Origin of the sequence: Hydrogenophaga sp. (genome assembly GCF_965657535.1) — a bacterium.
GTDB lineage: Bacteria > Pseudomonadota > Gammaproteobacteria > Burkholderiales > Burkholderiaceae_C > Hydrogenophaga.
In genome coordinates this window covers 1-47,405 of record NZ_CBFHOP010000014.1, presented here as the reverse complement: position 1 = coordinate 47,405, position 47,405 = coordinate 1, and the positions used below count along the sequence as shown (strand labels likewise).

The 47,405-nt window shown below is 61.9% G+C and carries 46 protein-coding genes, 1 tRNA gene and 1 pseudogene; 19 read left to right on the top strand and 29 right to left on the bottom strand.

Annotation, left to right across the window (positions count from 1 at the left end; all coding sequences use genetic code 11):
* Window positions 1-96 precede the first annotated feature (96 nt).
* The gene (locus ACTG4K_RS18365; protein ID WP_439115669.1) at window positions 97-774 is read right to left on the bottom strand and encodes a hypothetical protein; all 678 of its coding nucleotides are present in this window, start codon (window positions 772-774) and stop codon (window positions 97-99) included.
* Between ACTG4K_RS18365 and ACTG4K_RS18360 the strand changes: the two genes are divergently transcribed.
* The 3 genes and pseudogenes from ACTG4K_RS18360 to tnpC form a co-directional block, all read left to right on the top strand.
* Window positions 767-1,069: a transposase gene (locus ACTG4K_RS18360; RefSeq protein WP_439115668.1), complete on the top strand. Its 303-nt coding sequence runs from the start codon at window positions 767-769 to the stop codon at window positions 1,067-1,069. The two genes, ACTG4K_RS18365 and ACTG4K_RS18360, sit on opposite strands and share 8 nt — an antisense overlap.
* A 105-nt stretch (window positions 1,070-1,174) precedes the next feature.
* Window positions 1,175-1,330: a hypothetical protein gene (locus ACTG4K_RS18355; RefSeq protein WP_439115667.1), complete on the top strand. Its 156-nt coding sequence runs from the start codon at window positions 1,175-1,177 to the stop codon at window positions 1,328-1,330.
* A pseudogene (gene tnpC / locus ACTG4K_RS18350) lies at window positions 1,273-1,941 on the top strand (IS66 family transposase); the annotation flags it as partial. The gene ACTG4K_RS18355 and the pseudogene tnpC, both read left to right, overlap by 58 nt.
* A 327-nt stretch (window positions 1,942-2,268) precedes the next feature.
* Here tnpC and ACTG4K_RS18345 read toward each other — a convergent pair.
* From ACTG4K_RS18345 to ACTG4K_RS18265, 17 genes are all read right to left on the bottom strand, one after another.
* Window positions 2,269-3,303: an IS110 family transposase gene (locus ACTG4K_RS18345; protein ID WP_439115666.1), complete on the bottom strand. Its 1,035-nt coding sequence runs from the start codon at window positions 3,301-3,303 to the stop codon at window positions 2,269-2,271.
* A gap of 499 nt (window positions 3,304-3,802) precedes the next feature.
* Window positions 3,803-3,879: transfer RNA gene (locus ACTG4K_RS18340), tRNA-Pro, on the bottom strand.
* A gap of 35 nt (window positions 3,880-3,914) precedes the next feature.
* Window positions 3,915-4,385, bottom strand: coding sequence for a MerR family transcriptional regulator (locus ACTG4K_RS18335; RefSeq protein ID WP_439115665.1), 471 nt, complete (start codon window positions 4,383-4,385; stop codon window positions 3,915-3,917).
* 205 nt (window positions 4,386-4,590) lie between these two features.
* Complete coding sequence (locus tag ACTG4K_RS18330; protein ID WP_322306576.1) at window positions 4,591-4,917, bottom strand: integration host factor subunit alpha; 327 nt, start codon at window positions 4,915-4,917, stop codon at window positions 4,591-4,593.
* 25 nt (window positions 4,918-4,942) lie between these two features.
* Entirely contained in the window at window positions 4,943-7,375 is a 2,433-nt protein-coding gene (gene pheT, locus ACTG4K_RS18325; protein ID WP_439115664.1) for a phenylalanine--tRNA ligase subunit beta, read from the bottom strand.
* A gap of 109 nt (window positions 7,376-7,484) precedes the next feature.
* A complete protein-coding gene (pheS, locus tag ACTG4K_RS18320) occupies window positions 7,485-8,537 on the bottom strand; it encodes a phenylalanine--tRNA ligase subunit alpha (protein ID WP_439115663.1) in 1,053 nt (350 codons plus the stop codon).
* Between the two features lie 130 nt (window positions 8,538-8,667).
* Entirely contained in the window at window positions 8,668-9,027 is a 360-nt protein-coding gene (gene rplT / locus ACTG4K_RS18315; protein WP_304822893.1) for a 50S ribosomal protein L20, read from the bottom strand.
* Window positions 9,028-9,051: 24 nt separating this feature from the next.
* Window positions 9,052-9,255 (bottom strand): 50S ribosomal protein L35, encoded by a 204-nt coding sequence (gene rpmI, locus ACTG4K_RS18310; RefSeq protein ID WP_069048846.1) that lies wholly within the window; start codon window positions 9,253-9,255, stop codon window positions 9,052-9,054.
* Window positions 9,256-9,461: 206 nt separating this feature from the next.
* A complete protein-coding gene (gene infC, locus ACTG4K_RS18305; RefSeq protein ID WP_439115662.1) occupies window positions 9,462-10,115 on the bottom strand; it encodes a translation initiation factor IF-3 in 654 nt (217 codons plus the stop codon).
* A 45-nt stretch (window positions 10,116-10,160) separates the two neighbouring features.
* Window positions 10,161-12,068, bottom strand: coding sequence for a threonine--tRNA ligase (thrS, locus tag ACTG4K_RS18300; RefSeq protein ID WP_439115661.1), 1,908 nt, complete (start codon window positions 12,066-12,068; stop codon window positions 10,161-10,163).
* 614 nt (window positions 12,069-12,682) lie between these two features.
* Window positions 12,683-12,988 (bottom strand): hypothetical protein, encoded by a 306-nt coding sequence (locus ACTG4K_RS18295; RefSeq protein ID WP_439115660.1) that lies wholly within the window; start codon window positions 12,986-12,988, stop codon window positions 12,683-12,685.
* Window positions 12,989-13,272: 284 nt separating this feature from the next.
* Complete coding sequence (locus tag ACTG4K_RS18290) at window positions 13,273-13,695, bottom strand: type IV pilin protein (protein ID WP_439115659.1); 423 nt, start codon at window positions 13,693-13,695, stop codon at window positions 13,273-13,275.
* A gap of 57 nt (window positions 13,696-13,752) precedes the next feature.
* Window positions 13,753-17,436: a pilus assembly protein gene (locus tag ACTG4K_RS18285; RefSeq protein WP_439115658.1), complete on the bottom strand. Its 3,684-nt coding sequence runs from the start codon at window positions 17,434-17,436 to the stop codon at window positions 13,753-13,755.
* 99 nt (window positions 17,437-17,535) lie between these two features.
* Window positions 17,536-18,060, bottom strand: a complete 525-nt coding sequence (locus tag ACTG4K_RS18280; RefSeq protein ID WP_439115657.1) for a pilus assembly PilX family protein — start codon at window positions 18,058-18,060, stop codon at window positions 17,536-17,538.
* The gene (locus ACTG4K_RS18275) at window positions 18,057-18,896 is read right to left on the bottom strand and encodes a prepilin-type N-terminal cleavage/methylation domain-containing protein (RefSeq protein WP_439115656.1); all 840 of its coding nucleotides are present in this window, start codon (window positions 18,894-18,896) and stop codon (window positions 18,057-18,059) included. The genes ACTG4K_RS18280 and ACTG4K_RS18275 overlap by 4 nt, the downstream gene beginning before the upstream one ends.
* Entirely contained in the window at window positions 18,893-19,483 is a 591-nt protein-coding gene (gene pilV, locus ACTG4K_RS18270; RefSeq protein WP_439115655.1) for a type IV pilus modification protein PilV, read from the bottom strand. The genes ACTG4K_RS18275 and pilV overlap by 4 nt, the downstream gene beginning before the upstream one ends.
* A 20-nt stretch (window positions 19,484-19,503) precedes the next feature.
* A complete protein-coding gene (locus ACTG4K_RS18265) occupies window positions 19,504-19,998 on the bottom strand; it encodes a GspH/FimT family pseudopilin (protein ID WP_439115654.1) in 495 nt (164 codons plus the stop codon).
* 240 nt (window positions 19,999-20,238) lie between these two features.
* Between ACTG4K_RS18265 and ribD the strand changes: the two genes are divergently transcribed.
* From ribD to tolA, 10 genes are all read left to right on the top strand, one after another.
* Window positions 20,239-21,378, top strand: coding sequence for a bifunctional diaminohydroxyphosphoribosylaminopyrimidine deaminase/5-amino-6-(5-phosphoribosylamino)uracil reductase RibD (gene ribD, locus ACTG4K_RS18260; protein ID WP_439115653.1), 1,140 nt, complete (start codon window positions 20,239-20,241; stop codon window positions 21,376-21,378).
* A 112-nt stretch (window positions 21,379-21,490) separates the two neighbouring features.
* Window positions 21,491-22,138, top strand: a complete 648-nt coding sequence (locus tag ACTG4K_RS18255) for a riboflavin synthase (RefSeq protein ID WP_439115652.1) — start codon at window positions 21,491-21,493, stop codon at window positions 22,136-22,138.
* Entirely contained in the window at window positions 22,135-23,265 is a 1,131-nt protein-coding gene (gene ribBA, locus ACTG4K_RS18250) for a bifunctional 3,4-dihydroxy-2-butanone-4-phosphate synthase/GTP cyclohydrolase II (RefSeq protein ID WP_439115651.1), read from the top strand. Before ACTG4K_RS18255 ends, ribBA begins: the two co-directional genes overlap by 4 nt.
* Before the next feature lie 32 nt (window positions 23,266-23,297).
* Entirely contained in the window at window positions 23,298-23,762 is a 465-nt protein-coding gene (gene ribH / locus ACTG4K_RS18245) for a 6,7-dimethyl-8-ribityllumazine synthase (protein WP_439115650.1), read from the top strand.
* A 100-nt stretch (window positions 23,763-23,862) separates the two neighbouring features.
* Window positions 23,863-24,408 (top strand): transcription antitermination factor NusB, encoded by a 546-nt coding sequence (gene nusB, locus ACTG4K_RS18240; protein WP_439115649.1) that lies wholly within the window; start codon window positions 23,863-23,865, stop codon window positions 24,406-24,408.
* A gap of 16 nt (window positions 24,409-24,424) precedes the next feature.
* Window positions 24,425-25,642, top strand: coding sequence for a pyridoxal phosphate-dependent aminotransferase (locus ACTG4K_RS18235; RefSeq protein WP_439115648.1), 1,218 nt, complete (start codon window positions 24,425-24,427; stop codon window positions 25,640-25,642).
* Complete coding sequence (gene ybgC / locus ACTG4K_RS18230; protein ID WP_439115647.1) at window positions 25,639-26,082, top strand: tol-pal system-associated acyl-CoA thioesterase; 444 nt, start codon at window positions 25,639-25,641, stop codon at window positions 26,080-26,082. Before ACTG4K_RS18235 ends, ybgC begins: the two co-directional genes overlap by 4 nt.
* A gap of 54 nt (window positions 26,083-26,136) precedes the next feature.
* Complete coding sequence (gene tolQ / locus ACTG4K_RS18225) at window positions 26,137-26,829, top strand: protein TolQ (protein WP_439115646.1); 693 nt, start codon at window positions 26,137-26,139, stop codon at window positions 26,827-26,829.
* A gap of 2 nt (window positions 26,830-26,831) precedes the next feature.
* Window positions 26,832-27,248 carry a biopolymer transporter ExbD gene (locus ACTG4K_RS18220; protein ID WP_439115645.1) on the top strand — a complete coding sequence of 139 codons (417 nt, stop codon included), beginning with the start codon at window positions 26,832-26,834 and terminating at the stop codon, window positions 27,246-27,248.
* Between the two features lie 19 nt (window positions 27,249-27,267).
* Window positions 27,268-28,167, top strand: a complete 900-nt coding sequence (tolA, locus tag ACTG4K_RS18215; protein ID WP_439115644.1) for a cell envelope integrity protein TolA — start codon at window positions 27,268-27,270, stop codon at window positions 28,165-28,167.
* Window positions 28,168-28,193: 26 nt separating this feature from the next.
* Here tolA and ACTG4K_RS18210 read toward each other — a convergent pair whose 3' ends face one another.
* The 9 genes from ACTG4K_RS18210 to ACTG4K_RS18170 form a co-directional block, all read right to left on the bottom strand.
* Window positions 28,194-29,057 carry a universal stress protein gene (locus ACTG4K_RS18210; protein ID WP_439115643.1) on the bottom strand — a complete coding sequence of 288 codons (864 nt, stop codon included), beginning with the start codon at window positions 29,055-29,057 and terminating at the stop codon, window positions 28,194-28,196.
* 14 nt (window positions 29,058-29,071) lie between these two features.
* Window positions 29,072-30,562, bottom strand: coding sequence for a SulP family inorganic anion transporter (locus tag ACTG4K_RS18205; RefSeq protein WP_439115642.1), 1,491 nt, complete (start codon window positions 30,560-30,562; stop codon window positions 29,072-29,074).
* Window positions 30,563-30,902: 340 nt separating this feature from the next.
* Window positions 30,903-31,652 carry a phosphopantothenoylcysteine decarboxylase domain-containing protein gene (locus ACTG4K_RS18200; RefSeq protein WP_439115641.1) on the bottom strand — a complete coding sequence of 250 codons (750 nt, stop codon included), beginning with the start codon at window positions 31,650-31,652 and terminating at the stop codon, window positions 30,903-30,905.
* An 11-nt stretch (window positions 31,653-31,663) separates the two neighbouring features.
* Window positions 31,664-32,083 (bottom strand): hypothetical protein, encoded by a 420-nt coding sequence (locus ACTG4K_RS18195; RefSeq protein WP_439115640.1) that lies wholly within the window; start codon window positions 32,081-32,083, stop codon window positions 31,664-31,666.
* 176 nt (window positions 32,084-32,259) lie between these two features.
* Complete coding sequence (locus ACTG4K_RS18190) at window positions 32,260-32,469, bottom strand: hypothetical protein (protein WP_439115639.1); 210 nt, start codon at window positions 32,467-32,469, stop codon at window positions 32,260-32,262.
* A gap of 75 nt (window positions 32,470-32,544) precedes the next feature.
* Window positions 32,545-36,111: a DNA polymerase III subunit alpha gene (gene dnaE, locus ACTG4K_RS18185; RefSeq protein ID WP_439115638.1), complete on the bottom strand. Its 3,567-nt coding sequence runs from the start codon at window positions 36,109-36,111 to the stop codon at window positions 32,545-32,547.
* 78 nt (window positions 36,112-36,189) lie between these two features.
* Window positions 36,190-36,891, bottom strand: coding sequence for a DUF599 domain-containing protein (locus ACTG4K_RS18180; protein WP_439115637.1), 702 nt, complete (start codon window positions 36,889-36,891; stop codon window positions 36,190-36,192).
* A 64-nt stretch (window positions 36,892-36,955) separates the two neighbouring features.
* Window positions 36,956-37,510 carry a flavodoxin family protein gene (locus ACTG4K_RS18175; protein ID WP_439115636.1) on the bottom strand — a complete coding sequence of 185 codons (555 nt, stop codon included), beginning with the start codon at window positions 37,508-37,510 and terminating at the stop codon, window positions 36,956-36,958.
* A 52-nt stretch (window positions 37,511-37,562) separates the two neighbouring features.
* The gene (locus ACTG4K_RS18170; protein WP_439115635.1) at window positions 37,563-38,264 is read right to left on the bottom strand and encodes a pirin family protein; all 702 of its coding nucleotides are present in this window, start codon (window positions 38,262-38,264) and stop codon (window positions 37,563-37,565) included.
* Window positions 38,265-38,410: 146 nt separating this feature from the next.
* Between ACTG4K_RS18170 and ACTG4K_RS18165 the strand changes: the two genes are divergently transcribed.
* The 4 genes from ACTG4K_RS18165 (at window position 38,411) to trmB (ending at window position 42,486) form a co-directional block, all read left to right on the top strand.
* Complete coding sequence (locus tag ACTG4K_RS18165) at window positions 38,411-39,358, top strand: LysR family transcriptional regulator (protein ID WP_439115634.1); 948 nt, start codon at window positions 38,411-38,413, stop codon at window positions 39,356-39,358.
* Window positions 39,359-39,437: 79 nt separating this feature from the next.
* Complete coding sequence (locus tag ACTG4K_RS18160) at window positions 39,438-40,589, top strand: NAD(P)/FAD-dependent oxidoreductase (RefSeq protein WP_439115633.1); 1,152 nt, start codon at window positions 39,438-39,440, stop codon at window positions 40,587-40,589.
* Window positions 40,590-40,684: 95 nt separating this feature from the next.
* Window positions 40,685-41,605 (top strand): tRNA glutamyl-Q(34) synthetase GluQRS, encoded by a 921-nt coding sequence (gluQRS, locus tag ACTG4K_RS18155; RefSeq protein WP_439115632.1) that lies wholly within the window; start codon window positions 40,685-40,687, stop codon window positions 41,603-41,605.
* A 101-nt stretch (window positions 41,606-41,706) separates the two neighbouring features.
* Window positions 41,707-42,486, top strand: coding sequence for a tRNA (guanosine(46)-N7)-methyltransferase TrmB (gene trmB, locus ACTG4K_RS18150; RefSeq protein ID WP_439115631.1), 780 nt, complete (start codon window positions 41,707-41,709; stop codon window positions 42,484-42,486).
* A gap of 9 nt (window positions 42,487-42,495) precedes the next feature.
* Here trmB and ACTG4K_RS18145 read toward each other — a convergent pair whose 3' ends face one another.
* Window positions 42,496-42,723, bottom strand: coding sequence for a hypothetical protein (locus ACTG4K_RS18145; RefSeq protein WP_439115630.1), 228 nt, complete (start codon window positions 42,721-42,723; stop codon window positions 42,496-42,498).
* A gap of 173 nt (window positions 42,724-42,896) precedes the next feature.
* Between ACTG4K_RS18145 and ACTG4K_RS18140 the strand changes: the two genes are divergently transcribed.
* On the top strand, window positions 42,897-43,841 hold the full coding sequence (locus tag ACTG4K_RS18140) for a pseudouridine synthase (RefSeq protein ID WP_439115629.1): 945 nt from the start codon (window positions 42,897-42,899) through the stop codon (window positions 43,839-43,841).
* A 7-nt stretch (window positions 43,842-43,848) separates the two neighbouring features.
* Here the strand turns inward: ACTG4K_RS18140 and alaS are convergent, their stop codons facing one another.
* Window positions 43,849-46,497 (bottom strand): alanine--tRNA ligase, encoded by a 2,649-nt coding sequence (gene alaS / locus ACTG4K_RS18135; RefSeq protein WP_439115628.1) that lies wholly within the window; start codon window positions 46,495-46,497, stop codon window positions 43,849-43,851.
* A 237-nt stretch (window positions 46,498-46,734) separates the two neighbouring features.
* Between alaS and ACTG4K_RS18130 the strand changes: the two genes are divergently transcribed.
* The coding region (locus tag ACTG4K_RS18130) for an aldehyde dehydrogenase family protein (protein WP_439115627.1) at window positions 46,735-47,405 on the top strand (671 nt) is incomplete at its 3' end.

The following is a 47,405-nucleotide window of genomic DNA, read 5'->3' as shown; positions in this document are numbered from 1 at the left end:
TGCGAGGCCCCACCCCTATCAGGATGGCAGTCTCACTTCATCAGCGCTGTAGGTGGGCGGACCATGCCATCTCCGGGTTTGTAGAGGCCGGTTGGTTTAAGACAGGCCGCCACCGTGGAGGTCTGCACCAGCAGCCCTTATCCGGTCTTTTGCCAAGTAGATTTCTGCGAGCAAGGTGGCTGCGTCATTGCTGGTGTGCTTGCGCGTTCTGGAGCTCAGTCTTTCGAGCTGGTCAATAGGGAGGGCTGGCGATCCCCTCCATGCGATGCGTTGAACGACCGTGGTCAGCACGGTACCTTCGTCGGCCAAGGGTAGCCCATCAGGGGACCAAAGCAGCAGCATGCTGTTCTGAGCTGTCATTCGTCGCTCAAAGTCCAGCAGGTAGCGCACAGAGGGCGTTTCCCTGTCCCGATTTTGATAGGCGATGCGCAAACACAAGCCGCGCCTCCTCTGAGTCTTCTCCCTGTCGTTGAATCGCCATGCTGGTTGAAACTGGCCCAGAGGCTCAAGCGGCACCAGAAAGAAGTCGCCTACTTGTGGTCCCGGATACAAAGTGGTGATTTCCACCAGGTAGTTGCAACCTTCAATTTCGATGGTGTCACCTGAGGCCCCGAGCAGCGCACTGGCGATCAAGGACACATCGCCAAGAGTCGGCCGCTCTTCCTCGCTGTCTGGCATCTCGTTGGTAAGCGCCCGGCGAACCCCATCTTGAATGACTGAGTCGAACTGAGGAAGATCGTGTGCACGCAACAAGAACGTGTACACGATGCTCAAAGACCCTCAGACCCCGCGGTATGCGCAGCGGCGCACGCACCGCACTTACACCCCGCAATTCAAGGCCGCACTGGTGGCCATGTGCCACAAGCCCGGTGTATCGATCGCTGCGGTAGCCCAGCAGCACGGCATGAACGCCAACTTGCTGCATCGCTGGCGCAAGGAGTGGGCGCAGGGAGTGGGCGCAGGGACTGCACCGCCTCGAAGGTGGCGTCACCACTGCAGTCGCAACACCTCAGTCCCCGGCCTTCATCCCCATCGAGCTGAGCACCGCAGCGTCAACGACCGCCAGTGAGCAGCCCTGCGTTGCCTCCTCAACGCGAGCGGCCGACATCCGTATCGAATGCCAACGTCCCGGCATGTCAGTGACCGTGCACTGGCCCTTGTCTGGCGCAGCCGAATGCGTCCAGATGCTGCGCGAGTTGCTGCGGTGATCCGCATCGATGCTGCCTGGCTGGCCACCGCCCCGCTGGACATGCGCGCAGGCACCGACACCGCCCTGGCGCGGGTGATCGCCACGCACGAGCCTTCCTGGGTGACTGGCGCGGCAGCCTGATCTGCGACGATTACGCCGGGTACAAGGCCAGCTTCTCCCAAGGCGTGACAGAAGCTGGTTGCCTGGCTCACGCCAGACGCAAGTTCTTCGATCTGCACGCGGCCAACAAAAGCCAGATCGCCGAGTTTGCCCTGACGCAGTTCGCCCGGGTCTATGAGATCGAACGGGAAGTCCAGACGCTGGCGGCAACAGAGCGGCTGCAGGTGCGCCAGCAGCGCAGCCGGCCGATACTGGACGCCTTGCACGAGTGGATGGTGCTGCAACGCCAGCAGGTGGCGGGCAACTCGGCCACATCCAAGGCGCTGGACTACAGCCTCAAGCGCTGGATGGCGTTGACGCGCTTTGTCGATGACCCGCAATTGCCGGCTGATAACAACTGGATCGAAAATCGAATCAGACCGATTGCCCTTGGGCGCTCGAACTGGTTGTTTGCCGGTAGTCTGCGCGCAGGCCAGCGGGCCGCAGCCGTGATGAGTCTGATCCAGTCAGCGCGCATGAACGGACACGATCCGTACGCCTACCTCAAGAATGTGCTCACCCGGTTGCCCACGCAAAAGGCCAGCCGAATCTTGGAGCTGCTACCGCATCGCTGGCAGAGCGCCGATAACTGAGTGTCAACCACGACCGTTAATGGCGGTCAACGTGGGGTTTGCCACCCGTACATGAACGCCCCCTATGCCAGCCTCTCAATTCGTGAAAACGCGAAGGTGAAGATTGCTCCCGTACATTCGGACTGTGAGTGCAGCTTTTGGCTGCGGTCCCTGATGGGATCTGCTGGTTGACGCCTCAATCGCTTACACGCACTCAGGGTGCCTCGGTCATCGCGGGATTGGCCACCCACGGTCTTACCTGTCTTGCCATCACTTCATGCTCGCCTGAGCAATCGGTGGTATTTCTCCCTGAAGTTTTTGTTCGTCTATTGCGCAGCCAGCCTTCAATCAAGCGGCCTGCACCTGCTTGCTGTACGCCGTTTCATAGCATCGGTCATGGGCCAGCAAGGCCCAGACGATGCGGGCATTCTTGTTGGCCAGCGCGACCGCCGCAACATTCTTGTTGCGCCGTTGTACGACTGCGTTGATCCAGCTACACGAGTCTGCCTTCTGGCCCGCGCGATCAATGACGGAGCGCGCACCGAGTATCAGCAAGGTGCGCAGGTAACTATCGCCGCGTTTGCTGATGCCCAACAGGTTCGACTTACCTCCAGAAGAGTGTTGCCGGGGCACCAGGCCCAACCAAGCAGCCAGTTGGCGGCCGTCATCGAAGTTCTTCGCATCCCCGATGGACGCGACCAGCGCGCTCGCCGTGATGGGTCCGATGCCAGGCACATGAGCGAGCCGGCTGCTAGGCTCGCTGCTTCGATGCCATGCCTGGATTTGTGCTTCGAGCTCTTCAACCTGGCGTCCGAGTTCCTTGAGGTGGTCGAGCAGTCGCTGGATGAGCACGCGGAAGGAGCCGGGGAGCTCGTTGTCGGCGTCTTCGATCAGTTCCGGCACCCTTGAAGCGATGTAGCCAATACCTTGCGGAACGATGAGGCAAAACTCACCAAGAAGGCCGCGAATCTGATTGGCCTGCGCCGTGCGCGCCTTCACGAAGCCTTGGCGAACCCGGTGTAATGCCAGCACCGCCTGCTGCTCAATATTCTTGATCGGCACAAAGCGCATGTTCGGTCGACCGACAGCCTCGCAGATGGCCTCGGCGTCAGCTGCATCATTCTTGTTGGTCTTGACGTAGGGCTTGACGAACTGGGGAGCCATCAGGCGCACGGTGTGCCCCATTGCCTGAAGCTTGCGCGCCCAGTGATCCGCACTGCCGCAGGCCTCCATGCCGAGCAGACACGGCGGCAGGTTGACGAAGAACGTCGCCATCTGGTCTCGGCGCAGCTGCTTCTTCACAAGCACCTTCCCGCGCTCGTCGATTCCGTGGACCTGGAACACGTTCTTCGCCAGGTCGATGCCAACAGTCGTAAGCTTCATGGTGGACGCCCCTTCTCGGTTCAAGTGGTTGATCAACGTCTCCACTTTGGCACGTCGATGCCGTTATGGGTGGGGGCGTTCATCCCATTGCTTACGACCGAGCATCTACCAAGGCAGACAAGCTGCGCAAACGCCTGGGATGGCAGCCGGGTATCTTGAACGGTGGTGGCGGCAAACCCAAAGGCATGCACTGGAAGACCTACCAACGGCTAAAAGGCCATCACGATGCACTGGTGCAGGTCAGCTTGCATGACATCGGCCTCAAACTGGGGTTCTTGCACAGGTTGCTGGAGGGATAAATCTGTTTCGCAAAATGTGCTTCATGACTCCGCCGTGCGTGACTAGCACGCCAAGATGGCGGAACCGCGAACGCTCGCCAACGACTTAGACCGTCCCCAGCTTTTTATGCAGTTGGGACAACGGTTGGGACAATGAATAAATTTGAGCCTAGAAAGAAGAAAGGACTTAGCCCCTTCCGAAGCTAAGTCCTTGATTCATATGGTCGGCGTGGCGGGATTCGAACTCGCGACCCCTTGCACCCCATGCAAGTGCGCTACCAGGCTGCGCTACACGCCGTCAAGCCTCGAATTATAGCCGTCAAATCATGTATTTCAGGCCTGATGCAAAAGAAGCTCACGAATTTCTACCAACTCACGCCGCATGTCGCGCAACAAGGCGCCTGAGACAGGCCCACCAGCATGTATCGGCGAGTCGACCTGTTTTGGTGCGTCAGCTTGCAACGGCTCATCAAACTCAACCTCAACCTCAACGTTCATCACATCGATCGCCTCATCGCCATCATGGCGGCGCCTCTCGCGCTCAGCCTGAACCAGTTCTTGCAACTTGTTGCGGGCACCGCTGATCGTGAAGCCCTGGTCGTACAGCAGCTCGCGTATGCGACGGATCATGAGCACTTCGTGGTGCTGGTAGTAGCGGCGGTTTCCTCGACGCTTCATGGGGCGCAGCTGGGTAAACTCTTGCTCCCAATAGCGCAGTACGTGGGGCTTGACGCCGCACAACTCACCCACTTCACCGATGGTGAAGTATCGTTTGGCTGGAATGGGAGGGAGTGTTTTTTCCATGAAAATCAAGGCGGTACATACCGAAGCTTGAAATTTACTCTAAGACCGTATGGGGTGGTTGCGCAAACGCAAAAATTCTACACACATGTTTCCAGCGCGGTGGCTGAGCAGGGTGTGAAGGCGATCGAAACACGGTAGGCGCAAAAAAGCCCAGATGTCTTGCGACACCTGGGCTAGCGTGTAAAGCGCAGATGCACTGGTGGGTTTAGTCGCCGATGATCGCCGTTTGCACCTGTTCCTTGAGCTTAGGACTGGCGTGAAAAGTAACAACCCGGCGCGCCTGAATGGCCACCGGCTCACCGGTGCGAGGGTTGCGGCCGGGACGGGGCGCCTTCGTGCGGATCTGAAAATTGCCAAAGCCCGAAATTTTCACGTCGGTGCCTTCAACCAGACTGTCGGTGACCAGATCAAAAAAGGCGTCGATCATGTCTTTGGATTCGCGCTTATTGAGCCCGATCTGGTCAAACAGCAGCTCAGCGAGCTGGGCCTTGGTCAGGGCCGGCGTTTCTAGGCTCTCAACAGCGAGTTCCATAGGGTGTTTCTCCAAACTTGTCGTGTCAGCCGCGCAAACGTGCCGCAACGCGCTGAGCCAGTGAGTCGAGGACAGCCTTGAGCGCCGTTTCGATGTCATCTTCGGTCAGTGTAGCGTCGTCGCGGTTCAGCACGAGTCGCACAGCCAAGCTTTTTTCGTCGGTGGCCAAAGATGCCGCGGTGACTTCGGTTGATGCCTGTTTCTTGGGACGGTAAACGTCAAACAACACCACATCGCGCAACCAGGGAATTGCGGGCGCCCGGATGGCATCGACCACCTCAGCGTGGGTGACAGTTTCTTTGACGACAATGGCCAGATCGCGCTCTACCGCTTGGTGACGGCTGACGCCCTGGAAGACGGGCACCGGCCGTCCGAGCACGCCGTTCAGGTCCAGTTCAAACATGACAGGAGCATGCGACAGCTCGTAAGCCTGACGCCATTTGGGGTGCAGTTCGCCCACATGGCCCATGCAGTGCTCGCCAAGCCAAACGCTGGCCGAACGGCCAGGATGCATGGCCGGGTGCGCTGCCGCACGAAACGTGGGCTGTAGCGGCGCCAGCAAAGCCTGAACGTCGCCCTTGGCGTCAAAGAAATCTGCAGCACGCTCGGGTGAGCCCCATTGCAAGGCGTCCACGGGTCCAAAGCTCAGACCGGCTACGCGCATTGGCTGGTCGAAGCCGGCCACGCTGGTGTCGCTGTCCTGCACGGTCGGGTCTTTGCGGAACACCCTGCCCAGTTCAAATAGGCGCACACGGTCGGCTCGCCGGTCCAGGTTGAATTTGAGCACGGCCAACAGGCTGCCGAGCAAAGAGGAGCGCATCACGCTCATTTGGCTGGCGATGGGGTTCAGCAGCTTGATCGGGTTGGCGTTGCCGGCGAGCTCGCGCTCCCAGCGTTCTTCAACAAAGCTGAAGTTGATGGTCTCCTGGTACCCCAGCTGAGCCAACTGGCGGCGCACGGCAAATTGCCCGCGCTGCGCCTCGGGCCGGATCTTGGCCGTGATGGGTGCCTGCGGCGGTGTGTGGGGCAACTGTTCGTAACCGATGACGCGCGCGACCTCTTCGATCAGGTCCTCTTCAATCTGCAGATCAAACCGGTAGGCGGGCGGCGTCACCGTGATGGTGCCCTCGCCTTCATTGACATCCAGGCCGAGCCGCTTGAGCGCATCCGCACATTGGGACTGCGTCAGCGGCATGCCAATGACTTTGACGGCCCTTGCAACGCGCAGCGTCACAGGCGCTGCTTGGGGCACGTTGAGGGTTTGGTCGTCCAGTACAGCAGCCTGCCCGCCACAAATGTCCAGCACCAGTTGGGTGATGCGCTCGACGTGTTCAACCGTGCTGGCAGGATCCACACCGCGCTCAAACCGGTGACCCGCATCGGTGGAGAAGTTGAAACGGCGCGAACGTCCTGCAATGGCCTTGGGCCACCAGAAAGCCGCCTCAATGAAAATGTTCTGGGTGTCATCAGACACGGCGGTGGCATCGCCCCCCATGATGCCAGCCAGCGATTCAACCGATTGATCATCGGCGATCACGCCCACCTGTGGGTCCACGCTCACGGTTGTCCCGTTCAGCAGTTTGAGCTGTTCACCAACGCGCCCCCAGCGAACTTGCAGGCAGCCGTGGATCTTGTCGAGGTCGAAAATATGCGACGGGCGACCCAGCTCGAACATCACATAGTTGGATATGTCCACCAAGGGCGAGACGCTGCGCTGACCGCAACGGGCCAGGCGGTCCACCATCCAGGCGGGCGTGCTGGCGCGGGTGTTCACGCCACGCATAATGCGGCCTGTGAAGCGTCCGCACAGATCGGGGGCCTGCACATGCACCGGCAAGCGGTCATTGAGGCTAACGGGCACCGCAGGAAATACCGGCTCAACCAGCGGCGAACCGGTGAGTGCCGACACCTCGCGCGCAATGCCGTACACGCTCAGGCAATGCGCCAGATTGGGCGTGAGCTTGAGGGTGAAAAGCATGTCATCCAGCAGCAGTTGCGCCCGAATGTCGCGCCCAACCACCGCGTCAGGGGCCAGCTCCAGCAGGCCACCATGGTCGTCTGCCAACTGCAGTTCTTTGGACGAGCAGAGCATGCCCTGGCTTTCCACGCCGCGCAGCTTGCCCAGCTTGATCAGGAATGGTTTGCCGTCTTCCCCTGCTGGAAGCGCAGCGCCCACCATAGCGCATGGAACCAAGATACCCGCACGCGCATTGGGCGCGCCGCACACGATGCTGAGCGGCTGTGTCTGCCCCACATCGACCTGGCACACGCGCAGGCGGTCGGCGTTGGGGTGTTGCACCGCTTCCAGAATGCGGCCCACCACCACGCCGCTGAACGGCGGCGCGACAGGTTCGAGCTCCTCAACTTCCAGACCAGCCATGGTCAAGGTATCGGCCAGCTGCTGGCTGGTCAGGGGTGGATTGCAAAAGGCACGCAGCCAGGACTCGGGGAATTGCATGGAAAAGTCTCAACAAACTTGAACACAAGTAGGCACAGCAAGGCCTGCATCCAAAACACCGCAGGCCCGCTCAGACGGGCAACCGATGTGCACCCAACGGCGCCGGAGGCTATCTGAACTGGGACAGGAAACGGATGTCGCCGTCAAAAAACAGGCGCAAATCGTTCACGCCGTAACGCAGCATGGTCAGCCGGTCAGGGCCCATGCCAAAGGCGAAGCCGATGTAACGCTCAGGGTCAAGCCCCATGTTGCGCACCACGTTGGGGTGAACCTGTCCGGAACCCGCCACCTCCAGCCAGCGGCCAGCCAACGGGCCACTTTGGAACTGGATGTCGATCTCAGCGCTGGGCTCGGTGAACGGAAAGAAGCTAGGGCGAAAGCGCAGCACCAGATCATTCGACTCAAAAAAGGTGCGGCAAAAATCGGTGAAGACGTACTTCAAGTCCTTAAAGCTCACATTTTCACCAATCCACAATCCTTCGCACTGGTGAAACATGGGCGAGTGCGTCGCATCGCTGTCTACCCGGTAGGTGCGGCCGGGTGCAATCACACGGATCTCAGGCATGCCAACGCCACTTTCAATGTCAGCCCGGTAGCGTTTCACATGCTGCACGGCGTGCCGAATCTGCATCGGGCTGGTGTGGGTGCGCAGGAGGTTCGGCGCCTTTTCGCTGCCACCCTCGACGTAAAAGGTATCGTGCATGGAACGCGCCGGATGGTCCTCGGGCGTGTTCAATGCGGTGAAGTTGAACCAGTCGGACTCGATCTCTGGGCCCTCGGCCACCTCGAAGCCCATGGAGCCAAAAATGGCTTCGATGCGCTCCAGCGTCAGGCTGACAGGATGCAAGCCGCCCTGTCCGCGCTGGCGACCGGGCAGGGTCACATCCAACGCCTCAGCCTTCAACTGCACTTCGAGCTCAGCGTCAGCCAGCGCCTGTCGACGGGCTGTCAGCGCAGCTTCAATGGCCTGCTTGGCTTGGTTAATGGCCGCTCCGCGGCTTTTTTTCTCGTCTACAGACAAAGCCGCCATGCCCTTCATCAACTCGGTGATGCGGCCCGATTTGCCCAGAAACTGGGCTTTCGCGTTTTCCAGATCGGCCGGGGTGGCGGATTGCGCGAATCCTGCGCAAGCGCTGTCGACCAGTGCGTCCAACTCGTTCATGTGTGTGTTTCTGCGTTGCAAAACAAAAAAGGGGTTGAGCGCTGCGAGGGAAATCCCTCAAGCCTCAACCCCTTTGAGCGACTGGAGGACCCCGGCCACCTTTTCAGGCCATCGGGGTCTCCGTCGTGAATCAAGCGGCCAGCTTGGCTTTGACTTGCTCCACGATGCTGCCAAAGGCAGCCGGGTCGTTCACGGCCAGATCGGCCAGGACCTTGCGGTCGATTTCAATGCAGGCCTTCTTCAGGCCATTGGCGAACTGGCTGTACGTCAGGCCGCAAGCACGTGCACCGGCGTTGATACGCGCGATCCACAGCTGACGGAAGACGCGCTTCTTGTTGCGACGATCGCGGTAGGCGTATTGCCCCGCCTTCATCACCGCCTGTTTGGCGATACGGAAGACGTTACCGCGGCGACCGCGAAAACCTTTTGCAAGGGCGAGAACTTTTTTGTGGCGGGCGCGTGCCGTTACACCACGTTTGACGCGAGGCATGAGTGACTCCTTGTTCGTCGTTGATCAAATACCCATGCCGGGCAGCATCTGTGCCATGTGACCCATATTGGTCTCATGAACAGTCACGGCGCCGCGCAGGTGGCGTTTGGTCTTGGTGGACTTCTTGGTCAAAATGTGACGTTTGAAGGCTTGACCGCGTTTCACGGTACCACCGGGACGAACGCGAAATCGCTTTTTCGCGCTGCTCTTGGTCTTCATTTTGGGCATATGCATGCTCCTTTTTGATTCGTGCTCGTGAGGCGCTGCGAACCTTCCGCAGACTTGTTGGCCCCGAGCCACTTCTATGAAAAGCCTTGCGACTTTTCTTTCGGCCACCAGCCTTTCGGCTGTCGCCTCGGACCAACAGGAGACTACCCTGCCCGTCCAATCTGGATGCAGACCCGATAGTCTACGCACCTTTTCACAGGTGCAAACTACTCAGCGCTCTGCGCAGCAGGCTCCACCGCCTTAGGGGCTGCTTTCCTCCGTCCGGGCGCGATCATCATGATCATCTGGCGCCCTTCCAGCTTGGGAAACTGCTCCACCACGATAATGTCAGCCAGCTCGTCGCGGATACGGTTGAGCAAGGCCAGACCCAGCTCCTGGTGCGTGATCTCGCGGCCGCGAAAACGCAGCGTGATCTTGCACTTGTCGCCGTCATCAAGGAAGCGACGGATGTTGCGCATCTTGATGTTGTAGTCCCCGTCATCGGTGCCGGGGCGGAACTTGACTTCCTTGATCTCTATAACCGTTTGCTTGGCCTTGGCTTCCGCCGCCTTTTTCTGCTCTTGGTACTTAAACTTGCCGTAGTCCATCAGGCGACATACTGGAGGGATGGCCGTGGCAGCAATTTCCACCAGGTCCACGTCCAGCTCACCGGCCATGCGCAGCGCTTCTTGCAAACTGACAATGCCCAGCGGCTCGTTTTCTGGTCCGTTGAGGCGAACCTCTGGAGCCATGATTTCACGGTTCAGTCGGTGTGCGCGCTCTTCGCGTTGGCGGCGGTCACGAAAATTGGTAGCTATGGTACGTTCCTTTGTGTGGGCTGATTGAACAGGTAGAGCACCCCAGAGGGCGCCCCATTGCATGAGCGGTGTGCGCAGCGGCCTCGGGGGTCAACCGGGTGTTTGAATTCAAACTTTGGATGAGACGTCTGCCGCAATCAGCCTGGAAAAGTCTTCCAGCGGCATAACACCGAGGTCTTTGTTACCTCGCGCCCGCACAGCCACGGCGCCAGCTGCCTTTTCATTGTCGCCCACGACAACGATGTAAGGGAGCTTTTGCAACGCGTGCTCCCGTATTTTATACGTAATTTTCTCGTTGCGCAGATCGGTTATGACCCTAAGCCCTTGATTCTGCAGCGATTTGACGATTTCGCGACAGTAATCGGCTTGCGAATCCGTGATGTTGAGCACCGCCACCTGCACCGGCGCCAGCCAGACCGGCAAAGCGCCCGCGTGCTGCTCGATCAAAATGCCGATGAAACGCTCCAGACTGCCCACGATGGCTCGGTGCAGCATGACCGGACGGTGGCGCGCACCATCTTCGCCGACGTACTCTGCATCAAGGCGCTCAGGCATCGAAAAGTCCACCTGCATCGTGCCGCACTGCCATTGGCGACCAATGGCGTCTTTCAGCGTGTATTCGATCTTGGGGCCATAAAAAGCACCGTCACCGGGCGAGATTTCAAACTCGCAACCGGACGCCCGCAGGCTCTCCATCAGGGCATGCTCTGCCTTGTCCCAGCTTTCGTCACTGCCGATGCGGGCTTCGGGCCGGGTCGCCACCTTGTAGATGATGTTGCTGAAACCGAAGTCTGTGTAGACCTTTTGCAGTAGAGCGGTGTAGGCCACACACTCATCTAGGATCATGTCTTCGGTGCAGAAGATGTGACCATCATCCTGCGTGAAGGCCCGCACACGCATGATGCCGTGCAGGCCACCCGTGGGCTCGTTGCGGTGGCACTGACCAAACTCGCCGTAGCGCAAAGGCAGGTCGCGGTAGCTCTTGATGCCCTGCTTGAAGATGAGGATGTGCCCAGGGCAGTTCATCGGCTTGAGCGCATAGTCACGCTTCTCGCTCTCTGTCGTGAACATGTTGTCGCGGTACTTGTCCCAATGGCCGGTTTTCTCCCACAGGCCCTTGTCCAGAATCTGCGGGCCCTTGACTTCCTGGTAACCGTTGTCGCGGTAGACGCGGCGCATGTACTGCTCCACCTCTTGCCACAGCGTCCAGCCCTTGGGGTGCCAGAAGACCGTACCGGGCGAGTGTTCGTCGATGTGGAACAGATCCAGCTCACGGCCCAGCTTGCGGTGGTCGCGTTTTTCAGCTTCCTCGATCATGGTCAGGTACTGCTGCAGGTCGTCCTTGCTAGCCCAGGCGGTGCCGTAAATACGTTGCAGCATCTCGTTGCGGTGATCGCCGCGCCAGTAGGCGCCGGCCACCTTCATGAGTTTGAAGTGCTTGAGCTTGCCGGTACTCGGCACGTGTGGGCCACGGCACAGGTCTTCAAAACCGCCCTCCCGGTACAGCGACACATCCTCATTGCTCGGAATGCTGGCAATGATTTCCGCTTTGTAGTGCTCGCCCTGCTCTTTGAAATACGCAACAGCTTCGTCACGCGGCAGCACACGGCGCACCACCGGCTCGTCCTTGCCGGCCAGTTCGGTCATCTTTTTTTCAATGGCGGCCAGGTCGTCGGGCGTGAAGGGGCGCTTGTAGGAAAAGTCGTAGAAAAACCCGTTTTCGATCACCGGGCCGATGGTCACCTGCGCATCGGGAAACAGCGCCTTCACCGCATAGGCCAGCAAGTGCGCGGCGGAGTGGCGAATCACCCCCAGGCCGTCGGCATCTTTGGCAGTGACGATGGCCAGCAGGCTGTCTTCGGTGATCTTGTGGCTGGTGTCGACCACCTTGTCTCCGATCTTGCCAGCCAGCGCTGCTTTGGCCAGACCGGCACCAATGGAGGCGGCGACCTCAGCCACCGTGACCGGGCCGGGAAATTCGCGTTGGGAACCGTCGGGGAGCGTGATGTGAAGCATGGGGGATCCAGAAACAAAAAAGCGCGGCATGGGGCCGCGCTAGATGGAGTTAAGAGGGGAATCGGGCAGGCGCGAACTGCGGGCCTCAAGCGACCAGGAAAGAATGCCTTGTAGTTCGCGGTGTCATAACCAGATTGCCTTTCTCGCTCTTGGTCTACTTTAAAAGCATCATTTTCTCACAAAAAACCCCCGGGGCTTGCCAGGACCTACTGTCCCAACACGCCCAGCAGCTTGCCGGCGGTGGTGAACATGACGACGGTGTGCCCTTGCAGCACTGGCTGATGTGCAATGTTCTGGACCATGGTGGTCTTGCCCACAACCAGAGGTGGCCCACCTGGATAGCGTTGCTGGCGCTGTGCAGGAACTGCAGCGTCATCAGCCCGCTAACGCTGGTTTGGTCAATCTGCTTGTGGCAGCTCTAATCGCAATCAACCAAGGGTTTGAAGCGCCCGATGCGCGCACTGTGCAGCCGGCACCCCACGGAGCGGCGACCTCCCTCCTGCTCCTACCAGTCCAGCAACGTGCCCACCCTGGGCTCTATGCAGCGTATATCCCAGTGGGACAGCACCCCATGCTGTTGCAGCGCCTAGGCGCGGAGTTTGAGTGTGGCCGAATCAGTTGTTGGCATCGTCACTCCCCTGCGTGAGGCGGTCATAGCCGTCTAGGCTGTGGGGGCGCACGACGATGTCGCTCGCGCGCACTTGCGCAGGAAAGAAGTCCAAATGACACCAAGAGCGGTGCACCCGTTCGTGGATGCCTTGGTGGAGTGCGCCGCAGTGCGGACAAGTCATGTGCCGATCAGTGGAAATCACATCAAAGTCGATGCGTCGCTTGGCGCTGCTGAGCTCGGCGCGCTCCACGCGCCAGGGGGCTTGCGGCCCAAAGGTTGCGGTGAACAGATCTTCGGTACTCGGGCTCATGGAGGTCTTGGGTTGGCTGTTGCTGGAAGTCGAAAAGACGCCAGTATCCACCGACATCACCCACTCACAACGCACCATGCACCAGTGCTGAAGGTCAAGTTCCATGCAATTCGGCATTGAGACATCCAAGAACCCCAACATACCCAGTTCTGTCTGTTCAAGTTCCACTCAAAACGCCATAGAACCCTACATAACTTGACTACGTGGGGAGTCCCAATAAAAATCATCTTGACACCCACCATTCCGAAAATTCAATCCCCACGCGGTTCGACAATACGCCGAATTTACCAGCAGCGCCTCCCGTCAGTTCCATTCACTGGCAAGGAAACGCCCAACTGGTTGATGCTCAACGTTCCACACGCATCCGTAGCTTGGCCCCCAACAGGCACTGCTCTCAGGAGATAGGTTTGATTGGTTAAAGCAATGCTGAGGTTGTACCGCGCAGCCCCACTGCGCGGACTGGTGGTGGCAGGGAGAGCAAAAGCCACTGGTACAGGAGCCCGCGTCTGATCATATCGATTATGCAGAGTAAAAAATCGCTCTGCAATTTGCGCATATTCCATCATGTCAGCCTGCGCATCTGCGCGAGCAGTCCTACGGACATATTCTTGGTACGATGGAAAGGCGATCCCAGTGAGAACACCTATGATCGCAACCGTGATCATGACTTCTATGAGTGTGAAACCAGACTGCTGGTGTTGCCGCACGGCAATCTCCTCTATATTGTTAATGCTAATTTAAACATTTTACGTCCATCTCTCCACTCAGCGGATCTGTCGCCACGACTGCCTACCGACTGGACCTGAATTATTTGAGCTTGTGCCAACTCGACGCCCATCTCCAGAATACAAATTATCGACATTCGAATCCTGAGAAGAGATGGTCGTTGGCGCCTCTCCGTTGGTACCACCGATACCACTTACATCATTCCCATTGACCTTATCGTCAGAATCAAATGTGCCATCTCCGGAAAGATCGAAAACAGGATCGATAAAGCGCCCCCCTCTGAGCAAGTCGATATCCATGACAAAGCCGCGGCGACCAGACCCACAAGGGTCGCTGTCGGGAATGAGACTGGTAAAGCGGACGCGCTCTTGCAAAGACCCCGATGGAAATGTAGGCTGACTGATAACACGCTCACCCGGCTCAAGCAAATCGACCGCCCACCCCTTGCTACCCGCCGCAGGCACATTCCTTGTCAGGAACCGCAAACTCCCAGCGGGGTATGTCACCGTATTAATGACTGCACTGTCGGCATTGCTCGACAGCACTTGAACCAACAAACTGCCTCGCAGGATGTTACTGACAGGCGCGCTTGCCCCATCGAAAACCCCATACATCGTCTGCACCTGCGGAGCTGTAGGGCTGTCATCACCTTCCCTAAAAAAGCTACCCGTACCGAACAGTAAAACCACTTCCGAACTAGAACCAGGCTTTAGCGCTATCTTCGGGGCCGCAGTGATGGATTGGCTGCGTGCAGGCGACGAAGTGTCAACGGCCTGGAAAAGCCGTGTGACGGCTGGCTGCGCCGAGCGCAGATTCACACGCCAAAGATTGCCATACAGGTCACCAGCATAAACATTCGCCAAAGACAAATCATTGGCAGGCCAATCAGTGGCCTCTACTGGAGAAAGGCCATTGGGTTTGTTCACACTGCCTTGGCTCGCACCGTCCGCCCCGACCAATTTAATGTTATGAATGATACTGCCGTCACTCAGATCAACCACAAACAGCTGCGGCTGGTGCGATGCGCTGTTGTACCCATTACCAAACACAGCAGCCCATCGCCCATCTTTCAATCGCACGATACTTGGTTTCGTGACTCCCTGCCCAAGCTCGGAATGGGCAAACTCCCACAGGACATTTCCAGCTCCGAAGCTGCCAGGATTGGTGACGTCAAGAGCAAATACGGTGCGACCGCCGGCGCCCATCGTGCCAACAACAACAGAGCGCCACTTGCCGGAAATATAAGCATCGCCCAACGCCGCAGAACCATCCACAAAGAAACGGTGGGTGTAGTCAGGGCGCATCAACTCGTTGACTCGGGCATGAGCTGCCGAACCTGGTGGCGACAATAGCTCGCTGGGCATGTAGGCAAATAGCTCATCCCCCGTGTCCGATCTGATCCCGTGGAACATCCCACCATTGGATCCAAACAGCAACACTTCTGGACGGCTACGGTAAGTCGCAGAGCTGCGAAATGTCTTGTAAGCAGATCCTTGAGGCTCGGGGAGAGCACTGTAGCCGTAGTCGCGATTAGATAGATACTGCGGGCTCGAGCCGATAATATCCCCCATTCGGCGGACCACACCACCGAAAGTGCGTGAGCGCAACCCAACGTGCTCCTGTCCCCTCAACCAAGCAATTCTGTCCGCGCCGGTTGCAGTGGTGGCAGATGCACCTGGTGGATTCACTTCCAACGACGCCTTCTGTGCGGTACTCAACGCTGAGAATGTCAGCGTTACGGGCGAGCCAGGCGTCGTGCTGGTAAATATTTTGCGCGTGTCTGGATTTTTTTGATTAAGAAGTTCTTCGGCATTCCAGACAACTGCACCTGGACGACCATCAGTCAAAAGTTTACGCGCTATCAACGTTCCTGACCAGTCGGCACTTCGAAAAGATGCATTGAATAACAGAGAGGCGGTCTGAAGCACCGCAGAGCTTGTGGCAGCTGATCCACCGGATGCCTCCACCCTCGCTCGAATTGAATCCAAGACCCTACGAAAACTTGTACCCAACTCTGAGGGAATTTCTACGCTCAGCATATCGGCACGGCTGTTCAGCGTCGCGTGCCAAAGATCATCTATTTGCTGAGGACTACGGAACTGATCCGGGTTAGGCCAGGTAGGTGGGTTGGCAAATGGGTCAGCAGTGGAGTCTTTGTTGACACCAAAAATATTGCCAGGTGCACCCAAAGAAATCGCGTACAAATTGAGGTGCAGATTGGGGTTGCAGTCCACCCTAAGTGAGGCCGTACCCAGCGCACATTCAGGTGGAACGGGTACCTTACCAGCCGGCAGGGTAGGCCTGGGGTTGTCGATGTACAGCGCTGCGGCTATGTCGGCTATTGTATCCGAGTGAATGTCTGCCAAAGGTGCGGGCAAAACGCCATCTCGATTGCCAACCCCGGAGCTGGTGGATGGGTTGGCAAAACCATCTGTGATCAAAACGCCAAAATTTTTCTGACACTCCAACCTGATCGGAGCGTTGGCGTCGGTCCTAGCGAGCTGGGAGCGCATAGCGTTCACTGCCTCTCGGTTGGGCGTACCACCTACTCCGATGCTGGTAAAGGCTTGGTCAAAGAATGCCTTCCTGTCAGCGGGCAGCAGCAAGTCACGCATGCTCAAGGCGGAGGCAGGCGATGGAATAGCATTGATCCGGTACAGGCCCGCCCTGAAATCGGTGATGGATTCAAATCCAACTGCGATGGCGTTACGAGCGGCCGCATGCCGTTTTCGATAGTAAGTAAACCAGTTTGCAAAGTTTTGAATTGCAAGCGCGTAGTTAGCCGCCGCAGTGCGCCCACAAGCCGCAGAAAAATTGCCCTCTTTGATTTCGTATCCATACATCACCGTAGTTCCGTCTGGGCCGCTTCCATTTTTCTTGACTGATGTCGCATTAAACCCAAAGCACGCCGGTAAATTAGTGGTGCTTCGGAGGTAAAAATGTGCTGGGTAGTAGGAAATCGCACGGCGGTTGGCTTCGTTGTTTGTGTTGCTGGCCACATATGCTGCGGTACCCCAATTACCACCTTCTGGAGCATTGCGAACCCCTGCTGGAACAGTCATACCATCAAACAGCCTGAAAACGTGATTTGCAGCGTTATTTTCTATCTGTGCCGTCAGATCTATCGTGACGGGCGTGCCCGTAACGGGCATGGTGGGGTCGGTGCGTGCCGCTTTTGGAGGGGAGTTGCCAAAACTGTAACTACCCAAGCTTGGCCAGGGCGTGTACTGCACAGCAGGATTGAAATAGGATAGGTTGTAGTCAGAAGATCTCACGTACGCGTACGCTGGCAAGGGTGGCACCGCAAAATGGTCATTGGCGGCATCGGAATAAGCCCTCCTACCTTCTGTATTGCCTCCACCCCCGACTGGAAAAACGTAGATATATTTCCTCCAATCGCCACCTGCACTACCGGCCTCGTTGAAGTTATTTGCTCCTGCCGTTGGCACATCAAAGCGTCCACGGCCGGCAAAAGATCCGTCTGCTGTATTCCACCAAGCGGCACCGTCATTGGTCGGCAACAAGATCTCCGCATCCATTGATCCAGAATCGTCAAGCGCGATCAGTATAGAAGGCGTGACGGCTTTACTGAGAAACAAAGGGGACTGAGCGATTCCGACCTGTGCTGTCGATGCGGTGACCATGCTAAACGCCGCAGTCAGCCCCAACAGGACGCGGCCAGACTTAGTGGTCATTGCCCCAAATAGATTCTTATTTTTCATATTCAAACTCCTGTATCGTTCACGACGAAAACCTCATCAATGCGGGCCATTGTGCAAGTACACGATGCATCATTAGTGCAGAGAGACCATAATGTGCCATCAATTCATGGGCTCAAACCACGAGTGCAAAACAACTACACTTCCCTGTTGGGAGCCAGCACCGAAAGAGCTTATCGGATAGATAAGTCGATACTCAGGCGGTAGCGTAAGCCCAATGCGCACGTACTGAGGAGGGCCGACGTTGTAGCGCGGATCGCTCCAGGCTTGGCCACCGCTGAAATTGGGAATAGGTGTACCTTCAGTTGGCAGACCATTCGCATCAGGCGTCCAGCCAAACGGATCGACGAGATCAGCACCAGTTGCATCAAACGCCCCCTCCCGCTCACCAAACCTCAAGGCAGCCTCGGCGGCCTGAAAAGCCACGTTGCGCTCGCGCATGTTGGAACCCATGCGCTCCTGCGCCAGATTGCTTCGCATGCCTTGGACACTCAGCAGGGTCAGCACCACGAGAATAATGAGACCCACCACCAACACCGCACCACCCTGACCCTGCTTGGAGGGCGCATCCATAAGGTGTTTGCGTTGCAGGGCACTGTGCATTGATTGCCCGTTTCTGTTCATCATGGAGCTCTATTGCGCAATGTTATGGTTGAAGTGAAAGGCATATTTATTTCCGCGCCGTCCGCCACGTTGAGCTGTAGTTTCACAGCTACCACGCTGTCTACGTCCGCACCCGGGTTTTCAACATAACGGGTTACGGAACGACCCACCCCTCCGGCAATCCCATAGAGCAACTGCATATCTCTCACACCTGCAGCCACGGCCTGGCCATTTCGCTGAAGCTCCATGGTGGCCACATTCACGGCGTACACCACCGTTTCGAGCCGCATCACCTGCGAACCCGGGCGGTATTGCCTAGCAAGCGGGGCACTGAGCGTCAGCAAGTTGCCAGCTATGGCATTGACAGTCACTACCTGGGTGGACGCACAGTCAGACAGCAGCAATCGGTCACCCGCAGCCACCGCACCCAGAGGCGCCACAGCGCTCAGTTGAAGTTGGTTGGATGCCGGAGAGGCCGCTAAAACCGCTACCGCCGCACTGCCGCGCACCAGCGTAATACCATCAGGAGCTGCCGCGCTAGCGCCCAATGCAGGCGTGATGGCAACGCCATTGTCAAAAATTCCTGGGGAAAGGTGGTTCAAAAAAGTGAGGTTGCCGCACCCAGGGTTGCCAGCCATCCGGATATCCCGAGTAAGTAACTCTAGGGCAATACGTCCCGATTCCTGTACCGCAGAAAAGGACTCTTGATGACGATAACTGGCACGGCTACCGGCAAAGACATAGACGACTGCAGTCAATACCAGCAGGCTTAGAGCGATGCCAATCATGAGCTCGATCAGCGAGATACCCCGCTGTCGACCAAATGCCTGAGCATGCCGGTATGGCGCTTGTTTTCTCATGACAGTGGCCTCACTTCCGTGCGAATCACCACACAGTCGCGGTTTGCACCGCCAGCCACGCGACCGTCTGTCCAGTTGACCTCAACCACCAGTACCTGCCGCCCAGCCGCAGCGTGGGTGATGCCGCACTGATCGACATACCCCGCAGCGGACCCCAACAGCACAACCCGCCCTCGAGCCCCGGGCAAAAGGTTTTCCAAACAACTCTTCCATTGGTTGACATCGATTGCGGCCATCGCGTTGGCATTGGCAGCCGCGATGGGACGCCCGCAGGCCTGTGCGGCGTTGCCGTTAAAGGCAGTAGCCAACGGCGTAGCGTATGCACAAGCCCCACCCACAGGGCACGCATTCAAATTTGCACGCGCGCGGTCGACGAGGTCATATGCCAAGCTTGTAGCCTGCGACCGGAGGTAAGCGCTGTGATTGAACTTGGTCCCGTTAAATTGCAACCCAGCCAAGCCCACAATACCAAAAGAGAGCAGGACAACGGCCACAAGAACCTCAATCAGGGACGCGCCTTCTTGCGCGTGCACGGAACGTTTTGGCAGCACCCGATGGCCATTTTTGGCAAAGTTTTTACGTGACATATTTAACAGCAAGGTTCAATTCAAGGACAAGCATTTGGGCTTGATGCCACGCGCCCTGCAGGACCCACACCGACAAAACGCTGCAGCCCATTCAGAGTGATCCGAAAGCAACGTGCACTTGTAACACCGCCCAAAGGGTTGAACTCGACCGAACCAGGAACGGCAATCACTACGCCCTGTCGCGCGGCAGGCCACACTCGCAATGCACCCCCCGCATTCCTTGCGACCCAGCCTTCGACCCAGGTACCCGAACAAGTGCTCTGGTCGTTGGTGGAGCACAGGGTGACGTTGGCACCACGCTTGACCGCTTCGCTGCGTGCGAACTGCAAGCCACTGACAAGATCGTTTGCCACGGTGGTGATGCGGTTTCCTTCGATCATGGCCCTGAAGCTCGGCACGCCGATCCCTAGCAAAATCGCCAACACGGAAACAGTGACCATGAGTTCGATGAGCGTGAAGCCTGCATGCTCCTTCATGAAGGTTTGGCGTCGAGTGAAAAATGTAGGGCTGAGCATAAAAGGGTGACTGGTGAAAAACTATACTGAACCGGTGAGCGGCTCAGCGCTTTCTAAAGACAGGTGGATGACTGACACAGATGGACGGCGAACATTCTCAAATAGAATTTTCGCCCGATCCGAGGCGCTGTGATATTTCTCGCATCGGCGGGGGTTTTGGGGCAGCGTATCGAAACCACTTGCCCTGCCTGCAGCGAACCGATCTGCATTTCTACTTCTCTCTTATATATCGGTTAACCCATGAACGGTTTTGAAGGACATCCAGCATGGGCGCCTGCGTTGCTGGCAGCACTGCACACCAGCAACCCCAACCCCCGCGTTGGCTGCATCATCACGGCGCGAGACGGCTCCGTGCTCGGCCAAGGCCACACCCAGCAAGCCGGTGGGCCACATGCCGAGGTGATGGCGCTGCGCGATGCGCGCGCGCGTGGGCATTCTGTCGTGGGTGCCACGGCCTACGTGACGTTGGAGCCTTGTTCGCACCACGGACGCACGCCGCCTTGCTGTGACGCGCTGATTGCTGCAGGCGTGGGCCAGGTGGTTGTCGCCGTTGGTGACCCCAACCCGCTGGTGTCGGGGCGCGGTCTGGACCGGCTTCGCGCGGCGGGCATTGCCGTCGAATTGATGCCGCCAGACAGCGAGGTGGCCCGCGCCGTGCGGGAGCTGAATATTGGGTTCTTCAGCCGAATGGTTCGCAAAACGCCTTGGGTGCGGATGAAAATGGCGGCTTCGCTGGATGGCGTGACCGCTTTGAACAATGGCGTGAGCCAGTGGATCACCGGCGAGGCTGCGCGCGCCGATGGCCATGCCTGGCGTGCTCGGGCTTGTGCGGTGTTGACCGGGATTGGTACCGTACTGGAAGATGACCCGATGCTGGATGTGCGCCTGGTGCAAACGCCGCGCCAGCCGCACCTGGTGATCGTGGACAGTCGACTGGAAACACCGCTTGACGCGCGGCTGTTTGGGCCACTGTCCAACGGCCAGCCGCGCCAGATATGGATTTACTGCGCGGTGGCCGCCCCTGAAAAGGAGGCGGCGTTGCTGGCGCTTGGCGCACAGGTGATCCACATGCCTGGCGCCTCGGGCAAGGTCGATCTGGCAGCCATGCTGCGAGACCTGGCTTTGCGTGAAGTGAACGAACTGCACCTGGAAGCCGGACACAAGCTCAACGGCTCGTTTTTACGCGAGGGACTGGTGGACGAATGCCTGGTGTACCTGGCACCCAAACTGCTGGGCGTGGGCGCAGGCCTGTCCAACTTCGGGCCACTCAGCGCGCTGGAAGACGGCGTTTCGCTGTCCTTTCACAGCGTAGACCGGGTGGACGATGACCTGCGGGTGGTGGCTCGGGTGGCGGGGCGCGACCGTTTTTTGCATCCCTGAACGCCCCTCAGCGGCCGGACCAGGCGAAAAAGCCGCCGTTTCTCGAGAAAGAGATGCTGCGCACCACCCCGCAGCCCCGAAGGGCTCTGAAACCCTGCGAAAATAAGCCCCTATGTTTACCGGCATCATCACCGGCGTGGGGCGCATCGCCGCCCTCCACGCTCTGGGCAGCTCATTGGACCATGGCAGGCGACTCACCTTAGAGGCGCCGCCAGGCTACCTCGACGACGTTGGCTTGGGCGACAGCATTGCGCTCAACGGCGCATGCATGACGGTCACGTCGCTGGACCTGCCCCAGCGCCATTTCACCATCGACATTTCAGCCGAATCGCTGGCCCGCACCACCGGCCTTGCCGACATCGGCCACCGCATCAACCTTGAAAAAGCGCTGCGCGCACACGACCGTCTGGGCGGGCACATTGTGTCGGGTCATGTGGACGGCGTGGGCACGGTGACGCGTTTTGCCCAAGTGGGTGAAAGCTGGGAACTGCGCGTGATGGCGCCGCCCGAGCTGGGCAAATACCTGGCTTACAAAGGCTCAATCACGGTGAACGGCGTCAGCCTGACAGTGAACCGTGTGAGCGACAGCGCGCAGGGCTGCGAATTCAGCATCAACCTCATTCCCCACACGGTGGAAAACACCGCGCTGGGCCAACTGACTGCGGGCAACCCGGTCAACCTCGAAATCGACACCGTCGCGCGCTATGTGGAGCGCATGCTCAGCGCCGGCAACCCCACCCCCAAGGACAACAACGCATGAGCGCCCAAGACACCCTGGCACCGGTTCAAATCTCCCCGGTTGAAGACATCGTGGCCGACATGCGGGCTGGCCGCATCGTGATTCTGGTGGACGAAGAAGACCGCGAAAACGAAGGTGACCTGGTGTTGGCGGCCGACCACGTCACGCCCGATGCCATCAACTTCATGGCCCGTTACGGCCGTGGCCTGATCTGCCTCACGCTGTCGCGCGAGCGCTGCGAACAGCTGAAGCTGCCGCCCATGGTGGCGCGCAACGGCGACAAAAAAGGCACTGCCTTTACCGTGTCGATTGAAGCCGCCGAAGGCGTAACGACCGGCATTTCAGCCGCCGACCGTTCGCGCACCGTGCAAGCGGCGGTCGACCCGAAAGCCGTGCCCGACGATCTGGTGCAGCCGGGCCACATTTTCCCGCTGCAGGCGGTGGACGGTGGCGTGCTCATGCGCGCCGGCCACACCGAGGCCGGCTGCGACCTGGCTGTGATGGCGGGTTGCTCGCCCGCTTCCGTGATCTGCGAGATCATGAAAGACGATGGCACCATGGCCCGCCTGCCCGACCTGCAGCTGTTTGCAGCCGAACACGGCCTCAAGATTGGCACCATTGCAGACCTGATTGAACACCGCAGCCGCACCGAGAGCCTGGTGGAAAAGCTGGGCACACGCAGCCTGAACACCGCTTTTGGCGAATTCAGCGCCACCGCCTTCCGCGACAAACCCAGCGGCGCCCTGCACCTGGCCTTGGTGAAAGGCAACTGGTCAGCCAACCAGAGCGTGGATGTACGCGTGCACGAGCCGCTGTCGGTGCTGGACGCGCTGGAAGTGGGCCGTTCCATGCACAGCTGGAGCCTGGAAGCCAGCCTAAGGCACATTGCCGAGGCGGGCGCCGGTGTGGCCGTGCTGTTGAACTGCGGCGAAACCGCCGAACAGCTGCTGGCCCAGTTTGAGGGCACCGCGCGCTCGGCCCAAGCGCCCGAGCGCGGCCGCATGGACCTGCGCACCTACGGCGTGGGTGCGCAGATCTTGCGCGACTGCGGCGTGCAAAAAATGCGCCTCATGGGCAACCCGCGCCGCATGCCCAGCATGACCGGCTACGGCCTGGAAATCACCGGCTACCTGAGCCGCAACGCCTGACCACCTCCCTTACCCAAGAAACGGAAATCACCATGTTCGGCGCAGACAAAGGAACAGCCAACCTACTGGATGGCAAAAAATTCAGCATCGGCATTGTTCAGGCCCGCTTCAACGAAGGCATCACCAACGCGCTGTATGCCGCCTGCCATGCCGAGTTGCTGGCGTTGGGGGTGCAAGCAAAAAACATCACCCACGTCACGGTGCCCGGCGCGCTGGAAGTGCCGGTGGCGCTGCAAGCCATGGCCGAGCGCGACGACTTTGATGCATTGATTGCGCTGGGCTGCATCATCCGCGGTGAAACCTACCACTTTGAGCTGGTGGCCAACGAGTCGGGCGCGTCGGTTTCGCGCTTGTCGCTGGACTACCAGATCCCCATTGCCAATGCCATTTTGACCACCGAAAACCTGGAACAGGCGGTGGCCCGCCAGACCGAAAAAGGGCAAGACGCTGCCCGCGTGGCTGTTGAAATGGCCCATGTGCTCGAACACATCGGATGAACACCAAACACCCGCCAGGGTTGGCCAACACGCCACCAGCCTGCCCCACCAGCCCTGACACAGCCCCCATCCGGGCTGGCCACACCCCATGAAGACCGACATGAACAACGCTCCCCCCAAAGTTCGCAAAGCGGCTGAAAAGTCGGCCCGCACGCGCGCACGCGAATTTGCCCTGCAGGCGCTATACCAACACCTGGTGGGCCGCAACGAGGCGGGCGATATCGACGCCTTCACGCGCGACCTGGCCGGCTTTCACAAAGCCGACAGCGTGCACTATGACGCCCTGCTTCACGGCTGCGTGTCCGAGTCCAGCGCGCTGGACACGCTCATCACCCCGTTGCTCGACCGCCCGCTGGTGGAGCTTTCACCCATCGAACGTGGCGTGCTCTGGATCGGTGTTTACGAGTTTCAGCATTGCCTGGATGTGCCGTGGCGCGTGGTGCTCAACGAGTGCATTGAACTTGCCAAATCGTTTGGCGGCACCGACGGGCACAAATATGTGAACGGCGTGCTGCACCAGCTGGCCGCCCAATTGCGTCCGGTCGAAGTGGCTGCAGCGCCGGTCAAAGCCGGCGCCCGCAAGGCCCCGGCGCCTGCCGGGGTAGCACCCGCCGCCGCTCCGGCCGCGGCAGACGACGCAGCTTGACCCACCCCGCAATGACATGAGGATTGCCCAGCGGGCGCAACGCGTCGAACCCTTCTACGTCATGGAGCTGGCCAAAGCGGCATCGGCCATGGCCGCAGCCGCACAGCCGGGCGAACGGCCCATGCTGTACCTCAACATCGGTGAGCCGGACTTCACGGCACCGTTGCCCGTGCAGCAAGCGGCCGAACGCGCCATCCGCCACGGCCGCAGCCAGTACACACCAGCCACCGGCCTGCCCGCGCTGCGCGAAGCCATCAGCGGCTGGTACGCCACCCGCTTTGGGCTGGACATTGACCCGGCCCGCATCGTCGTGACCGCAGGCGCTTCGGCCGCCTTGCAGCTGGCCTGCCTGGCGCTCATCGAGGCCGGCGACGAAGTGCTGATGCCCGACCCCAGCTACCCCTGCAACCGCCAGTTTGTGCAGGCTGCCGAGGGCACTGCCGTACTGCTGCCCGCAGGCCCGGCCGATCGCTTTCAGCTCAGCGCGGCGCAAGTGCAGGCGGCCTGGGGCCCGTCCACGCGCGGGGTGTTGCTGGCATCACCGTCCAACCCCACGGGTACGTCAATTGCCCGCGACGAACTGGAACGCATTGCGCGTTTTGTGCGCGAGCGCGGCGGCGTGACGCTGGTGGATGAAATTTACTTGGGCCTGAGCTATGACGATGCCTATGGCCACAGCGCTCTGGGCCTGCCCGATGGGCTGGGTGACGAAGTCATCAGCGTCAACAGTTTCAGCAAATACTTCAACATGACCGGCTGGCGCCTGGGCTGGCTGGTGCTGCCCCCGGGGCTGGTACCCGCGGTGGAGCGGCTGGCACAAAACCTGTTCATTTGCGCCAGCACCATCGCGCAGCATGCCGCGCTGGCCTGCTTTGAACCCGACACCCTGGCCGAATACGAACGCCGTCGCGCCGAATTCAAGGCCCGGCGCGACTACTTCATTCCCGAACTCAACCGCCTGGGTATCACCGTTCCCGTGATGCCCGACGGCGCCTTTTACGCGTGGGCCGACGTAAGCGCCCTGTGCGCGCGCTGGGGCATTCCACCCCAAAGCAGCCCCGACGCCGGAGGCAGCTGGGCACTGGCGTTTGAACTCATGCAGCGCTGCCAGCTGGCTACCACGCCAGGGCGCGATTTCGGCAGCGCCGACCCTGGGCGCTACTTGCGCTTTTCCACCGCCAACTCAATGGCCCAACTGCGTGAGGCCGTGGCTCGGCTGGAGGCTGCGCTGTGAACACCACCGCCACACCCAGTCAGTTCACCTGGCCCGTGCGGGTGTACTGGGAAGACACCGACGCCGGTGGAATCGTTTTTTACGCCAACTACCTGAAGTTTTTCGAGCGTGCCCGCACCGAATGGCTGCGCGCGCTCGGCATCGAGCAGCAAAGCCTGCGCGAGCAGGTGGGCGGTATGTTTGTGGTGACCGCCACCCAGGTGAAATACCACCGCCCTGCCCGGCTCGACGATTTGCTTTTGGTTACCGCCCGCGTGCAAGAAGCCGGGCGTGCCTCGCTCACAATCGAGCAAACCGCGCGCCCGCAAGCCGCAACCCCCGATGGGGATACACCCCTGCTCTGCGAGGGCATCATCCGCATAGGCTGGGTAGACGCCAGCACCCTGCGGCCGCAGCGCATTCCAGCCGCCATCCTCGGCGCGCTCAAGGCGCCCGCGTAAGCGTCTGCGGCGCACCAGCCCGCAACCTTTTCCGTTTCTCGAACTCAGACCGCCATGAACCACGATCTCTCCATTGTTCAATTGATGCTCAACGCGAGCTGGGTGGTGCAAGCGGTGGTGCTGCTGTTGGTGGGCATGTCGGTCATCAGCTGGGCAGCCATTTTCCGCAAGGTCTTCGCCATCAAGCGCGTGCGGGAATTCAACGACGAGTTCGAGCGCGAGTTCTGGTCGGGCGGCAATCTCAACAGCCTGTATGCCGCAGCCGCGCAAAGTGCCCAGCACGGCGGTCCTATGGAACGCATTTTTGCCAGTGGCATGCGCGAATACCAAAAACTGCGCGAACGCCGCATCACCGACAACAGCGCCCTGCTGGACGGTGCACGCCGCGCGATGCGGGCCAGCTTTCAGCGCGAGTTGGATGCTCTGGAAGTCAACCTCTCGTTTCTGGGCACGGTGGGTTCGGTCGCACCTTATGTGGGCCTGTTTGGCACGGTGTGGGGCATCATGCACGCCTTCACCGGTCTGGCTTCGCTGGCGCAGGTCACGCTGGCCTCGGTGGCGCCGGGCATTGCCGAAGCGCTGGTGGCCACCGCCATTGGCCTGTTTGCGGCCATCCCGGCGGTGGTGGCTTACAACCGGTTTGCGCACGACATTGACCGCCTGGCCAACACCATGGAAACCTTCATGGAAGAGTTTTCCAACATCTTGCAGCGCAACCTGGGGGCGCAGTCCCCTGCCGGGCAGTAAGCATGGCCGTCGCATCATCCCGCCGCGCCCGGCGCACCAAAAATGAAATCAACATGGTGCCCTTCATCGACGTGATGCTGGTGCTGCTGATCATTTTCATGGTCACCGCGCCGCTGATCACGCCGAGCCAGATCGACCTGCCCAGCGTGGGTCAAGCCAACCGCACACCCGATGTGTTCGTTGAAGTGATGATCGACAAAACCGAGCGGCTGCAGGTGCGCATGGGAAAAGGCAGCCAGCCCCCGGCCGATGTGGCACTGGGCCAGCTGGTGAGCCGGGTGCAGGCGCTCAGCACCGGCACCGACAACATGCCGGTGCTGGTGAGTGCCGACAAAAACGTGAAGTACGACGCCGTGATGGAGGTGGTGCGCCGGCTGCGCGCCGCTGGTGTGCAGCGGGTGGCGTTGTCTACCCTTTAACGGTACCCGCACCCCACCCATGCAGACCACCGCTGACCACCTGAACCTGGCCCCGCCGCAGCCCGGCCGCTGGCTCGGGCCGCTGGGTCTGGCGCTGGTGGTGCACGGCCTGCTGGTGGCCGCGCTCACCTGGGGTGTGGCCTGGCAGCGCGATGCGCCACCAGTGGCGTTTGAGGCCGAAATCTGGTCACGCATGCCGCAGGCGGCTGCGCCCCGGGCGGTGGAACCACCGCCGCCACCGCCGCCTCCCGTCGCACCAGCCCCCAAACCCCAACCGGTTGCGCAGCCTGCCCCGCCCCCGCCGGGACCCAGCCAGGCCGACATCGCCACCGCTCAGGCCAAGGAAAAAGCGCAAGCCGATCTGAAAAAGGCGCAGGCGGAAGCCAGCAAAAAGGCCGCTGCCGACAAGCTCGCTCAAGAGAAGCTGGCTGCCGCCAAAAAAGCCGAGGCGGACAAAGCCGCAGCAGAGAAAGAGCGCCAGCAGCAGCTCGCGCAGCAAAAACGCGAGAAAGAACGCCAGCTGGCCGAAGAAAAGCGGCTGGACGAACTGGCGGCGAAAGAGCGCGATGCACAGAAGCGCCGCTTCATGGCCCAGGCTGGCGCCAGCGGCGCCCCACAGGCCACCGGTACCGCGCAGCAGTCCAGCGGGCCCTCAGCCGCTTACGGCGGGCGGGTGGCAGCGCGCATCAAACCCAACGTGGTGTTCACCGAAACGGTAAGCGGCAACCCCCGCGCCGAGGTGGAGGTGCGCACCCTGCCCGACGGCACCATCACCGCGCGGCGCATCGTCAAGCCCAGTGGCAGCCCGGCCTGGGACGAAGCGGTGTTGCGTGCGATTGACCGCACCGGCAGCCTGCCCCGCGACACCGACGGCCGGGTGCCTTCATCGCTCATCATTGGGCTGCGCCCGCTGGACTGAGCGGGGCCTTACCGGCCTGTCAACCGTCAGCGCAACAGCAGGGTCGGAATGCGCGCCGCACGCAGCAGGTCGGTTGTTTTGCTGCCCAACACCAGGCTGCGCAGCGGCGAGTGGGTATAGGCGCCCATCACCAGCACATCCATATTTCTGGCCTGAATGGCCTGCGCAATCACGCGCTCAGGCTCGCCGGGCACGATCTCGCCCACCACGCCCAAACCAGCCGCTTCCAGCTTGGCGGTGGCCCAGGCCATCTGTTTGGGTCCGTCGTGGCTGGCTTTGCCCGCCATGAGCAGGTGCACCGGCAAACCGTGAAAGAGCGGGCTGCCGGCCACCATCTCCACCCCCTTGCGGGTGATGCTGCTGCCGTCAAAAGCAATCAGCACGCGCTCAGGTGCTTTGAAGCCTTCGGTCACGGTCAAGATCGGGCGGTCCAGCGCACGCACCACGCGCTCCACGTTTCGGCCCAGGTCGCGCGGGGTGGAATGGGCGGATTCGCCACGGCGGCCCAGGACGAACAGGCGCACGCCGTTCTGTTGCTCGTGCAGGGTTTCGTCCAGATGCCCCAGGCGCTGGCGCACGTCCACAGTTTGCACACCGGCGGCCAGCGCACGTTCACGCAAGCGGTTCAAAAACAGGCGCCCCTGCTCGCGGGCGGCCTTGCTTCGCACCGCATCGGCAGCGGCCAGCTCGCCCAGGAGGCTCTCTTGCGCATTGGGCGTGAGCGAACCGCTGTGGTCCTGGCTAGCACTGGTTTCGGGGTGGCGGTCGATCACGTGCAGCAGCTCCAGCGGCGCGCCCAAACGCTGCGCGGCCCAGGCGGCGTAGTCGGTCACATGGTCGGCAAAAGCGGACTGGTCCACACAGGCGAGCACTTTGTTGTCGGTATTCATAGAAGTTCTCGCTTTCAGTGGCCAGCCAGCAAGTCTTCGGCGCCGTCTTTGTCGTGCACGCCAAACTTGTCCACCATGGTGGCGCTGGCCTCGTTCAGGCCAATGATGTCGACGTCGGTGCCCTCGCGCCGAAACTTCAGCACCACTTTGTCGAGCGCGCTCACGGCCGTGATGTCCCAGAAATGCGCGCGGCTCACGTCGATGCGCACGCGTTCAATGACCTCCTTGAAGTCGAATGCGTCGTTGAAGCGGTCGGCGGTAGCGAAGAACACCTGGCCGGTGACGGTGTAGGTGCGCAGGCGGCCTTCGTCTTCGGCCAACGAGCGAATGCGCAGGATCTGGCCGACCTTGTGAGCAAAAAAGAAGCCCGACAGCAGCACGCCGGTGAGCACGCCCTTGGCCAAGTCGTGCGTGGCCACGGTCACCACCACGGTGGCAACCATCACCACGCTGGAGCTGGCGGGGTGCTCGCGAAGGCTGCGCACCGAACCCCAGTTGAAGGTGCCGATGGACACCATGATCATCACTGCCACCAGGGCGGCCATGGGAATCTGCTTCACCCAGTCACCCAGAAACACCACCAGAATCAGCAGCACCACGCCAGCTGTGAGCGTCGAGAGGCGCCCGCGCCCACCCGATTTCACGTTGATCACCGACTGGCCGATCATGGCGCAACCAGCCATGCCGCCCATGAAGCCGGTGGCGATGTTGGCCACCCCCTGGCCCACGCACTCGCGGTTTTTGTCGCTCTTGGTGTCGGTCAGGTCGTCGACGATGGTGGCGGTCATGAGCGACTCCAGCAGGCCCACCACCATCAGCGTGAGCGCATACGGGAAGATGATCTGCAGCGTTTCCAGGTTGAGCGGAATGTCCGGGATCAGGAAGACCGGCAGGCTGTCGGGCAGCTCGCCCATGTCGCCCACAGTGCGGATGTCCATGTCCAACACGAGGTAGACACCCGTGAGCACCACAATGGTGACCAGCGGCGAGGGCACGGCCTTGGTGATGTAGGGGAAACCGTAAATGATGACCAGGCCGGCAGCGGTCATGGCGTACACATGCCAGGTCACGCCCACGGTTTGCGGGTTCAGTTCAGGCAACTGCGCCATGAAGATCAAAATGGCCAGCGCATTCACAAAACCCGTGACCACCGAGCGCGATACAAAGCGCATCAGCACGCCGAGCTTGAACCAGCCCGCCAGTATTTGCAGCACCCCGGTGAGCACCGTGGCGGCGAGCAAATACTCCAGCCCATGGCTTTTCACCAGGGTCACCATCACCAGCGCCATGGCGCCCGTGGCGGCCGATATCATGCCGGGACGACCACCCATGAAAGCAATGATGGTGGCAATGGAGAACGATGCATAAAGACCCACCTTAGGGTCAACTCCCGCGATGATGGAAAAAGCAATGGCCTCAGGAATCAGGGCCAGCGCCACCACCAAGCCAGCGAGCAGGTCGTTGCGGACGTTGGCCGTCCAGTCCTGTTGGAAATTTTTAAACAAAAGAAATTCTCCCGTGACAGCACGGACCAGCCGCAGCCTCACAAAACGACAAAAAACAAGGAAAACACGTGGACTTTGAGGCCCACAAGTACACGGGGGCCGCAGGCATTCGATCAAGGGGAGGCCTGGTCGGTCTCAGCCCAGGGGCGAGCCGCGCTACGCAACATCCTCGCCCATGCGCGAACATGGGAGGGAATGCGTTGAAACAAACGGCCAGGCTGAGGCTTTACAAGGGTGTCTCTGCAAGGGAAACCAAACCGGGTTCAAGACGCTGCATGGCGCAACCCGGTGCTGTTGAAGCCGTGTAGTTTAAAGCGCTCCGTCCGCAGCGCCCTGCCCGTCAGCCAGGGCTTGCAGGTGGTCGACCACGAAGGCCGCAATGCGCGGCTTGCCTTCCACCGGCGTGGTGCCGCTGGCCTGCAGCATCAGGGCGCGCTGTTCGCTGCCCCGCGTGTCTCACCCCGGGTGGCAACCACCAGGCTGGCACACCCCAGGCGTTTTGCGGCCACGCGCACCAGCGCTTCTGCGCTTCTGTGCCCACACCGCCCAGGCCATTGAAAGCCACACAGGCCATGGCAAGCGCCGCTTCGCAGGCCAGATCGATCACCTTTTCGGTGGGCTCCAGCGCCAGCATCAGCTCGGCCTGGCCCGACGGGATCTTGCCCCGCACCGCCTGGCGCGGCCGGTAGTCGGCCACGCCATCGCAGTACGCATCAAAGGTGCGCGCGATGCTCAGGCGCAGGGGCTTGGTGGGGCACCAGGCGCCGTCACCCAGCAGCAGTTCGGCGTCGGCACCGCGCCACACCAGTTCTGCGGCAATGGCCGCACCCAGCCGGCCACGGAACCGGTTGGCAATGCGGCGCACGCCATCCATCGGTACCGGCGTGGGCCGGCGGTCACCAGAATGCGCTGGGCGGCCAGCGGGGACGTGCTCAACGCCTGCGCCACCGCGATGCACAGCAACTCGGTCCCGGGCAAGACCAGCCAGGCGATGCGGCGTCCGGTCAGGCGCTGCGACACCGGGGGAACGTCGTGGTCGCCCAGGGTGCTTGGGGGTGGTTGCAGAAAAATCCCAGTGGTACAGGCTCATCGGTGGCGTCCTTAGGTGCAGCGGGCGGCGTGTGTCGGGTGGGGCGCAGCGTGGGCGGGCGGCATGCTGCGCCAGGTGTGGCCGAGCCGCGTGTTCATGGCTTCAAAGTGCCGTGGCAGAAAGCAGCTCTTCTTGCCCATTTCAGTATGGATGTGGGCCACCGGGTGAAAGGTGAGCCCTTCCTCAAAACAGGCCGGCACCATGGCACGCGGGTATGGGGCCGCTTCGGTGAACAGCATGCAGCTGGAGTCACAGAGGGAAGCGTCGGCCGGGTGCCAGCGCCCCGACCGCTTCGCAGCCGCAAAGTTGTGCTTGACCTGGGTGCGCATAAGCGCGCGCCGCGCCTGGGGCGTGAGCACGGCGAGCACGCCAATGTCAAGCGGCACTTCAACAAAGCCAGCTTCGATGTCCAGCGCGCGCAGCAAGGCCACCTGCAGGTTGGCCTTGGTGTTGCACGCGCCAGGGTGCGAGAGGCGGTTTCTTGCCAGAGCCTGAAGCGGTAGGGCATGCGCTGCATGGCATGAAAAATGGCTTGCGCCGAGGCGGCGGAGGTGTCGCATCACAGGCTGAGGGCCAGTGTCTGGACGGCCGGATGGCCGCGAGCGCACTAGGTGGCGGCATCGGGGAGCTGCGGGGGTGGGCCGGCGGCCCGTTCATCGCCCGTGCCGGCCCGCACCGCTTCAGCCCAGGCTTGGCGCAAGCTTTTGTTGGCCGGCGAGCGCCAGGCGTACTGGATGGTCTTCAGCGTCCAGACCGTGGTCGGGTCGTCCAGCGCCTGCAGCGGCGACAGATCGCTGCGCCATGATGCCCTGGGCATGTCGAGCCGTTGAAAAACACCTGCCGAATGCGCGCAAAGGCGGTGCGCGCCCCATACACCAGCGAACAGCGGGCTTCAGTCGAACACGATCTCGGCCCGCTGTTCGTGGGCCTGCGCCATCCAGCTGGCCAGCGCGGCGTCGGTGGGGAAGAACAGCGCTCGGTCATCCAGCTGCAGTTCGCACTGCGCGCCGCTGCGCTGCAGCGCCAGGCGCACCGGCAAGCCGCGCACCAGCTCGCCCTGCTCGGTCACCTCGCGCTTGGGCGGAAATTCACGCACCAGGGTGTGCACTGCGGGTGCCGTGCCGTTCACCGCCACGCGCAGGTATTTGCCGAAACGGCAGCGGGCCGAGGCCAGGTCCCATATCTGCTGGATCTTCAGCCGCAGGCCACCCGAAAAGCGGTCGGGCTGGGCCACGGCTTGCACGATGATGAGCTCGTCGTCTTTGAGCAAATTGCGGTGCAGGTTGATGAGGTTTTCGTCGGCGCTGATTTCCAACACCGCGGTTTTGTCGTCCAGCTTGAACAGCGCCAGCTTGCCGCGCTGGCCGTTGATGACGCGAAAGTCGGTCACGATGCCGGCCAGGATCACCGGGTCGCGGCTTTCCGTCACGTCTTCCAGGGCGGTGCGGGCAAAGCGGCGCACTTCGCGCTGCACCTCGTCAAACAGGTGGCCTGAAAAGTAGAAGCCCATCGCCGTTTTTTCCAGCGTGAGGCGCTCTTTCACGCCCCAGGGCGTGGTCGCCACCAGCTCGGGTTCCTGGGTGCTGGAGCCGTGGTCGTCGCCCCCCATCAAGTCAAACAGGCCGCCCTGGTTGGCGTTGGCCACGCTGGCGGCGGCAAAGTCAAAGGCTCGCTCCACCGAGGCGAGCACCTCGGCCCGGTTCAGGTGCAGCGAGTCAAACGCGCCAGCCTTGATGAGCGCTTCCACCGTGCGCTTGTTCAGGCGGGAGCGGTCGACCCGGCGGCAGAAGTCAAACAGGCTTTTGAACGGTCCCGCCTCGCCGCCGTTGGGGCCGTCGCCGCGCCCTTCGCGCGCCGCCACGATGGCTTCAATGGCCAGCTGACCGGTGCCCTTGATGGCCCCCAGCCCGTAGCGGATCGACTTGTCGGTGATGGGCTCGAAGCGGTGGAAGCCTCGGTTCACATCGGGCGCCTCAAACGTGATGCCCATCTTGTGGGCATCGTCCACCAGCACCTTGAGCTTGTCGGTGTCGTCCATCTCCACCGTCATGTTGGCGCAGAAGAACTCGGCGGTGTAGTGCACCTTGAGCCAACCTGTGTGGTAGGCCAGGAGCGAGTAAGCAGCGGCGTGCGACTTGTTGAAGCCGTAGCCCGCGAACTTCTCCATCAAGTCAAAAATCTCGTCGGCCTTTTCCTGGCTGATGTCATTTTTGGCCGCACCCGCGCGAAAAATGGCGCGGTGCTCGGCCATTTCTTCGGCCTTCTTCTTGCCCATGGCGCGGCGCAGCATGTCGGCGCCGCCGAGCGAATAGCCGCCCAGGATCTGCGCGGTCTGCATCACCTGCTCCTGGTACACCATGATGCCGTAGGTCTCGCTCAGCATGTCGGCCACCAGCGGGTGCGGGTACTCGATCACCTCGCGCCCGTGCTTGCGCGCCACGAAGCTGGGGATCAGGTCCATGGGGCCGGGACGGTACAGCGCGTTCAGCGCAATCAGGTCTTCCAGGCGGCTGGGCTTGGCGTCTTTGAGCATGCCCTGCATGCCGCGGCTTTCAAACTGAAACACGGCTTCGGTCTGCCCGCGCGAAAACAGCGCGTAAACGCGTGCATCGTCCAGCGGCACGTTTTCAAAGCAAAAATCTTCCTGGCCCTTGTGGCGCTTGGCGATGAACTCGCGCGCAATCTCCAGAATGGTCAGCGTGGCCAGCCCCAAGAAGTCAAACTTCACCAGGCCCACGGCCTCCACGTCGTCCTTGTCGTACTGGCTCACGGCCGAGTCGCTGCCGGGCTGGGCGTACAGCGGGGTGAAGTCGGTGAGCTTGCCCGGCGCAATGAGCACACCGCCGGCGTGCATGCCGATGTTGCGCGTCATGCCTTCGAGCTTTTGCGCCAGCTCGATCAGCGTTTTCACGTCATCTTCTTTGCTGATGCGCTCGGCCAGCACCGGCTCCATCTCGATGGCATAGTTGTTTTTGTCGCCTTCCTTCTTCGGGTTGGGCGGGTACTGCAGCGTGACCGACATGCCCGGCTTGTTCGGGATCAGTTTGGAAATGCCGTCGCAAAAACCGTAGGAAAAGTCCAGCACGCGGCCCACGTCTCGAATGGCGGCGCGCGCCGCCATGGTGCCGAAGGTGGCGATCTGGCTCACGGCATCTTTGCCGTATTTGTCTTTCACATAGTCGATCACCCGGTCGCGGTTGGTCTGGCAAAAGTCGATGTCGAAGTCGGGCATGGACACCCGCTCGGGGTTCAAAAAGCGCTCAAACAGCAGGTTGTATTGCAGCGGGTCCAGGTCGGTGATCTTCAGCGCATAGGCCACCAGCGAGCCGGCACCCGAACCGCGGCCCGGGCCTACCGGGCAGCCGTTTTTCTTGGCCCAGTTGATGAAGTCGCCCACGATCAGGAAGTAACCGGGGAAGCCCATGTTCAAGATCGTGTTGATCTCGAACTCCAGCCGCGCCACATAGCGTGGGCGTTCGGCGTCGCGTTTGGCCACGTCGGGGTACAGGTGCGCCAGCCGCTCTTCCAGGCCCTCAAACGACGACAAGCGGAAGAAATCTTCCATCGGCATCGGCACGCCATCGATCAGCGGTGTGGGGAAGTTGGGCAGCTGCGGCTTGCCCAGCACCAGCGTGAGGTTGCAGCGCTTGGCAATTTCCAATGTGTTGGCCACGGCGCTGGGCACGTCATGGAACAGCGCCACCATGTGCTCGGCACTCTTGAAATACTGTTCGCGGGTGAAGCGGCGCACGCGCCGGTTGTTGCCCAAAATTTCGCCATCGGAAATACACACCCGCGCCTCGTGCGACTCGTAGTCGTCCGGTTCGGTGAACTGCACCGGGTGCGTGGCCACCACCGGCAGGTGCAGGCGCGCGGCCAGCTGCACCGCAGCGGTCACATGGCGCTCGTCGTCCACCCGGCCAGCCCGCTGCAGCTCAATGTAGAAGCGGTGCGTGAACAACCCGGCCAGCTTCAGCGCCACATCGGCGGCCCGCTGGGCGTCACCCTGGATCAGCGCCTGCCCCACCGGCCCCGCCTGCGCGCCCGAGAGCATGAGCAGCCCGCCGTTGAGCTCTTCCAGCCATTCGCGCTGCACCAGCGCACCGCCGCGGCCGTCGTTGCGCGTCCAGGCGCGGGCCAGCAGTTCGCACAAATTCAGGTAGCCCTGTTTGTCTTGCACCAGCAGCACCACGCGCGGGGCAGCTGGCTGGTGGCTACCGGGCATCGCGCCCAGGGTTTCTTCGGTGAAACCTTGCAGCATCACCTCGGCACCCAGCAGGGGTTTCACCCCGGCGCCGCGCGCGGCTTTGTAAAACTTGACGGCGCCAAACAGGTTGTTGAGGTCGGTGATGGCCAGCGCGGGCTGGCCATTGGCGGCCGCAGCGGCCACCACGTCGTCGATGCGGTTGGTGCCGTCAACGACGGAAAATTCGGTGTGCAGGCGCAGGTGTATGAACATGCAGCCATTTTAGAAGGCCGGGCCGGGCGGCCTTGGTCCCAGGCGATGCAAGGAGGCCGCACCGAAGCGGCCGAAAAATCAGCCTTCGTCTTTCAAGATGTGCAGCACCTCAGACCGAAACTCGCGGCTGTACAGAATGGCCACCACGATCAGCGTGGCGAGCACCATGGACAGCGGGGAAATGAACCAGGCCAGCGCCGCGAACGAAAAATAGTAGGCGCGCAGGCCATCATTGAAGGTCTCGGCGGCTGCCCCCACCATGGCGGCGGCCCGGTCGGCATGGTGTTTGCGGTCAAATTTGCCCGAGTCGAAGTCTTCGGGCGCCGGCATGGCACCAATGACCAGGGCCACAAAGGTGTAAAGCCGCATGCACCACGAAAAGCGGAAAAATGCGTACACAAAAATGGCCACCAGCACGAGGATCTTGAATTCGAAAACGATCAGCGTGGTGGTTTGGGCGAACGGAATTTCGCTCATCAGCTCGGTGGCTTTGTCGGTGGTGCCCAGCAGCGCAAACAAGCCACCGATGACCAGAATGGAGGTGGACGAAAAAAACGACGGTGTGTGCGACAGTGTCTGCGTGATGAGACCGTCGAGCATGCGGGGATCTCGCGCCGTGGCCTGCGCCATCCAGTAGCCGCGGTAGCGGTTGGTGGTCTGGATCAGCGAGCCTTTTTTGCGCCCCCACACCCGGGCAAACAGCGCGTAGCCGATCCACAGCGCGAAAAAGCAGACCAGCGCCAGCCAGTCTGCCCAGGGAATGAGGCTGAAAATGTTCATGCGGCGGATGTTACTGCGCCGCGGGCACATGGCGGGGGCAATGCCTGCACCGCGCCACGGCCGATCAGCCTTTGAAGCGGGCGGCGGTGGCGGCCACGCGCTCGCCAAACAGGCGGGCGGTTTCCAGGTCGCCAGGCAGCATTTCGTTGGCGCCCGCGTCTGACGGGCTCTGGGCCATGGCGCCGGTGAAGGAGCCCACGTAGTTCACGTCGTTGCGTTGGGCGGCTTTGCTGTTGCTGGGCATCAGGCCGGTACCCACCCAGATGCCGCTGTGCTGCATGGCCAGGGTAAACAGGTAGTGCAGCGTGGAGTGCTTGTCGCCGTTCATGGTGGCGCTGTTGGTGAAGCCGGCAAACACCTTGTCTTTCCAGGCCTGGCTGAACCACGGCTTGCTGGACGCATCGGCAAACTTTTTGAACTGCCAGCTCACGGTGCCCATATAGGTGGGCGAACCCATGATGATCGCGTCAGCGTCGTTCAGCGTGTCCCAGCCACCTTCGGGCAGATTGCCGTCAGCGTCGATCGCGAGCAACTCGGCGTTGGCGCCATCAGCCACCGACTGCGCCATGCGCTGGGTATGGCCATAGCCGGAATGAAAAACCACAACCACTTTTGTCATTGAGAAAACTCCTGGGTGAATGCGCTCGGGCGCGAGAATGGAAAGGGATGTATCAGGCGGCCAGGTCAAACACCAGCACTTCGGCGTCGTTGCCCTGAGCCAGGGTGAGCGCACCTTCACCGGCCAGCACCGCAGCGTCACCGCCCTGCAAGCGCTCGCCGTTGACCAGCAGCGAGCCGCGCACCAGATGCACATAGGCCTTGCGCGTTGGGTTCAGCTGAAGCTCGGCGGATTCCGTGCCGTTGAACAGGCCGGCGTACATCGATGCATCGGCGTTGATGTGCACAGAGCCCTGTGCTCCGCCGTTGGAAGCTACCAACCGGAGCTGACCGCGCTTCTCAGCGTCGGCGAAGCTCTTTTGCTCGTAGCCGGGATCGATGCCGGTTGCGTTGGGTTCGATCCATATCTGCAAAAAGTGCGTGGTCTGGTCGGGCGCGTGGTTGAACTCGCTGTGGCGCACACCGCTCCCGGCGCTCATGCGCTGTACGTCACCCGGCGGGATGCCCTTGACGTTGCCCATGCTGTCTTTGTGCGCCAGGTTGCCCTGCAACACATAGCTGATGATTTCCATGTCGCGGTGGCCGTGGGTGCCAAAGCCAGTGCCCGGTGCAATGCGGTCTTCGTTGATCACGCGCAGGTTGCCCCAGCCCATCCAGGTGGGGTCGAAATACTCTGCGAAAGAAAAAGAGTGAAAGCTCTTGAGCCAGCCATGGTCGGCAAAACCGCGGGCTTCGGAGCGTCGAACTTGCATCATCGGGTGGTCCTTTTCGTCTGGTTTTGGCTTCATCCGTTTGGATTGCGCGCCGGAATGTGTACATTGTGGGCGCCTCAAACGACACGCAGTTTGCACGGTTTTGATGGCATCATTCAATTCAATTGAACAATCAACCGCTTTGAACCATGGCCTCTCACACGCCCCGTGCAGCGCTGTCACCCGAAAACCTGGGCTTGCTGGAAGCCGTGGCGCGGCTTGGCAGCATGGCAGCTGCCGCCCGCGAACTGGGCATGGTGCCCAGCGCCCTGACCTACCGCATTCGGCAGATTGAAGACGCGCTGGACGTGCTGCTGTTTGACCGCAGCGCGCGCCGCGCCCAGCTCACACCGGCCGGGGCCGAGCTGCTGCGCTCGGGACAGTACTTGCTGAACGAACTGGATGCCGTGGCCCAGCGCGTCAAGCGGGTGGCCACCGGCTGGGAGCCCCAGCTCACCATCGCGGCCGACGCGATCATTGCCCGCGCCACGCTGTTCGAACTGTGCGAGGCGTTTTACGGCGAGGCCTCACCCACCCGCCTGAAGCTGCGTGCCGAAACACTTTCGGGCACGCTGGAAGCCCTGCAAAGCGGCCAGGCCGACCTGGCGCTGGGTGTGCCCAGCGAGCTGGCCCAGCCCGACATACAGACTGCCCCGCTGGGCTCCCTGGACTTTGTGTACGCCGTGGCGCCCCACCACCCACTGGCCTCAGCCAGCCACAGCCTGTGTGACGAAGAACTGCGCGTGCACCGCGCGGTGGCCGTGGCCGACAGCACCCTGCGTGGCCGCGGCATCACGCACAACCTGCAGCCCGGCCAGGACGTGCTCACCGTGCCCACCATGCAGCACAAGCTGGAAGCGCAACTGCGCGGCCTGGGCGCCGGTTTTTTGCCGCTGCCGCTGGCGCTGCCGTTCATCAATGCCGGGCGCCTGGTAGTGAAAACCGTGCAGCGGCCCAACCGCGTGATCCACCTGGCTTACGCCTGGCGCCAGCCACGCAGCGTCGGTGACACCGGCCGGGCGCTGCGCTGGTGGCTGGAACGGCTGCAACACCCGACCACCCGGGCTGCCTTGCTCAACAACCACCACCAGATTTGATGCAACCCGGCTTCACGGCGGCAAACAGGCTGCTACAGTCAACTTCGAGTCAACCCCAAAACCCAACGCGCCAAGAGACATGACCACAGCCAAAAAAACCCGCGCCCCAGCCTTGTCCAAAAGCAAACCCGCCAGCAAAACCGCCCTCAAAAAGGCGGCCAAAGCCGCGCCAGCCCAGCTGCACTTTGCGGTGGTGGGTGCTGGCATGGCGGGTGTGGCCTGCGCCCGCACACTGGTGCAGGCGGGGCACCGCGTCACACTGATCGAAAAAAGCCGCGGTCTGGGTGGCCGCATGTCCACCCGCCGCACCGAGTTTGGCGGTTTCGACCACGGCACGCAGTACTTCACCGTGCGCGACAAGCGCTTTGCCAAAGCCCTGCTCACGGCACAGACGGTGGTGCGCCCCTGGAGCGCCAACACCGTGCGCGTGCTTGACGACAAGGGACGGGTGCTGGCCAGTGCGCCCCCGCCCACCGAACCCCACTTTGTGGCCAAACCTGGCATGAACGCCTTGGTGAAGTACTGGGCCGAGCCGCTGGCACAGCCCGAATTGCATGGCAACCTGGCGGCCAGCACGCTGACCGGCACCCGCGTGACCCACATCGAACGCGACGCCCTGCACCCCAACCAATGGCAGCTGCGCGCTGAAGACGCCGAAGGTGGCCTGCATGTGCATGGCGGCTTTGACCGCATCGTGCTGGCCATGCCGCATCTGCAGACACACGACCTGCTGCTGGCTTCAGGCCACTCGCCCGAACTGCGCCACGAGCTGGACGCCGTGAAGGTGGCACCCTGCTGGACGCTGATGGTGGCCTACCCCAACGCCATGCAGCCGGGCCTGCCGCACCTGGGGCCCCAGTGGAATGCCGCCCGCAGCGTGCACCACCGCATCAGCTGGCTGGCGCGTGAAAGCAGCAAGCCAGGCCGCGACCCGATCGAACGCTGGACCGTTCAAGCCAGCCCGGCCTGGTCGGTCAAGCACCTGGAAGACGACGCCGAGCGCGTCAAGGCCAAGCTGCTCAAGGGCTTCGCTGAAATCACCGGCATTCGCGCCACACCCACCCACGCCGAGGTGCACCGCTGGCGCTTTGCCCAAACGCAGCAGCCGCTGGGCCGCCCGTTCATTTACGACAAGACGCTGGGCATTGGCCTGTGCGGTGACTGGTGCCTGGGCCACCGGGTGGAAGACGCCTTTGTGTCTGGCCTGGAGCTGGCGCTGGCGATGGTGTAACCCCTCTCCCTCTGCACAACTGCGCGGCTTCTTCGCTGGGGGAACCACACCAGCGGCCCGGCAAAGTCGGTTCCGCAGTGTGCGCTGGCTCAGACATGCACGCTGCAAACATGGTGTCATCCTTCCCCTACCGAGGTCGCTTCGCGCCCTCGCCCACCGGACCGCTGCACGCGGGCTCGCTGGTTGCAGCGCTGGCCAGCTGGCTCGACGCCCGCGCCCACAACGGCGCCTGGCTGGTGCGCATTGAAGACGTGGACACACCGCGTTGCCCACCCGGCGCCGACCGGTTCATCCTGCAACAGCTCGCCGCCTGCGGCCTGAGCAGCGATGAGGCCGTGGTCTGGCAATCGCAGCGCAGCGCGTTTTACGAGCAGGCGCTGGAGCGTTTGGTAACTACTGGCCACGCCTATCCTTGTGGCTGCTCGCGCAAAGACATCGAAGCCAGTTTGCACGCCCAGGGCCAAGACCGTGAGCGCCATCGTGCGGCGGTCTACCCCGGCACCTGCCGCCCCGACAACGGTGGACTGCAAGGCAAGCCACCCCGCGCCTGGCGCTTCGCCGTGCCGCCGGAACAGGCCGAGGTGCACTGGACCGACCGGCGCCTGGGGCCCCAGGTACAAAACGTGGCCACCGACGTGGGCGACTTTGTGCTGAAACGCGCCGATGGCCTGTGGGCCTACCAGCTGGCCGTGGTGGTGGACGACGCCGCCCAGGGCATCACGCATGTGGTGCGCGGCGAAGACCTGGCCGACAACACGCCGCGACAGCTGTTGCTGCAGCGGGCGCTGGCGGTGCCCAAGCCCGCCTACCTGCACACCCCGCTGGTGCTGGGCGCCAATGGCGAAAAGCTGAGCAAACAAAACGGCGCCCAGCCGCTGGACCTGAGCGACCCTTTGGCCGCGCTGAACCGGGCTGCGGCCTGCCTTGGTTTGCCCGGCACACAACGGCCGCTGGCCGAAGCGCTCGCGCTTTGGACGCTGGCCTGGACGCACCTCCACGCGGCCCTGCGGGCTTGATACGCCCCCACTCGACGGTTTGAGTCCACCGGGCGCCCGGCAGGCCGGGGGGCCATCTGCCCCGGCGCCTACAATCTGCCACCCCTTTTGCCCGCTCTGCCATGACACCCGACCACCAGCCCAGCCCACCCGGCGCAGCCGCCGAAACCACGCCTTCAGCCAGCGCCCAGACCGCCAAACCCCTGCCCGAAGGCGTGCCCTTCATGCGCGTGATCAAAAGCTACGTGCTGCGTGCAGGGCGCACCGGCCCGGGGCAACAACGGGCCTACGAGCAATTTGGTCCGCGCTTTTTGCTGCACTACGCACCGACCCCGCTGGACGTGGCCGCCGCTTTCGGGCGCACCGCACCGCTGGTCATGGAAATTGGCTTTGGCATGGGTGGCGCCACGGCGCAGATTGCCCAGGCGCGCCCGCAAGACAACTTCATCTGCTGCGAGGTGCACGAGCCCGGCGTGGGTGCGCTGCTCAAGCTCTGCGGTGAAGGCGGCATTGAAAACATCCGCATCTTCCGCCACGACGCGGTCGAAGTGCTGGACCACATGCTGCCCGAGGGCAGCCTGGACGGCGTGCACGTGTTTTTCCCAGACCCCTGGCACAAGACCAAACACAACAAGCGCCGGTTGATCCAGGCGCCGTTTGTGAACCGCCTGGCACGCCACCTGAAACCCGGTGGCTACATCCACCTGGCGACCGACTGGGAACCCTATGCCCAGCAAATGCTGGAGGTGCTGAGCGCCGAGCCGCTGCTGCAAAACACCGCCACCGACCCCGCGCTGGGCGGCTACGTGCCCAAGCCCGACTACCGCCCCCTCACCAAATTTGAAAACCGCGGCCTGAAACTCGGCCACGGGGTGTGGGACTTGGTGTTCAAACGGGTCTGAAGCCAGCACTCATTCGGCAGGTGCATCGCTGGAGCCAAGCACCACGTCGGCCGTTTTGCCAATGACCTTGCCACCGATCTTGACGGTGCCCACCGCAGCGTCCACCGCCAGCCCACCCACCCCCACCACAGCCGAAGCGGCCAGGTCTGCCACCGCAATCACGGCGCAGCCGCTCAGGGCCAGGCTGCTGACCAAGAACGCGGCAAGTGCCTTGGCCCGCCGCGGCTGTGCAGACAATCGGCGGGTGGTAGTGGTGGGTTTCAAAACGGCTTTCAAGGCGGGTCCCGTGGGCATGTCAATACAGCGCCGGGGCAATGGCCGGCAAGAAGCGGCAGAGAATACCCGCTTTGTGCGGTCACCACGTCAGCACACGTTTCATACGCTCTTTACGGTTACCGGCTTCGTTCCTTATGTCACGCTCCACCCGGCACCCGCAGATTCCCGCACGACACGGCGTGGCGGCCAGTTGCGTGGCGCTGCCAGCCACGTCACCGGGCGCCACGCCCTGGGCCAGCACGCTGGACTTTCTGGACCAACGGCTGCCCGAGGTGGGCCGCGCCGTGTGGGCCGCGCGGCTGGCCAACGGCGACGTGCTGGATGAAGACGCCCGCCCGCTGGCACCCGAGGCGCCCTACTGTGGCGGCACGCGCCTCTTTTACTACCGAGAGGTACCCGACGAGCGGGTGGTGCCGTTCGAGGAAACGGTGGTCTTTCGAGACGCGCACCTGGTGGTGGCCGACAAGCCGCATTTTTTGCCAGTCACGCCCGGTGGGCACTTTGTGCAGCAGACCTTGCTGGTGCGCCTGCAGCGCAAACTGGGGCTGCCCCAGCTGGCACCGCTGCACCGCATTGACCGGGAAACCGCCGGTCTGGTGCTGTTTGCGGTGAACCCGGACGAGCGCGGGGCCTACCACGCGCTCTTCAGCGGGCGCACCATGCACAAAACCTACGAAGCCATTGCTCCGGCGAGCGAAGCGGTGAGCTGGCCCCACACGCGCCACAGCCGCCTGGTAGAACACCCTTCCGACTTCTACCGGATGTGCGAAGCCAGCGACGGTGCAGCGCCCAACAGCGAAACCCACATCGAACCGCTGGAACAACGCGGCGCCTGGGCACGCTACCGTTTGACACCGGTTTCCGGCAAGCGCCACCAGCTGCGGGTGCACATGAACGCGCTGGGCCTTCCCATCGTGGGCGACCAGCTCTACCCGACCGTGCTGCACGGACCGGACGAGGTGGAAGATTTTTCAAAGCCGCTGCGCCTGCTGGCCCAGGCCATCGCGTTCACCGACCCCATCACTGGCGAGGCGCGGCGGTTTGAAAGCCGGCTGAGCCTGGAATGGCCCAGCCCCTGACGCCACCTTAAACGCGCTCGGCCACCCAGGCCTGCACCGAAGCCAGCGCCTTGGGCAAACCGGATGCATCGGTGCCACCTGCCATGGCCATGTCGGGCTTGCCGCCGCCCTTGCCACCCACCTGCTGGGCCACAAAGTTCACCAGTTCGCCGGCTTTCACTTTGCCCATCACGTCGGCGGTCACGCCGGCAGCAATCTGCACCTTGCCACCGTCCACTGCGGCCAGCACGATGGCGGCTGTTTTCAGCTTGTCCTTGAGCTTGTCCATCGTCTCGCGCAGACCTTTGGCATCGGCGCCAGCCAGCACCGCGGACAGAACCTTGATGCCCTTGACCTCGACCGCCTGGTTCACCAGCTCGTCACCCTGCGCCGAAGCCAGCCGGCTCTTGAGCGCGTTCATTTCCTTTTCCAGGTCGCGCATCTGCTCCAGCAGCGCGCCCACGCGGGCGGGCACCTCGCCCGGCGTGACCTTGAGCGTGCCGGCCACACCCCCGAGCGTGGCTTCCATGCCCTGCACATAGTTCAAGGCATTCAGGCCCGTCACCGCTTCCACGCGGCGCACGCCCGCTGCCACGCCACCTTCGGCGGTGATGGTGAAGAAGCCGATGTCGCCGGTGGCGCCCACGTGCGTGCCGCCGCAGAGTTCGCGGCTGGAGCCGATGTCGAGCACGCGCACGGTCTCACCGTACTTCTCGCCAAACAGCATCATGGCGCCGGTTTTCTGCGCCGATTCGATGTCCATCACGCGCGCCTGCGTCGCCGCATTGGCCACGATCTCGGCGTTCACACGCTGCTCAATCTCACGGATCTGCGCGTCCGTCACCGGCGCGTTGTGCGTGAAGTCAAAGCGCGTCTTGTCGGCATCGACCAGGCTGCCCTTCTGCTGCACGTGGGTGCCCAGCACCTCGCGCAGGGCCTTGTGCATCAGGTGGGTGACCGAGTGGTTGCGCACGGTGGCTGCGCGCACGTTCAGGTTAACGCTAGCGTTCACCGTGTCGCCTACGGCCAGTGTGCCCTGCGCCATCACGCCATGGTGACCGAACACATCCGACTTGATCTTCTGCGTGTCGCCCACGGCAAACGTGGCGGAGCCGCTGGTGATAACGCCCTCGTCACCCACCTGGCCACCGCTCTCGGCATAAAACGGCGTGGTGTCCAACACCACCACCCCCTGCTGGCCCGCCTTGAGATCGGCCACGGCCGTGCCGTCCAGGTACAGCGCCACCACCTTGGCGGGGGCTTCGAGTTGCTCGTAGCCAACGAAGGTGTTGCCGGCGCCGGTGTAGTCCAGCGCCTTGTCCATCTTGAACTTGCCGGCCGCGCGGCCCTTGGCTTTCTGCGCTTCCATGGCGGCATGGAAACCGGCTTCATCCACCGTCAGGCCGCGCTCGCGGCAGACGTCGCCCGACAGGTCGAGTGGGAAACCGTAGGTGTCGTGCAGCTTAAAGGCCACGTCGCCCGGCAGCACCTTGGCGCCCTCAACGGCTTGACCGTTGACTTCAGTGGGCGCCAGGGCGGCGTCGAGAATCTCCATGCCGTTGGCCAGCGTTTCGTAAAAGCGCTCTTCTTCGGTCTTGAGCACCTCGGTAATGCGTTGTGCCTGGCCCGCCATGTTGGGGTAGGCAGCGCCCATCACGGCCACCAGATCGGGCACCAGCTTGTGGAAGAACGGCGTCTTCTGGCCCAGTTTGTAGCCGTGTCGAATGGCGCGGCGCACGATGCGGCGCTGCACATAGCCGCGGCCTTCGTTGCTCGGAATCACACCGTCACTGATCAGGAAAGATGTGGCGCGGATGTGGTCGGCGATCACTTTCAGCGAGGGGTTCGAGAGGTCGGCGGTGCCCGTCTCGCGGCCAGCGGCCTTGATCAGTGCGTCAAAAATATCGATCTCGTAGTTGCTGTGCACGTGCTGCAGGATGGCGGCCAGGCGCTCCAGCCCCATGCCGGTGTCCACGCAGGGCGCGGGCAACGGCGTCACCGCGCCGGTTTCGTCCATGTTGAACTGCATGAACACGTTGTTCCAGATCTCGATGAAACGGTCCCCGTCTTCCTCCGGGCTGCCCGGCGGGCCGCCGGGGATGTGGTCGCCGTGGTCGTAGAAGATCTCCGAGCAGGGGCCACACGGCCCGGTGTCAGCCATCATCCAGAAGTTGTCGCTCTTGTAGCGCCCGCCCTTGTTGTCGCCGATGCGGATCACGCGCTCGGGCGGCAGGCCGATTTCCTTGGTCCAGATGTCGTAAGCCTCATCGTCCTCTTCGTACACCGTGGCCAGCAGGCGCTCTTTCGGCAGCTTGTAAACCTCGGTCAGCAGCTCCCACGCCCACTTCAGCGATTCGCGCTTGAAGTAGTCGCCAAACGACCAGTTGCCCAGCATCTCGAAGAAGGTGTGGTGGCGGGCGGTGTAGCCCACGTTTTCCAGGTCGTTGTGTTTGCCGCCGGCCCGCAGGCAAGCCTGCACGGACGCAGCCCGCACATAGGGGCGCTTGTCGGTGCCCAGGAACACGTCCTTGAACTGGACCATGCCCGAGTTGGTGAACATGAGCGTGGGGTCGTTTCCCGGGACCAGCGGGCTGGACGCCACCACGGTGTGGCCCTTGGAGGCGAAAAAGTCCAGAAAAGTCTTGCGGATGTCGGCGACGGAGGCTGGGCTGGTCATGGTGGCCTTGTGGGGTTTCGGTTGCGACGGGTGGCGTGGCGCGTGCTGCGCCGAACCCTGCATTTTCCAACACTTCTGGGGCTGGGCTTTGGCATGTTCTTTTTTTGCAGCGCCAGCGTCGCTGGTACCCCCGGGCAAGTCACCGGCGGCACTGGCGGGCGGGCGTCAAAAGACTATGCTCGAAGGCTGCTGAGGGCCAACCGCCCGCCCCTCAGGTTGAACAACTGGAGACACCCCATGGACATAAAAACCTCCCCCCTGGCCCTGCTGAAGGACCCGACCCTGCTGAAAACCGACGCGCTGATCAACGGCGAATGGGTGCAAGGCAGCAGCCGCTTTGACGTACTCGACCCCGCTACCGGCTTGAAGCTGGCCGACGTGGCCAACCTGGGCCCGGCCGATGCCGAAGCCGCCATCGCCGCCGCCAACGCCGCCTGGCCCGCCTGGAAGGGCAAGACCGCCAAAGAGCGCAGCATCATCCTGCGCAAATGGTACGACCTGCTCATGGCCAACCAGGACGACCTGGGGCGCATCATGACCGCCGAGCAGGGCAAGCCGCTGCCAGAAGCCAAAGGCGAAGTGGCCTACGGCGCGAGCTTTGTGGAATGGTTTGCTGAAGAGGCCAAGCGCGTTAACGGCGAGACGCTGCCGCAGTTCGACAACAACCGCCGCCTGATGGTGCTCAAGCAGCCCATCGGCGTCTGCGCCGCCATCACGCCCTGGAACTTCCCGCTGGCCATGATCACGCGCAAGGTCGCGCCCGCGCTAGCCGCAGGCTGTCCCGTCATCATCAAGCCCGCCGAACTCACGCCCCTGACGGCCCTGGCCGCCGCCGAACTGGCCATTCGCGCCGGCATCCCAGCCGGCGTGCTCAACATGGTCACCGCCGATGCCGACAACTCCATTGC

Bases quoted from the DNA above. Each gene is read 5' to 3' on its own strand.
- ACTG4K_RS18360 (WP_439115668.1), top strand. From the start codon at position 767: ATGCTCAAAGACCCTCAGACCCCGCGGTATGCGCAGCGGCGCACGCAC.
- ACTG4K_RS18355 (WP_439115667.1), top strand. From the start codon at position 1,175: ATGCGTCCAGATGCTGCGCGAGTTGCTGCGGTGATCCGCATCGATGCT.
- ACTG4K_RS18345 (WP_439115666.1), bottom strand. From the start codon at position 3,303: ATGAAGCTTACGACTGTTGGCATCGACCTGGCGAAGAACGTGTTCCAG.
- ACTG4K_RS18335 (WP_439115665.1), bottom strand. From the start codon at position 4,385: ATGGAAAAAACACTCCCTCCCATTCCAGCCAAACGATACTTCACCATC.
- ACTG4K_RS18330 (WP_322306576.1), bottom strand. From the start codon at position 4,917: ATGGAACTCGCTGTTGAGAGCCTAGAAACGCCGGCCCTGACCAAGGCC.
- pheT (WP_439115664.1), bottom strand. From the start codon at position 7,375: ATGCAATTCCCCGAGTCCTGGCTGCGTGCCTTTTGCAATCCACCCCTG.
- pheS (WP_439115663.1), bottom strand. From the start codon at position 8,537: ATGAACGAGTTGGACGCACTGGTCGACAGCGCTTGCGCAGGATTCGCG.
- rplT (WP_304822893.1), bottom strand. From the start codon at position 9,027: ATGCCTCGCGTCAAACGTGGTGTAACGGCACGCGCCCGCCACAAAAAA.
- rpmI (WP_069048846.1), bottom strand. From the start codon at position 9,255: ATGCCCAAAATGAAGACCAAGAGCAGCGCGAAAAAGCGATTTCGCGTT.
- infC (WP_439115662.1), bottom strand. From the start codon at position 10,115: ATGCAATGGGGCGCCCTCTGGGGTGCTCTACCTGTTCAATCAGCCCAC.
- thrS (WP_439115661.1), bottom strand. From the start codon at position 12,068: ATGCTTCACATCACGCTCCCCGACGGTTCCCAACGCGAATTTCCCGGC.
- ACTG4K_RS18295 (WP_439115660.1), bottom strand. From the start codon at position 12,988: ATGAGCCCGAGTACCGAAGATCTGTTCACCGCAACCTTTGGGCCGCAA.
- ACTG4K_RS18285 (WP_439115658.1), bottom strand. From the start codon at position 17,436: ATGAAAAATAAGAATCTATTTGGGGCAATGACCACTAAGTCTGGCCGC.
- ACTG4K_RS18280 (WP_439115657.1), bottom strand. From the start codon at position 18,060: ATGATGAACAGAAACGGGCAATCAATGCACAGTGCCCTGCAACGCAAA.
- ACTG4K_RS18275 (WP_439115656.1), bottom strand. From the start codon at position 18,896: ATGAGAAAACAAGCGCCATACCGGCATGCTCAGGCATTTGGTCGACAG.
- pilV (WP_439115655.1), bottom strand. From the start codon at position 19,483: ATGTCACGTAAAAACTTTGCCAAAAATGGCCATCGGGTGCTGCCAAAA.
- ACTG4K_RS18265 (WP_439115654.1), bottom strand. From the start codon at position 19,998: ATGCTCAGCCCTACATTTTTCACTCGACGCCAAACCTTCATGAAGGAG.
- ribD (WP_439115653.1), top strand. From the start codon at position 20,239: ATGAACGGTTTTGAAGGACATCCAGCATGGGCGCCTGCGTTGCTGGCA.
- ACTG4K_RS18255 (WP_439115652.1), top strand. From the start codon at position 21,491: ATGTTTACCGGCATCATCACCGGCGTGGGGCGCATCGCCGCCCTCCAC.
- ribBA (WP_439115651.1), top strand. From the start codon at position 22,135: ATGAGCGCCCAAGACACCCTGGCACCGGTTCAAATCTCCCCGGTTGAA.
- ribH (WP_439115650.1), top strand. From the start codon at position 23,298: ATGTTCGGCGCAGACAAAGGAACAGCCAACCTACTGGATGGCAAAAAA.
- nusB (WP_439115649.1), top strand. From the start codon at position 23,863: ATGAACAACGCTCCCCCCAAAGTTCGCAAAGCGGCTGAAAAGTCGGCC.
- ACTG4K_RS18235 (WP_439115648.1), top strand. From the start codon at position 24,425: ATGAGGATTGCCCAGCGGGCGCAACGCGTCGAACCCTTCTACGTCATG.
- tolQ (WP_439115646.1), top strand. From the start codon at position 26,137: ATGAACCACGATCTCTCCATTGTTCAATTGATGCTCAACGCGAGCTGG.
- ACTG4K_RS18220 (WP_439115645.1), top strand. From the start codon at position 26,832: ATGGCCGTCGCATCATCCCGCCGCGCCCGGCGCACCAAAAATGAAATC.
- tolA (WP_439115644.1), top strand. From the start codon at position 27,268: ATGCAGACCACCGCTGACCACCTGAACCTGGCCCCGCCGCAGCCCGGC.
- ACTG4K_RS18210 (WP_439115643.1), bottom strand. From the start codon at position 29,057: ATGAATACCGACAACAAAGTGCTCGCCTGTGTGGACCAGTCCGCTTTT.
- ACTG4K_RS18200 (WP_439115641.1), bottom strand. From the start codon at position 31,652: ATGAGCCTGTACCACTGGGATTTTTCTGCAACCACCCCCAAGCACCCT.
- ACTG4K_RS18190 (WP_439115639.1), bottom strand. From the start codon at position 32,469: ATGCCCAGGGCATCATGGCGCAGCGATCTGTCGCCGCTGCAGGCGCTG.
- dnaE (WP_439115638.1), bottom strand. From the start codon at position 36,111: ATGTTCATACACCTGCGCCTGCACACCGAATTTTCCGTCGTTGACGGC.
- ACTG4K_RS18180 (WP_439115637.1), bottom strand. From the start codon at position 36,891: ATGAACATTTTCAGCCTCATTCCCTGGGCAGACTGGCTGGCGCTGGTC.
- ACTG4K_RS18175 (WP_439115636.1), bottom strand. From the start codon at position 37,510: ATGACAAAAGTGGTTGTGGTTTTTCATTCCGGCTATGGCCATACCCAG.
- ACTG4K_RS18170 (WP_439115635.1), bottom strand. From the start codon at position 38,264: ATGATGCAAGTTCGACGCTCCGAAGCCCGCGGTTTTGCCGACCATGGC.
- ACTG4K_RS18165 (WP_439115634.1), top strand. From the start codon at position 38,411: ATGGCCTCTCACACGCCCCGTGCAGCGCTGTCACCCGAAAACCTGGGC.
- ACTG4K_RS18160 (WP_439115633.1), top strand. From the start codon at position 39,438: ATGACCACAGCCAAAAAAACCCGCGCCCCAGCCTTGTCCAAAAGCAAA.
- gluQRS (WP_439115632.1), top strand. From the start codon at position 40,685: ATGCACGCTGCAAACATGGTGTCATCCTTCCCCTACCGAGGTCGCTTC.
- trmB (WP_439115631.1), top strand. From the start codon at position 41,707: ATGACACCCGACCACCAGCCCAGCCCACCCGGCGCAGCCGCCGAAACC.
- ACTG4K_RS18140 (WP_439115629.1), top strand. From the start codon at position 42,897: ATGTCACGCTCCACCCGGCACCCGCAGATTCCCGCACGACACGGCGTG.
- alaS (WP_439115628.1), bottom strand. From the start codon at position 46,497: ATGACCAGCCCAGCCTCCGTCGCCGACATCCGCAAGACTTTTCTGGAC.